This is a genomic window from Pseudomonas sp. Pme6b, from assembly GCF_058129925.1.
In genome coordinates this window covers 4,342,656-4,398,904 of sequence record NZ_CM176704.1, presented here as the reverse complement: position 1 = coordinate 4,398,904, position 56,249 = coordinate 4,342,656, and the positions used below count along the sequence as shown (strand labels likewise).

The following is a 56,249-nucleotide window of genomic DNA, read 5'->3' as shown; positions in this document are numbered from 1 at the left end:
GCGGAGCGTCGGCACGATAGTCAGTCATGAGGCAGAGCATCTGTACGGTAGCCAGTCAATGACGCGGAGTATCTGTACGGCAGTCAATCAATGCGGGTCTGAGCGCACCAGGCACGCAATAAAAAGCCCGTAACCATTACTGGTTGCGGGCTTTTTTCAGCCTGGCAGTTGCTATCAGAAGCGATAGGTAACCGAAGTGCCCAGGCCGTGAGCGGTGTTGCGGTAGTCAGCGCTGTACGAACCTTTGGTCGCGCTGGAGTCGCGGATCTTGGTTTCGTCTTCACGCAGGTACGAGTACGCCACGTCGATGGTCAGGTCGTCGGTCGGGCTCCAGCCTGCGCCGAAACTGATGATCTTGCGATCGCCAGTCGGGATGCGTGGGGAGCGGTTGACGTTGTTGGTCGGCGACTGATCAACGGAGAAACCTGTGCGCAGGGTCCACTCTTTATTGACCTTGTACGAGGCACCGATGGCGTGCGCCCAGGTGTCGTGCCAGTTCTGTTCTTCGGTGATGGTGCCGATTGGGCCGGCAGAACCGCCCAGCAGAGCAGGGACGCCATCGTTGTTGACGGTGATGTCCTGCAGGCGGCTCCAGCGAGTCCAGGTACTGCCTGCGTAAACAGTCCAGTTCTCGTCGAGTTGCTGGGTGATAGAGAAGTCCACCGACTCAGGCGTGGAGATGTCCAGCGAAGCATCGTACTTCTGGCCGCCGAACGGGCCGAAGCCCGAGCCTTCGATCTTGGTCTTGCCCTTGAGCTTGTAATCGACCTTGGAGTGGTAAGTCAGGCCCAGACGAGTGGTGTCGGTAGCCTGCACCAGGATGCCGGCATTGAAGCCGATTGCGGTGTCATCGCCTTCGATCTTCACCTTGCCGTCATTACGGCCCGGTGTTGCGGCGTTCAATGTTGCCGAGGTCAGTTCACCGTCGATGCGGTTGATGGTCGGGCCGAAACCGATGGAAACCTTGTCATTGAATGCATAGCTGACAGTTGGCTGGAAGGTCACGATCTGGACGTGACTCTTGTCGCCCCAGTAGCGGCCGGCGAAGCCTTTTTCGTAATCAGTGACCAGGCCGAACGGGACGTACACGCCCAGACCAAATGCCCAGTGATCATCGATAGGTTTGACGTAATAGCCCATTGGCACGCCGACCACCGGAACCATGTCACCGTCGTTGCTGCCGCCGAATGTGCCGCGACCGTTGTCGATGTCGGTCTTGGCAATCACGGCTGCGGCGCCGACGCTGATTTGTTCGCGTTTGATTCGGGACATGCCGGCAGGGTTGCCGAATACGGTGCTTGCATCATCGGCTGACGAGGAGCGACCTGCAAAGCCTGTGCCCATGCCGCTGATGCTTTGTTCGTTTAGGGCAAAACCGGCTGCAAGCAGTTGAGAAGAAGCCAGACCCAGGGCGAGTCCAAGTGTTGTCCGGTTCAGTGTTTTTGTCATTATTTTCATTATTAGAACTCCTTGTTGTTCACCGGTCGAAAATTACCAACATTTTCGATGGCGCGCTATAGGCTGAGGAGCCCGATTTAGAGCTAATCTTGTAGGACAATCTTGATAAAGCCGTGGGAATTGCAATTTAGACGAAGTCTCAGTGCTGCACATTGGTCAATGTCGTCAATTCAATATAGAGCGGGCATAAAAAAGCCCCGCTTTGCAGGGCGGGGCTTTTGGCGAGCGGTGAATCGTTTGCGTCAGGCGATGAGTGCTTGACGAGTACGCTCGATCACGGCTTGCAGCGGTTCGGCGCTTGCGTACTGATCGGGGTACAGGCGTTCGCTGTGACGGGCGATGCCGTGTTCGTTGACGATTGTAAAACTGAAACAGCCTTTGCGAGCGGCCATGATCAGGCAGTTCATCGGGGCAAAAGCATTGGTCAATGTGTGAATTGCGTGTTGGGTTTGAGTATTCATATTCAAGGTGTTTCCTGAAACAACACGGAACAATACCGTGCATAAATAAAGATTCCAGTAAACGCGGGCCGACATTTGATACAAAAGCCTGGCTGGGCGGAGAACCTGACTGGAACAAAGACAGGCAGTTGAAGCGCGCTTTATCGTATGGCGCTCTGGCTGACCGGTAGGTACTTAGGAGGGCAGGCAACACAACAGGAGCAAAGGTTCTACGCTCCGGGTGAAGATCCTGATCAATTGCAGGCTGGTTGAAGCAGACCATGAGAGCCATGACTGCACTGTCACCCCAAATGGTGCATCAGCGCGAAAGGTTCATGTCTGGAAACCATCGAGGTGGTCGATCCCTTGTTGCCAACATTCTCGTCGCATGGAGGAGTGTCTGTCGGGGGACTTGTCGACCGGAATTGATTTTCAGCTTGGTACTAACGGTCGTCATGCTACCCGCCATTTCGAAGTATTGCAAGCGTCGGTAAATAAAATTCACCAGTGCCCGACCATACGGTAGATCAGCACGGTCACGGATGCGACCATTGAGCACCCGAGCAGGTAGGCAGCGATGGTCAGCCGCAGGGACTTGCGGCCTTCGATGGCGCGCATGATGTCGCCTGTCTTGTTGATACGTCCATTGCTCAGGTCGCTGCAGATGATCAGCAGCAGGGCAATTGCAGACAACAGCACGCTGTAGGCGAAGACGCCGCCGTCCGGCGGTGGCAGGACAATACTGGTGGCCAGGGCGACGATGCAGACGGCCATCAGCAGCAGGAAGAACTTCACTATCTCCTTCATGGGGCCTTCACTGAATCCTTGGTGGCTGATATTTGGTCTTTTTTGGCAGTGCTTGGACAGCGAGATGCATGATTTGTCGCCTGCATTGTTTTCAAGGCGTCTGGTGAGGTGTGGACTGCGTCGGCGACAGGTCGATCCCAGTGGTTGAAAGGCTGCTGAAAGCCACGTATTCATTGAGAATAAGATGCAATCGAGCAACAATCATATGATGCCCGAAATGGCTGAAAAGAGCCCCGGCAGGGAGTTGTGCACATTAGCTGAACAAGCTGCCATATCACTGTCACAAGCGTTGCTAAGAGTTTGATTTATGATGGTGAATTATTAAGTCAATGAAAAACATCGTTTTTTTAGTTGGTGAAAAAATCGTCAGTTTGAGCGCAGGCCGCATCCTGCTTGCGTTTGCGGAAGTTAAAGGGGGGTTGTCCACTGAGTTATCCACAGCTTCTGTGGATTGTCCCGGCTGAAATGTCCCCGAAATGGGGGCTGTGCGCGTTGCTGAAAGCGCGTATAATCCTTTCCCCCGATTTGCCCCCGCCTGTTGATCTTGCCTCGCCCTAGACGACGTTTCTGCTGCACTATCACGCGCTTACCCACACTGCCGCTGGCGATGATTCAGCCTGCATGGAGTCTTTATGGCACTGGACCTGAACAGCCTGTTACTGGGGCTTGCTGCAGCTGCTGTGCCCTTGTTGGCATTGCTCTGGCAGTTGCAGCGTCGTCTGGCACTTCGTCAGGCCGAGAGCGCGCTGCTGGACGAGCGCCTGAGCATGGCGCAGATGGCGCAGGAAGGCCTCAATGCGCAACTGGATGCCTGCCGCGACGAGGTGAGTGACCTCAGCCAGGCCAATGCGGCCAAACAGGCCGACCTTGCAGCGCTGCGGCGCGAGGTCGAGTTGCTGCGTCAGGAAGGCGATAGCGCTCGCGAAACGGCGCATGCCTGGAATCATGAACGTGCCGGCAGAGAAGCCGAGTTGCGTCGTCTGGATGCGCAGTGCGCGGCATTGAATGCCGAGTTGCGTGAACAGCAGGACAGCCATCAGCAGCGCCTGAATGATCTGCAGGGTTCCCGGGATGAGCTGCGCGCGCAGTTCGCCGAGTTGGCAGGCAAGATCTTTGATGAGCGTGAGCAGCGTTTTGCCGAAACCAGCCAGCAGCAACTGGGGCAATTGCTCACACCGCTCAAGGAGCGCATCCAGTCGTTCGAAAAGCGCGTCGAGGAAAGTTATCAGAACGAAGCCCGCGAACGTTTTTCGCTGGCGAAGGAGCTGGAGCGTCTGCAGCAGTTGAATCAACGTTTGAGCGATGAAGCCACCAACCTGACGCGCGCCTTGAAAGGGCAGAAGACCCAGGGTAACTGGGGTGAACTGATTCTTGAGCGGGTGCTGGAGCATGCCGGGCTTGAAAAGGGCCGTGAATACCAGACGCAAATAAGCCTCAAGGGGCCGGATGGCGAGCGCTTTCAGCCTGATGTGCTGATCATGCTGCCCGGTGACAAACAAGTGGTGGTCGATGCCAAGGTCAGCCTGACGGCTTATCAGCAGTACGTATCGGCTGATGACGACGTTATCGGTCAGGCTGCGCTCAAGCAACATGTGCTGTCGCTGCGCAATCACGTCAAAGGCCTCTCGGGCAAGGATTACAAGCGTCTTGAGGGGCTTCACAGTCTGGATTTCGTTCTACTCTTCGTGCCTATCGAAGCGGCTTTTTCTGCAGCCTTGCAGGCGGAGCCGAATCTGTTTCAGGAAGCTTTTGATCGCAACATCGTGATTGTCAGCCCCACCACACTGCTGGCCACCTTGCGGGTCATCGACAGCCTGTGGAAGCAGGAACGTCAGAGCCAGAACGCGCGCGAGATTGCCGAGCGGGCAGGTTGGCTGTACGACAAGTTTGTGTTGTTCATTCAGGATCTGGACGAGGTAGGCAACCGTCTGCAGCAACTGGACAAGGCCTACTCGGCGGCGCGCAACAAGCTGACGGAGGGGCGCGGCAACCTGATAAGCCGTAGCGAGCAACTCAAGCTGCTGGGTGCGCGTGCCAGCAAGAGTCTGCCCGCGGACTTGCTCGAACGGGCTATGACTGACAATGACGGCCTGATCAGTCCGCCTGAATGATCAGTTTGGCTCGTCGGCGCAACGTTCAGTAACAGGCCGTCCGTCGCAAAGACTAGAAGCGAGCCTGTACAAATGTCACATTGGCTCTATCGGAAAATTGTTTTCCGTAGCACTCGGCTAACGGTTCATTTGCTTCTATGATCTCTAGTGAGTGATGTGTACAGATTGACTGCCGGGTATTTCCCTCAAGGGGGCTCTATGAATAGCAAACTGCAAGAATGGCTCCATGACGCAGGCGTTGCATTGGGTCTTATAGAACGACCAAAACTGCAGCCCATTCCGGTTCGTGCCGATGATGATCGTCGTCGCCAACGCCGGTAAACCTCTCGCCTGACCCTCTTCGCTGGGCAGAGCGCATATTGAATCTGGTCGGGACGCACAGGAGTGTCCCGATACAAGGGCTGGCATTCAATGCCGATGTCCGGGTTTTATCCTGGTTTTGTTGCCTTCGTTTCCCATCAACAGAATTAGCTCGATGATCATGTGCAGGGAAAAGTCCTCGGGCTTTGTGATGGCCTGTTCCTTGATCTGGTCAGGAAACGCGAAGTTGAAGATGTCCCCCAGCGCCGCGAACAGACACTCTATGTCATCGTCCTCAAAAGCCAGGTCGATGAAGGTGGCACCTTCGTGAATCATGCTTTTATCCACTAGAATGATGCCTAGCGCGTCAAACACCTTCTGTTTGATTTCTTCGCGATTCATGAAAGCCCCTGAGGTTGATCTTGTCAGATTCAGCAGGCGTACTTCATTTCACCAGCCCAGACCTCAAGGCTAGCTCAAATCGCTGTTGCAGCTACGGTTCACCCCCGTGCAATGGGGGCTATCCGGTTAAACTGCGCCGCAGTTCGACAGGCGGTTGTGATGAGCTCAAGGTCATGGCGCAGCGCGGCATGTTTTAACCTTTTTGGATTGTCCGAGTAAGAACCGATGCCCCGCGCCCGCTGTAAACGTTGCCTGCGTCCCGTCCCGCACTGTCTCTGCGCCTTGATTCCGCAATTGGACAGCCGCACGCGAGTGTTGATCCTGCAGCATCCCGATGAAGCCGGCCATGCGTTGAATACGGCGCGACTGGCCGCACTGGGTCTGGTCAATGCGCAGTTGCGGGTGGGGGAAGTGTTCGATGATCTGCAAACGCTTTTGAACCCGCCCGGCTATCAGGCGCGGTTGCTGTTTCCGGGTGACGCTGCCGAGACGTTGCTGCCCTATGTGCAGAACTCGCTGCCCATGTTGCTGGTCGTGCCGGATGGCACCTGGCGCAAGGCGCGCAAACTGCTGCACCTCAACCCCTTGTTGGCGGGCCTGCCAAGGGTCACACCAGGCATTGTGCCAGTTTCGCGTTATCGCTTGCGCAAAGCGCCGGGTCCGGATGCCTTATCGACGCTTGAGGCTATCGTTCATACGTTGCAGACGCTGGAAGCGCCACGCTCTTTCGAGGCGCTGCTGAAGCCTTTCGACGCCTTGATCGAAGGTCAGATTCAGGCAATGGGCAGCGAGACGTATCAGCGCAATCACGGCGGTCAGGGGTAAAGAACACAATTGGCGGCGTTAACTGCGCCCAGCTGTAACTGTTGCTTTGCAGATCAGCGCCTAGAATGAGCAACTGGTTCTATCTCTTGCGGAAGGTTCAATGCACATCTCGTCTGGTCGCTGGGTCTATGGCCTTTGTCTGTCGCTGTTGACTGCGTTGCTCTGGGGCATTCTGCCAATCAAGCTCAAGCAGGTCCTGCAGGTGATGGACCCTGTCACTGTGACCTGGTTTCGCCTGGCTGTTTCCGGCGCGCTGTTGTTCATCTGGCTGGCGTCGGTCAAGCGCCTGCCCAGCTTCAAGGTGCTGGGACGCAAGGGTCAGGTACTGGTGGGGCTGGCGGTATTCGGCCTGGTCGGCAACTACGTGCTGTACCTCATCGGCTTGCGGCTGCTGAGCCCCGGTACCACGCAATTACTGGTTCAGGTCGGCCCGATCTTCCTGTTGATCAGCAGTATCTTTTTGTTCAAGGAACGTTTCAGTCTGGGGCAGGGCATTGGTCTGGCCGTCTTGCTGATCGGTTTCGGCTTCTTTTTCAATCAGCGTCTGGTGGAGCTGTTCACCTCGTTGGGCGATTACACCCTTGGTGTGCTGGTGGTGCTCCTGGCCTCGACCATCTGGACGTTCTATGGATTGAGCCAGAAGCAGCTCCTGACCGTGTGGAATTCGCTGCAGGTGATGATGGTGATTTACCTGTTCTGTGCGCTGTTGCTAACGCCTTGGGCGCACCCCGCCGAGGCGTTATTGTTGAGCCCGTTGCAGGGCTGGCTGCTACTCGCCTGCTGTCTGAATACACTGGTGGCCTATGGTGCTTTCGCTGAGGCGCTGGCGCATTGGGAGGCATCACGGGTCAGCGCGACGCTTGCGATGACGCCGCTGGTTACGCTGACCGCCGTGGCTGCCGCAGCGTGGCTATGGCCTGATTATGTGCAGGCAGAGGAATTGAACGTGATGGGTTACGGCGGCGCGCTGCTGGTGGTGACGGGGTCGGCGCTGACCGCGCTTGGTCCTTCACTGGTCGCTGGCCTCAGAGCGCGCAAGGCAAGGCTCGCACAGGCCTGAATTCACCGCTCGGACAGATCAGCGCTTGCCCAGTGCCTGCGCCTGGAGAATCCATTCCTGGCGTTGCTGTTCGCTGGCACTGTGCACCGGGGCAAATTCGCTAAGGCGTTTGGTTTTTATCCCGCAAAAGCCCAATATCGTCCGCACCATCTGCCGGTGAGCCGGCGCGCCGTAAATCCATTGAAAATAGCGTGGCGGCGTGTCCATGGCGACCAGCAGCTCCGCAGTGCGGCCTCGGAGCAGCTCATTGGAGGAATGCTTGCGGCCGTGGGTCTTGAACGCAAAACCGGGCGTCAGTACCCGGTCGAAAAAGCCTGTCAGTAGTGCCGGCAAGCCGCCCCACCAGACGGGATAGACGAATACCAGATGCTCGGCCCAGTGAATCTGGCGCTGGGCGTCAAGCAGGTCCGGTTCAAGTGTCTGGGTCTGATCGTAGCCATTGTGCAGAATGGGGTCGAAATCCAGCTCGCCCAGCTTGAGTTCCCGCACCACATGCCCTTCACTGCGCGCAGCCTGTGCATAGGCTTCGCCAAGGGCATGGCAGAGGCTGATGGCTTTCGGCGTACCGTAAACCATCAGAATCCGTTTGCCGTTACCTTCCAGTGGCGTTGCGCCGCTTCTGGCATCAGCCATTACTGCCTGCCTCGAGCATTTTGTCCGGACGCACCCAGGCGTCGAACTCCTCATCGGTCAGATAACCCAGCGCCAATGCGGCTTCACGCAGGGTCAGGCCTTCGGTGTAAGCCTTCTTGGCAATCTGCGCCGATTTGTCATAACCGATATGCGGATTGAGTGCAGTAACCAGCATCAGTCCGCGCTCCAGGTGCTCAGCCATTTTTTCAGCATCCGGCTGCATGCCTGCAATGCAGTGTTCATTGAAATTGCTGCAGCCATCGGCCAGCAAGCGGATCGATTGCAGCACATTGTGAATGATCACCGGCTTGTAGACGTTCAGTTGCAGGTGGCCCTGGCTGGCGGCGAAGCCGATGGTCACGTCGTTGCCCATGACCTGGCAGGCGAGCATCGACAAGGCCTCGCACTGGGTCGGGTTGACCTTGCCGGGCATGATCGAACTGCCGGGCTCGTTGGCTGGCAGCCTGACTTCGGCCAGCCCGGCACGCGGGCCGGAACCCAGCAGGCGCAGGTCGTTGGCGATTTTCATCAGGGTTCCGGCCAGGGTCTTCAGTGCGCCGGAAAGTGCTGCAAGCGGCTCGTGACCGGCCAGTGCGGCGAACTTGTTGGGCGCAGTGACGAACGGCAGCCCGGACAGTGCAGCCAGCTCTGCTGCGATGGCCTCGGCGAAGCCTTTCGGCGAGTTGAGCCCGGTACCGACCGCAGTACCGCCCTGAGCCAGCTCATAGACGGCGGGAAGCGCAGCGCGAATGGCCTTTTCTGCGTAATCCAGTTGCGCGACAAACCCCGACAGCTCCTGGCCAAAGGTGATAGGCGTCGCGTCCATCATGTGCGTGCGCCCGGTCTTGACCAGTTTCATGTGCCGCGCAGCCTGTTCGGCAAGCCCGCTGGAAAGCTCGGCGATGGCGGGCAGCAGCTGTTCCTTGACCGCTTGGGCAGTGGCGATGTGCATGGCTGTCGGGAAGCAATCGTTGGAGCTTTGCGAGCGGTTGACGTGATCGTTGGGGTGAACTGGTGATTTACCGCCACGGCCCTGACCTGCCAGTTCGTTAGCTCGGCCTGCGATCACTTCGTTGACGTTCATGTTGCTTTGCGTGCCGCTGCCGGTCTGCCAGACCACCAGCGGGAATTGCGCGTCGTGCTGACCGTCGAGCACCTCATCGGCGGCCTGTTCGATCAGGCGGGCAATGTCGGCGGGCAGATCGCCGTTACGGTCGTTGACGCGTGCCGCGGCTTTCTTGATCAGGGTCAGCGCGTGCAGAACGGGCAGTGGCATACGCTGATCGCCAATCGCAAAATTGATCAGTGAGCGTTGGGTCTGCGCGCCCCAGTAGGCATCTTCGGGGACTTCGATCGGGCCAATGCTGTCGGTTTCGGTGCGGCTCACTGTTCTTACTCCTTTAAGTGCGTTGCAGGGTTAGGTGTCCATATGCCTACAGGGTTCCCGCGCAGTGCTTTTTAACCGCTGGGTGAACCGGGGGTTGAGCCAAAAGCCCAGATAAGCGCAGAATGGTCGGCCCTGGGGTAATGCCTCGTTTGCTAGATAAGGAAACTCGATGACCCGTCTTCGTGCCATTTGTACCGCGGTAGCCCTGGTCTGTGCCAGCGGCCAGGTCTTCGCCGACACCGCCAGTCACAACGCGAGCGCCGAAACGTTCCTGAAACTTGCCAACGCCGATCGCCTGGGCGCTCCGGTCTATGCGCAGGTTCAGCAGATGTTCGCTCAGCGTTTTGCTGAAACCAAGGCACCTGCATCGAAAAAAGCCCTGCTTGAAACCTATCAGGCCAAGGCCAACACCGCTCTGGACCAAGCCATTGGCTGGAACAAGCTCAAGCCTGAGATGGTCAAGCTGTACACCGCCAACTTCACCGAAAGCGAGCTGAAGGACCTGGTTGCGTTCTACCAGTCTCCGCTGGGCAAGAAAGTGATGACCAAAATGCCTGAGCTGGCTCAGCAATCGGCCCAACTGACCCAAAGCAAGCTGGAAAGCGCAGTGCCGGTCGTCAACAAGCTTCTGGCTGACATGACTGCCGAACTGGAACCTGCCAAGGCAGCCGCTCCAGCTCCTGCCAAAAAGCCCTGACAGGCGATTGCTGCCATGACCATGCAACAACGAATCGAGTCGGCGCTTGCGCTGCTGCAACCGCACCATCTGCAAGTGCTCGACGAGAGCCACATGCACAGTCGTGGTCAGCAGACCCATTACAAGGCTGTTCTGGTCAGTGATCAGTTTCAGGGCCTGAATTCGGTCAAGCGGCACCAGAAGGTTTACGCCACGCTGGGTGCCCTGATGGGCGAGTTTCATGCGCTGGCGTTGCACACTTACACGCCTGAAGAATGGTCGAAGGTCGGTGCAGCGCCTGCTTCACCGACCTGTGCTGGCGGTCACTGATCAGGGTTTTTGGCTGATTTGCGCCCTTTTACCGGGGCTATTGATCCGCTGACCTGCCTGCTGCACTCCGGTTTTTGCTAGAATCCGCACCGCGCCGACTGGTCGGTGCTTTTTTTTGTCCGCACATTTTTACCCGGTAGGCCCTTTGCGAGGGTCGCCACTGGAGAGATACATGACTCAAGAGCCGATGACTCAGCCGATCGTCGTGGCCGCGCTGTACAAGTTCGTCACCCTCAGCGATTACGTGGAACTGCGCGAGCCCCTGTTGCAGGCGATGGTCGACAACGGCATCAAGGGCACACTGTTGATCGCCGATGAAGGCATCAACGGCACGGTGTCCGGCAGCCGCGAAGGCATCGACGGCCTGATGGCCTGGTTGAAGAGCGATCCGCGCCTGATCGACATCGATCACAAGGAATCCTACTGCGACGAGCAGCCGTTCTATCGCACCAAGGTCAAGCTCAAGAAAGAGATCGTGACCCTGGGCGTAGAGGGTGTCGACCCCAACAAGAGCGTCGGCACGTACGTCGAGCCCAAGGATTGGAACGCCCTGACCACTGACCCTGAAGTGCTGTTGATCGATACCCGCAACGACTACGAAGTCTCGATTGGCACCTTCGAGGGCGCCATCGATCCGAAGACGACGTCTTTTCGCGAGTTTCCGGAATACATCAAGGCGCATTTCGACCCGGCGGTGCACAAGAAGGTCGCCATGTTCTGTACCGGTGGCATTCGCTGCGAAAAAGCCTCCAGTTACATGCTGGGCGAGGGTTTTGAAGAGGTCTATCACCTCAAGGGCGGGATTCTCAAATATCTGGAAGAAGTCCCTGAGCAGGAAAGTCAGTGGCGCGGCGAGTGTTTCGTGTTCGACAACCGGGTTACGGTGCGCCACGACCTGACCGAAGGCGATTATGATCAATGCCATGCCTGCCGCACGCCGATCAGTGCCGAGGATCGCGCCAGCGAGCATTACTCACCGGGTGTCAGCTGCCCGCATTGTTGGGATTCGCTGAGCGAGAAGACTCGTCGCAGCGCCATCGACCGGCAAAAACAGATCGAACTGGCCAAGGCACGTAACCAGCCCCATCCGATTGGTCGCAACTATCGTTTGCCCTCCGAGGCCTGAGCCATGTCTGCCCGCCTGATCTATGTCATGGACCCTATGTGCTCCTGGTGCTGGGGCTTCGCTCCAGTTGCCGACGCGTTGGTGCAACAGGCTCGGGCAGCGGGCGTGCCGCTGCATCTGGTCATGGGCGGTCTGCGCTCTGAGGGTGCAGCGCTGGAGCCGGCCAAGCGTCGTTACATTATCGAGCACTGGCAGGCGGTCGAAGATGCCACCGGCCAGCCGTTTCTTCGCGAGGGTGCGCTGCCGGAAGGGTTTGTCTACGACACCACGCCTGCCTGTCTGGCCGTCACTGCGGCACGGCAGTTGGACCCGGACCGCGCCTGGGAACTGGTCGGGCTGATTCAGCGGGCTTTCTATAGCGAAGGTCGTGACGTAACACGCCCTTCATTGCTGGCCGAACTGGCCGAGCAGGCGGGGCTGTCGCGTCAGGCATTTGCCGATGAATTCGAGAGTAAGGAGCGGCAAGCTGCCACGGCAGCTGATTTCGCCTGGGCGCAGGATCTGGGCATCGCCGGTTTTCCGACCCTGCTTGCCGAGCGTAACGGCCAGTTGGCGCTGTTGACCAACGGTTATCAGCCGTTGAGCAGCCTTTCGCCCTTGCTGGGTCGATGGCTGGAGCGTGCAGCCAGTGCGTGATGAATCGCCCGATGCCGCCCGGCGGTCGCAAGCCAAGCATGGCGATGCGTTGAGTTGGGCCGAGATCCGGCGTCTTGCGTTGCGTCATAAAAAAGCCCTGTGGCTGGCCAATGGTGTCGCGGTTCTGGCGACACTGTGCAGCGTGCCGATCCCGTTGTTGTTGCCGTTGCTGGTTGACGAAGTGCTGTTGGGGCGCGGCGATGCGGCACTGAAAGTCATGAATCACTTGCTGCCTGACGGCCTGCAAAAGGCGGCGGGCTACATCGGCCTGATGCTCTTGCTGACTCTGGTGCTGCGTGTCGGAGCGCTGGTGTTCAACGTTCTGCAGGCGCGGCTGTTTGCCGGGCTGGCCAAGGATATCGTCTACCGTATCCGGCTACGTTTGATCGAACGGCTCAAGCGCATTTCCCTGCGTGAGTACGAAAGCCTGGGCAGCGGCACGGTGACTACGCATCTGGTGACCGACCTGGACACGCTGGACAAGTTTGTCGGCGAAACCCTCAGCCGACTGCCGGTAGCCACGCTGACCCTGGCAGGCACGGCGGGCATTCTGATGTGGATGCACTGGAAGCTGGCGCTGCTGATCATGCTGTTCAACCCGCTGGTGATTCTGCTCACGGTGAAGCTGGGCAAGCGGGTCAAGCATCTCAAGAAGCTGGAAAACGACAGCACGTCGCGTTTTACCCAGGCGCTGAGTGAAACACTGGATGCGATTCAGGAAGTCAGGGCGGGTAATCGACAGGGTTTCTTCCTTGGTCGGCTGGGCATGCGGGCGCAGGAAGTGCGTGATTACGCCATCAATTCGCAATGGAAAAGCGACGCCTCGGGGCGTGCCAGCGGGCTGCTGTTCCAGTTCGGTATCGATATCTTTCGTGCCGCCGCAATGCTCACGGTGTTGTTCTCGGACCTGTCGATCGGGCAGATGCTCGCGGTGTTCAGCTACCTTTGGTTCATGATGACGCCGGTTGAGCAACTGTTGAATCTGCAATACGCCTATTACGCGGCGGGTGGTGCTCTGACGCGTATCAACGAGCTGCTGGCGCGTGCCGATGAGCCGCAATATGTCGGCGGCACTGACCCTTTCGCAGGGCGCGAGACCGTGGGGGTCGAGGTGCGTGGCCTGAGTTTCGGTTATGGCGAAGACCTGGTGCTGGATCAGTTGAACCTGAGCATCGCGCCGGGTGAAAAGGTCGCCATCGTCGGTGCCAGTGGTGGCGGCAAGAGCACCTTGGTGCAGTTGCTGCTGGGCTTGTACACGGCCCGCACCGGAGTGATCCGTTTTGGCGGCGTCAGTCAGCAGGATATCGGTCTTGACACTGTGCGCGAGAACGTTGCCGTGGTACTGCAGCATCCCGCCCTGTTCAATGACACGGTGCGCGCCAACCTGACCATCGGTCGTGACTGCAGCGACGAAGCCTGCTGGCGTGCGCTGGAAGTTGCGCAACTCGATTCTGCGATCCTCGATCTGCCACAAGGTCTGGACAGCGTGGTAGGGCGCTCCGGGGTCAGAATGTCGGGTGGCCAGCGTCAGCGCATGGCCATCGCACGCATGGTATTGTCCGACCCTAAAGTGGTTATCCTCGATGAAGCTACCTCTGCACTGGACGCGGCTACCGAGTACAACCTGCATCAGGCCCTCGCACGTTTTCTGCGCAGTCGCACAACGCTGATCATCGCGCACCGCCTGTCGGCCGTGAAGCAGGCTGACCGGGTGCTGGTGTTTGATGGCGGGCGGATTGTCGAAGACGGCGGACACCAACAGTTGATTGCCGATGGAGGTCTTTACGCAAAGCTGTACGGACACTTGCAACAAATCTGATGTGCGATGCCTCGATCAGCGCACAGGTTGGCTCGATTGCGGGAGAATCACCTGCCATCATTTACGAATTTAGCCTAGTCTCTGCGCTAGACGTTTATTCAGGCATGTGGTGAGGTGAAACCCATGAATCAACCATGGACCTTCTCCAAGCCCCGTCTGTTGGGCATCGTATGGCCATTCATTGCCGTCGCGCTGTTTCAGGCGTTGCTGGGGTGTGTCAGTCTCTACACCATGTCTGCGGTGCGCAGCTATGTGGCGGGCGAGAGTCTCTGGTCCAAGGGCCAGAAAGACGCCATCCATTACCTGAGCCTATACGCCATCACGCATGATGAGCGTGACTATCTGAAGTATCAAAACGCCTTTTCCGTCCCTCAGGGCGGCCACGCCTTGCGCAAGGCGCTCGATCAGCCTATTCCGTCCATGGCGGATGCCAGGGCCGGGATCATTCAGGGCGGCAATCACCCCGATGACGCGAACGGCATCATCTGGATGTACCTGAACTTCCATAACTTCAGCTTCATGAAGCAGGCCATTCACTTTTGGGAGGTGGGTGATGGCTACCTCATGCAGCTCAATGAACTTGCGCGGAATATTCACGACCGGGTCGGTGAGGGTGAGGTGACTGCCGCCGAGGTCAATCAGTGGCGAGTGCAGATCAATGTCATCAATGAAGGGGTAACGCCCGCAGCGCGGGCGTTCAGTGATGCGCTGGGCGAGGGGTCCCGGTTCATCCTCAACCTGCTGATTGCGGTCAATCTGGTCACTGCCGTTTTACTGATTCTTCTGGCGCTGCTGCGTGTGCGTCGTCTGATTGTCCAGCGGCGCGTGTTTGCTGATGCTCTGCAACTTGAGAAAGAGCGCGCCCAGATTACCCTGGAGTCCATCGGCGACGGAGTGATCACCATCGACGTGGCCGGGGCCATTGTCTACATGAACCCCGCAGCCGAGGGCCTGACGCACTGGAAAAGCACCCAGGCCAGCGGGCTTCCGCTGACAGCGCTGTTCAATCTGCTGGATGAAAACGATCAGAAGGACACCTCGACGCTGGTCGAGCAGATCGTCACCGGCAAGCTCAAGGGCGGCAGCGCCAACAGCAAGCTTATCCAGCGGCTGGATGGCAGTACGGTCTCGGTAGCACTGGTCGGTACGCCGATCTACAACGAGGGCGTGGTCAGCGGGGCGGTGCTGGTGCTGCATGACATGACACAGGAGCGTCAGTACATCGCCGATCTGTCATGGCAGGCCGCCCATGATCCGCTGACCGGGCTGGTCAATCGCAGTGAATTCGAGCATCGCCTGCAGCGGGTACTGGATGGTATTGACGATCAGGCGAGCAGCCACTGTCTGATGTTTCTTGATCTGGATCAGTTCAAACTGGTCAATGACACCGGTGGTCATGCGGCGGGCGATGAGCTGCTGCGCCAGCTTTGCCGGGCATTGCCGCAGGGCTTGCGCGACGGTGACACACTGGCCCGGTTGGGAGGTGACGAGTTCGGCGTGTTGCTGGTCGATTGCCCTGCCGACACGGCCCTCGATATAGCCGAGGGGTTGCGCGAGATCGTGCAGACCCTGCATTTCATGTGGAAAGGTCGGCCATTCATGACTACCGTAAGTATCGGTCTGGTGCAGCTCGGCGATACACCCGCCACGCTTGAAGGGTCGTTGTCTGCTGCCGACATGGCCTGTTATATGGCCAAGGAGAGAGGCCGCAACCGGGTTCAGGTCTACAGTGTTGACGACCTGACCCTGTCGATGCGGTTCGGCGAGATGGCCTGGATACAACGTCTGCACATGGCAATGGATGAAAATCGCTTTTGCCTTTATGCGCAGGAAATCGCTTCGATCAAAGGTGAAGGCGGTGAGGTACGGCACATAGAAATCCTCCTGCGCCTGCGTGATGAGTCCGGACGAATGGTGGTTCCGGACAACTTTATCCCGGCTGCGGAGCGCTACGGTCTTATGACGACGCTGGATCGTTGGGTGGTGCACAATGTCTTCAAAGTGATCGCCCAATGCCAGAGTGATGATCGGCATCAGGCACCGCAGGCGCTATGTGCTATAAATTTGTCAGGTTCAAGTATCGGCGATGATACGTTCCTCGAATACCTGAAACAGCAGTTCAAGGCATTTGCCGTATCGCCCGGAATGATCTGTTTCGAGATCACTGAAACCAGTGCCATTGCAGACCTGGACAGCGCGATTCGCTTTATCAACGAGTTGAAGGGGCTGGGCTGTCAGTTTTCCCTTGATGATTTCTGTTCGGGCATGTCGTCCTTTGCCTATCTCAAACACTTGCCTGTGGATTTTCTGAAAATCGATGGCAGTTTTGTAAAGGACATGCTCGACAATCCGATCAACAAGGCTATGGTCGAGGTCATCAACAATATTGGTCATGTGATGGGCAAACGCACCATTGCCGAGTACGTAGAAACGCCGCAGATAGAGTTTGCGTTGCAGGAAATGGGCGTGGATTTTGCACAAGGGTATCTGATATCACGCCCTGAATTGTTCACTTGCGAGAGTCTGTACATTCAGCCCGTACGGCCTGACCCCCTGATGTTCGGCGCGCCAGGAACGCTACGTTAATCAGTTGAAATCCTATAAGGAGATACCCATTGATCGACACTTTCGAGAGAACCGGTCCGCTCATGGAAGCCAGCAGTTATCCGGCCTGGGCGCAGCAGTTGATCAAGGATTGCAGCGCTGCAAAGGCACGGGTGGTCGAGCACGAGTTGTACCAGCAGATGCGCGACGCGAAGCTGAGTCCGCAGATCATGCGCCATTACCTGATTGGCGGTTGGCCGGTTGTCGAGCAGTTCGCGGTGTACATGGCCAAGAACCTCACCAAGACCCGCTTTGGTCGTCATCCTGGCGAAGACATGGCGCGCCGCTGGCTGATGCGCAATATTCGCGTCGAACTCAATCATGCTGACTACTGGGTGAACTGGTGTGCAGCGCACGATGTGACGCTTGAAGACCTCCACGATCAACGGGTTGCGCCTGAGCTGCACGCACTGAGCCACTGGTGCTGGCAGACCAGCTCTTCGGACTCACTGGCTGTTGCGATGGCGGCCACCAACTATGCCATTGAAGGAGCGACGGGCGAGTGGTCGGCAGTGGTCTGTTCCAATGGTGCGTACGCCGAAGCATTCCCTGAAGAAACCCGCAAGAAAGCCATGAAATGGCTCAAGATGCATGCACAGTACGACGACGCGCACCCTTGGGAGGCGCTCGAGATCATTTGCACGTTGGTGGGTAATAAACCGAGCCTGCAGCTGCAAGCTGAGCTGCGTCAGGCCGTTATCAAGAGTTACGATTACATGCATTTGTTCCTGGAGCGCTGCATGCAGCTGGACAAGGTCAAGCCTGCGCGTGGGCGTGTTGCCGCGCTGGAAGTTTAGAGGCTGGGCGAGAAAGGCAGGAAAGAGTGCTAGCTGGCCATGGCAAGACGGTTGCGACCTTCGCGTTTAGCAACATACAGGGCGTTGTCGGCCCTGCGCAGCAGGCTGTCGGCGGTTTCTGCCGGCAGCAGTGTTGAGCATCCCAGGCTGACGGTCATGGTCAGGGCTGGGTCAAGCTCGCGAAACTCGAGGTTCCGCACGGCCTGACGCAGGCGTTCGCCGATCAGTTCAGCCGAACTGGCTCCGGTGTTGGAAAGAATCACCACGAACTCTTCACCGCCATAGCGGAACACACGATCGATATTGCGCAGTTGCGCTTTCAGGCTTTGCGCAACGGTTTTCAGTACATCATCGCCAGTATGATGGCCGTACTCATCGTTCACTTTCTTGAAATGATCGATATCCAGCATCAGCAATGAAAGCGGTTGCTTGTGACGACGCGATATCTCTATCTCGCGAGCCAGGCCCTGATCCATTGCGATACGGTTACCGGTACTGGTCAAAGGGTCGCGCAACGCCGTCTGTGTCGCAATGCGATACAGCAGGGCGTTCAGCAGCGGGTACACCAGACAGACCAGCAGCGATTCAAGGTCGCTCAGCTGCCGGGTATCAAATGGCTTGGCGCCTTGAAACTCCAGCTCACCGATGCACTTGCCCTCGTGACGCAGGTGAAAGGTGGCGCTGTCGGATGACATCTCGCCCAGACGCAGATTCAGGTCGCTTTCGATATGTCGATAGGCCAGACCACTCAATGGCAGGAACCGTTGCACACCCTGAAAAAACAGGGTCAGTATCCGCTCGGCTTCCAGGCTGGTCTGCAATTGTCGCCCAAGCTGATAAACCAGCTCGGGCAGTGACGGGGGTGGAAGTATGGCGTCGGGTCGATTTCGAAAACCCAGGCGTTGCAGTTCAGCCGTATCGAAATCGATTGCATGGGTCTGGGTAGGAAAATTCATCTCTTCGCTCCTCAGCACATATTGCTGGCTTGGCTGGGTTAGAGGGGATGTCGTGCCATTCGGTTCATTTTTGCCCGGACTTATTAAAATCAGTGGTTTAGCTGACGCCATCTCTCTGACAGTGAGGGCGAGTCGGCAATTCCTTGACTTAAAATGCCGCTAAAAACGCCTGCCGTGACAGTTTTCCGTCACGGCAATGTCTGGTTATTTTTGCTCACTGAGCATTCAGCGCCTGCCCGTTTATGCCCTTACTGTCCGGTCCCATCAAGTACAGGTAGACCGGCATGATGTCTTCGGGCGCGGGATTGTTCTGCGGGTTTTCGTCAGGGTAGGCCTGCGCACGCATACCGGTGCGGGTAGCGCCCGGGTTGATGCTGTTGGCCCGCACACTGGTGACGCCTTCAAGCTCGTCGGCGAGAGTTTGCATCAGGCCTTCGGTAGCAAATTTCGATACCCCGTACGCGCCCCATTGCGCGCGGCCTTTGCGACCAACGCTGCTGGAAGTGAAGGCCACCGATGCATCAGTCGAGCGCCGAAGCAGTGGCAGCAATGCCTGGGTGAGCATGAAGGTGGCATTGACGTTGACGTGCATGACCTGCATGAAGTCTTCGCCTGGCAGGTGTTCCACTGAAGTGCGCGGTCCGATGATCGAGGCGTTGTGCAGCAGCCCGTCAAGACGGCCGACTTTGCGCTCGATCATGGTCGCCAGGTCGTGATACTGCGCGGGGTCGGTGCTTTCCAGGTTGAAGGGTATGACCAACGGCAGCAGATGACCTGCTGCCTGTATCTCGTCATGGACCTGAGCCAGGCTGGCTTCAGTTCTGCCCAGCAGCAGAACAGTCGCGCCATGCGCTGCGTAGGTTTTTGCGGCTGCAGCACCGATGCCGCGAGCGGCACCGGTGACCAGAATGATCCGGCCCTTGAGCAGTTCCGGGTGCGCGGAGTAGTCAAACATGTAAAACCTCGTTCAGCATCTGCACAGTGCGTTATCCAGCACCTTGCGCAGTTCCAGCGGATGATCGACCACCACGTCGGCACCCCAGTGGTCAGGATTGTCGTCGGGGTGGATGTAGCCGTAGCGCACGGCAGCAGTCTTGGTGCCTGCGTCGCGACCGGACTCAATGTCGCGCAGATCGTCGCCTACGAACAGGACGCTGGCCGGGTCGAGGTCGAGCATCTTGCAGGCCAGAATCATCGGCTCGGGGTGTGGCTTGCTGTGCGTGACGTGGTCCGGGCAGATCAGTACGGCGGAGCGTTCGGCCAGGCCGAGCTGTTCCATTATCGGCTGAGCGAAGCGCACCGGCTTGTTTGTCACCACGCCCCAGATCAGGCCGGCCTTCTCGATGTCGACCAGCAACTCGCCCATGCCATCGAACAGTCTGCTGTGGACGGCGCAGTCACGCTGATAGCGCTCCAGGAACTCGAGGCGCAATGCTTCGAATTGCGGCGCTTGCGGCGACATCGCGAAGGTCGCTGCCACCATGGCCCTGGCGCCACCTGAAACTTCATCGCGGATCAGTTTGTCCGGTACGGGGGGAAGGCCGCGGTCGGCCAGCATCGCCTGAGCAATGGCGATGAAGTCCGGTGCGGTGTCGAGCAGGGTGCCGTCCATGTCGAATAAAACCGCTCTCAAACGCATGTCTCACGCCTCCCGCAGAGTCTGGATCATGTAGTTGACGTCGACGTCGGAGGCCAGCTTGTAATGCTTGGTCAGCGGATTGTAGGTCAGACCGATGATGTCCTTGACCTGCAAGCCTGCATCGCGGCTCCAGGCACCCAGTTCGGAAGGGCGGATGAATTTTTTGAAGTCGTGGGTCCCGCGTGGCAGCAGGTTGAGGATGTATTCGGCACCGACCACGGCGAACAGATAAGCTTTCGGGTTGCGGTTGATGGTCGAGAAAAACACCTGACCGCCCGGCTTGACCATGCGATAGCAGGCGCGGATCACCGACGATGGGTCCGGTACGTGCTCAAGCATTTCCAGGCACGTCACCACATCGAACTGCTCGGGCATCTCTTCGGCCATGTCCTCGGCGGTGATCTGCCGATACTCGACGCTGACGCCTGATTCAAGCTGATGCAGTTGTGCGACGGCCAGCGGCGCTTCGCCCATGTCGATGCCGGTGACCGTTGCGCCGCGCAGGGCCATCGCCTCGCTGAGAATGCCGCCGCCGCAGCCGACGTCGAGCACCTTCTTGCCTGCCAGGCCGACACGCTCGTCGATCCAGTTGACGCGCAGCGGATTGATGTCATGCAGCGGCTTGAATTCGCTTTCGCGGTCCCACCAGCGATGGGCCAAGGCCTCGAATTTAGCGATTTCTGCGCGGTCGACGTTGCTCATGGGTGTCCCTCTTGAACTCAAAATTCTTTTTCATCAGTCAGGCTTATAGATAAGCCTGACTGGCATGTGTTCGGTCCGAATCGAATTATTCGGCTTTACCGGAAATACGCTGGCCCCACGCAATCGCGGTGTCGCGCAGTGCGGGTTCATCCATGCGAGTCAGCCGGCGAGCGTCGAGCAATTGCTTGCCGGCCACCCAGACATGGCTTACGCAATCGCGGCCAGTGGCATATATAAGCTGCGACACCGGGTCGTAGATCGGTTGCTGGGCCAGGCCCGACAGGTCGAAAGCGACCATGTCTGCCGCCTTGCCGATCTCCAGCGAGCCGGTCTCTGCCTGAATACCCAGGGCGCGAGCGCCATTCAGCGTCGCCATGCGCAGCGCACGGTGTGCATCCAGTGCTGTGGCCGAACCGGCAACAGCCTTGGCCAGCAAGGCGGCGGTGCGGGTTTCGCCGAGCAGGTCCAGGTCATTGTTGCTGGCGGCACCGTCGGTGCCCACCGCAACATTCACTCCGGCCTGCCACAGCCGTTCGACCGGGCAGAAACCGCTGGCCAGCTTGAGATTGGATTCTGGGCAATGAATCACGCTGGTATTGCTTTCCACCAGCAGGGCCAGATCGTCGTCGTTGATCTGTGTCATGTGCACGGCCTGGAAGCGCGGGCCGAGCATGCCCAGCCGATTCAAGCGGGCGAGAGGGCGCTCCTGGCGCTGTTCGACAGCCTGTTCGACTTCGAATGCGGTCTCATGGACATGCATCTGAATCATGGCGTCCAGTTCATCGGCGATAACCCGGACCTTCTCCAGATTCTCGTCGCCCACGGTGTAGGGCGCATGCGGGCCAAAGGCGATCTTGATGCGTGGATGATGGGCGAGGTCGTTGAATAGCTCGATACCGTTGTGCAGTGCTTCATCCGTTGTGTGAGCCCCCGGAATCGGGAAATCCAGTACCGGAACGGTGATCTGCGCGCGCATGCCGCTGGCGTGGACGCGCTCGGCAGCCACCTTGGGGTAGAAATACATGTCCGAGAAGCAGGTGATGCCGCCCTTGAGCTGCTCGGCGATGGCCAGGTCGGTGCCATCGCGAACGAAGTCTTCGTTGACCCATTTGCCTTCGGCGGGCCAGATATGGTCCTGCAGCCAGGTCATCAGTGGCAGGTCATCGGCCAGCCCGCGAAACAGTGTCATGGCTGCATGACCGTGGGCGTTGATCAGGCCTGGGCTGAGCAGCATGCCGGGAAGCTCCTGCACCTGCACTGCGTTTTGCCTCAATGCCTCGGTCCGCGGCCCTATATAGACGATACAGCCGTCGCGCACGCCGATACCGTGGTCCTTGAGCACCACGCCTGCGGGCTCGACCGGCACCAGCCAGGCGGGCAGGAGCAAAAGGTCGAGCGGTGCTGTAGCGTTCGGCATGAGAAGGTTTCCATCGTTTATTACGTTGATGGCGAAGTATACCCGAGCGTCTTCGCAGGCGGCTCGCTATAATCAGCGGCTTTTGATGCTGGGTTTCGGATGTTCAAGATGGAGTTGGCGATGCGCGATCGACTGTTGGCTGCAGAGAAAGTTAAGGCCATCGATTGGCGAGACGACGCTCTGTACCTGCTGGACCAGCGGGTACTGCCGTTCGAGGAAGTCTGGCACCGCTATACCACCGCCGAGGGAGTCGCCGAGGCGATTCGCACGATGGTCGTGCGCGGGGCACCGGCCATCGGTATCAGTGCCGCCTACGGTGCGGTGCTGGGCGCACGTGCGCGCATTGCCCAAGGCGAAGACTGGTATCCGGCGCTGGAAGAAGACATGCAGTTGCTGGCCGACTCACGCCCGACCGCCGTGAACCTGTTCTGGGCGCTGAACCGGATGCGTGATCGTCTGATGCGTGTGAAGGACGGTGACGATCCGCTCGTGGCCCTTGAGGCAGAAGCCGTGGCGATTCACTTGAGTGATCGCGAGGCCAATCTGACCATGGCGCAACTGGGCGCCGACCTGATCCGCAGGCATCAAGGCAACTTGCAGACGGTGCTCACCCACTGCAATACCGGAGCGCTGGCCACCGGTGGGTTCGGGACTGCGCTGGGCGTGATCCGCGCAGCGCATCTGGAAGGCATGATCGAGCGGGTCTATGCCGATGAAACCCGGCCCTGGCTGCAGGGGTCGCGGCTTACCGCCTGGGAGCTGGCCAATGAAGGCATCCCGGTCACCCTGAATGCAGACTCCGCCGCTGCGCACCTGATGCGTACCAAGGGCATTACCTGGGTCATCGTCGGGGCTGATCGCATCACCGCCAATGGCGATGTTGCGAACAAGATCGGCACCTATCAGCTTGCCGTAGCCGCGATGCACCACGGGGTGCGCTTCATGGTGGTGGCACCGAGTTCGACCATCGATATGGAGATGGCCAGCGGCGACGACATCATCATTGAAGAGCGCGACGGCCGTGAGCTGCTTGAAGTGGGCGGTCAGCGGGTCGGTGCACAGGTCGAGGCCTTCAATCCGGTGTTCGATGTGACACCGGCAGACCTGATCGATGCGATTGTGACCGAGAAGGGCATTGTCGAGCGTCCCGATACAGCCCGGATGGCGCAATTGATGAGCCGTAAACACCTTCACTGATGCGGTCGGGCTCGAGCCGTTGCCGCTGTGCAATGCGGCTGGGCGGGCCTGTAAGCGTTTCTCAGGCGTCTTGCACGCCGGTGGCTCGTTTTCAGCGCCTGCAAAGGATGTGAGCGCCTCGGCGATTGTGGTAATATCCGGAGGTTATCGGGGACACTGATTGTAGTCGCCCACGCTGCGTAGATTCATGGCATAACTCGTTGATTTGTCGTAAGTCGCTGCCCTGCACATGCTGGCAGCGGCGAGCTTCGTATACCCCGAATGGGTTTGCGAGGTTTCACCAGAAAAAGGAATCAGGCTTCTCATGGGCGAACTGGCCAAAGAAATCCTCCCGGTCAATATCGAAGACGAGCTGAAGCAGTCCTACCTCGACTACGCGATGAGCGTAATCGTCGGTCGAGCACTGCCCGATGCGCGCGACGGCTTGAAGCCCGTGCACCGGCGCGTGTTGTTCGCAATGAGCGAGCTGGGTAACGACTGGAACAAGCCGTACAAGAAATCCGCCCGTGTGGTTGGTGACGTGATCGGTAAGTATCACCCGCACGGCGATACGGCCGTGTACGACACCATCGTTCGTATGGCTCAGCCATTCTCGCTGCGCTACCTGCTGGTAGACGGTCAGGGCAACTTCGGTTCGGTCGATGGCGACAACGCTGCGGCCATGCGATACACCGAAGTGCGCATGACCAAGCTGGCGCACGAGCTGCTGGCCGACCTGCACAAGGAAACCGTGGACTGGGTGCCGAACTACGACGGCACCGAAATGATCCCCGCGGTCATGCCGACCCGTATTCCCAACCTGCTGGTCAACGGTTCCAGCGGTATCGCCGTGGGCATGGCGACCAACATTCCGCCGCACAACCTCGGTGAAGTCATCGATGGTTGCCTGGCACTGATCGACAACCCAGAGTTGACGGTCGACGAACTGATGCAGTACATCCCCGGCCCGGATTTCCCGACAGCGGCGATCATCAACGGCCGTGCGGGTATCATCGAAGCCTATCGCACGGGTCGTGGACGCATTTACATGCGTGCCCGCTCCATCGTCGAAGACATCGACAAGGTCGGCGGACGTCAGCAGATCGTCATCACCGAGCTGCCTTACCAGCTGAACAAGGCACGTCTGATCGAGAAGATCGCCGAGCTGGTCAAGGAAAAGAAACTCGAAGGCATTACCGAGCTGCGCGACGAGTCCGACAAGGACGGTATGCGCGTGGTCATCGAGCTGCGTCGTGGCGAAGTGCCAGAGGTTGTTCTCAACAACCTTTATGCCCAAACCCAGCTGCAAAGCGTTTTCGGTATCAACATCGTTGCCCTGATTGACGGCCGTCCACGCATCCTGAACCTCAAGGACCTGCTGGAAGCCTTTGTTCGTCACCGTCGCGAAGTGGTTACCCGCCGTACCGTATTCGAGCTGCGCAAGGCGCGTGAGCGTGGCCATATCCTTGAAGGTCAGGCTGTTGCGTTGTCCAACATCGACCCGGTCATCGCCCTCATCAAGGCCTCTCCGACACCTGCAGAAGCCAAGGAAGCGTTGATCAAGACGCCTTGGGAATCAAGCGCAGTGGTCGAAATGGTCGAGCGTGCAGGTGCCGATTCGTGCCGCCCTGAGAACCTGGACCCGCAATACGGTCTGCGTGAAGGCAAGTATTTCCTGTCACCGGAACAGGCTCAGGCCATTCTGGAACTGCGTCTGCATCGCCTGACCGGTCTGGAACACGAGAAGCTGCTGGGCGAGTACCAGGAAATCCTTAACCAGATCGGCGAGCTGATCCGCATCCTCAACAGCGCAACGCGCCTGATGGAAGTGATCCGCGAAGAGCTGGAAGTGATCCGCTCCGAGTACGGCGATGCCCGTCGTACCGAGATTCTCGATGCACGTCTGGACCTGACCCTGGGTGACCTGATCACCGAAGAAGAGCGTGTGGTCACCATCTCCCATGGCGGCTATGCCAAGACCCAGCCATTGGCGGTCTATCAGGCTCAGCGTCGTGGCGGCAAGGGCAAGTCGGCCACCGGCATCAAGGATGAGGATTACATTGCTCACCTGCTGGTCGCCAACAGCCACACCACGCTGCTGATGTTCTCCAGCAAGGGCAAGGTGTACTGGCTCAAGACCTATGAGATCCCGGAAGCGTCCCGCGCTGCCCGTGGTCGTCCGTTGGTCAACCTGTTGCCGCTGAGCGACGGCGAATACATCACCACCATGCTGCCGGTTGACCTCGAAGCCATGCGCAAGCGTGCCGACGAAGAAGGCGAAGCCCTTGAGGGCGAGCTGGACGACGCGGAAAACAGCAGCGAGACCGAAGAAGAGCGCAAGGTCCGTATCAAGGCCGCCGACAAGAAGAAGGCTCCGTTCATCTTCATGTCCACCGCCAACGGTACCGTCAAGAAGACCCCGCTGGTTGCATTCAGCCGTCAACGCAGCTCGGGCCTCATTGCCCTTGAGCTGGACGAGGGCGACATCCTGATCTCCGCTGCCATTACCGATGGCGAACAGGAAATCATGCTGTTCTCCGATGGCGGCAAAGTGACCCGCTTCAAGGAATCCGATGTGCGCGCCATGGGGCGTACCGCTCGTGGCGTGCGTGGCATGCGTCTGCCAGAAGGGCAAAAGCTCATTTCGATGCTGATCCCGGAAGAAGGCAGCCAGATCCTCACCGCTTCCGAGCGCGGCTACGGCAAGCGTACGGCCATTTCCGAGTTCCCCGAGTACAAGCGTGGTGGTCAGGGTGTCATCGCCATGGTCAGCAATGAGCGTAACGGCCGTCTGGTTGGCGCAGTTCAGGTGCTTGATGGCGAAGAAATCATGCTGATTTCCGATCAGGGCACGCTGGTGCGTACCCGGGTGGGCGAAGTGTCCAGTCTGGGCCGTAACACTCAGGGCGTGACCCTGATCAAGCTGGCCAGCGACGAGAAACTGGTCGGTCTGGAGCGTGTTCAGGAGCCGTCGGAAGTCGAAGGCGAAGAGCTTGAAGGTGAAGAGGTTATTGACGGCGTGATCGTCGATGCCGCTGAAGTGGAAGTGGACGATGCCGGTGAAGACCTGCAAGCGGACGCTGCGCCAGATGAAGACGAACCGCAGAACTAAGCTGTAACGTAAATCAGGTAAGGGCTGGCTCGTCTGTGAGTGCATGTGCATTCCAGGCAAGTCCAGCCCTTGCGGCATTCGGCCAGCCCTGCAGCCGGATCAGAATTTCAGCAAGGAGCTGCCAGTCGCTGCGGCGTCTGTCTGCTCGTGGCAAGCAACCAGAAACAAGCGCGTACAGACCCAACGTATTTGACGAGAGTGGATATGAGCAAGCGAGCCTTTAACTTCTGCGCAGGTCCTGCTGCGCTTCCTGAAGCTGTTCTGCTGCGTGCCCAGGCGGAACTCCTCGACTGGCACGGCAAAGGCCTTTCCGTCATGGAAATGAGCCACCGCAGTGACGAGTTCGTCTCCATTGCCACCAAGGCCGAGCAGGATCTGCGCGATCTGCTGTCCATCCCCTCCAATTACAAAGTGCTGTTCCTGCAAGGCGGCGCGAGCCAGCAGTTCGCGCAGATTGCGCTGAACCTGCTGCCGGAAAACGGCAAGGCCGACTACATCGATACCGGCATCTGGTCGCAGAAGGCTATCGACGAGGCATCGCGCTACGGCACGGTCAACGTCGCCGCCAGCGCCAAGCCTTACGACTACTTTGCCATTCCCGGTCAGAACGAGTGGAAGCTGTCCAAGGATGCTGCCTACGTTCACTACGCGCCAAACGAAACCATTGGTGGTCTGGAATTCAACTGGATTCCCGAAACCGGCGACGTGCCGCTGGTTGCCGACATGTCTTCGGACATCCTCTCGCGCCCGGTGGACATCTCGCGTTTCGGCATGATCTACGCTGGCGCCCAGAAGAACATCGGCCCCAGCGGCATCGTGGTGGTGATCATTCGTGAAGACCTGCTGGGCCGCGCACGTTCGCTGTGCCCGACCATGCTCGACTACAAAGTCGCTGCCGACAATGGCTCGATGTACAACACGCCGCCGACCCTGGCCTGGTACCTGTCGGGGCTGGTCTTCGAATGGCTCAAAGAGCAGGGCGGTGTAGAGGCAATCGGCAAGCGCAACGAAATCAAACAGCGCACGCTGTATGACTTTATCGACGCCAGCGAGCTGTACAGCAACCCGATCAACAAGCCCGATCGTTCGTGGATGAACGTGCCGTTCCGTCTGGCTGACGATCGTCTCGACAAGCCGTTCCTGGCCGGTGCCGATGCAAACGGTCTGCTCAACCTCAAGGGCCATCGCTCGGTGGGCGGCATGCGTGCATCCATCTACAACGCAATCGATATCAACGCTATCAACGCGTTGGTGGCCTACATGAAAGACTTCGAGAAGGAGCACGGCTGATGTCCGAGCAAGAACTCAAGGCGCTTCGCGTCCGTATCGACAGCCTCGATGAGAAAGTTCTGGAGCTGATCAGCGAGCGTGCCCGCTGTGCCCAGGAAGTGGCCAGGGTCAAGATGTCCTCGCTGGCCGAAGGTGAAGTGCCTGTGTTCTATCGCCCGGAGCGCGAAGCTGCAGTGCTTCGGCGAGTCATGGAACGCAATCGTGGTCCGTTGAGCAACGAAGAGATGGCGCGGCTGTTCCGCGAAATCATGTCTTCCTGCCTCGCGCTTGAACAGCCGCTCAAGGTCGCCTATCTCGGCCCTGAGGGTACGTTTACCCAGGCCGCCGCGATGAAGCATTTCGGGCATGCAGTCATCAGTCTGCCGATGGCTGCGATTGACGAAGTGTTTCGTGAAGTGGTTGCCGGTGCCGTGAATTTTGGCGTGGTCCCGGTGGAAAACTCCACCGAAGGCGCGGTCAACCACACGCTCGACAGCTTTCTTGAACACGACATGGTCATCTGTGGCGAAGTCGAGCTGCGTATCCACCACCATTTGCTGGTGGGCGAAAGCACCAAGACGCAAAGCATCACGCGCATCTATTCCCACGCTCAGTCGCTGGCCCAGTGCCGCAAATGGCTCGATGCTCATTACCCGAATGTCGAACGTGTGGCCGTTGCCAGCAACGCCGAAGCCGCCAAGCGGGTCAAGGGCGAGTGGAATTCGGCGGCTATCGCTGGCGATATGGCGGCAGGCCTGTATGGTCTGACGCGTCTTGCGGAAAAGATCGAAGATCGCCCGGACAACTCCACGCGCTTCCTCATCATCGGCAACCAGGAAGTCCCGCCGACCGGCGATGACAAGACCTCGATCATTGTGTCGATGAGCAATAAGCCGGGTGCGCTGCACGAGCTGCTGGTGCCGTTTCACGAGAGCGGTCTGGACCTGACACGCATCGAAACCCGCCCGTCGCGCAGTGGCAAGTGGACTTACGTGTTTTTCATCGACTTTGTCGGCCATCACCAGGACCCGCTGGTCAAGGCCGTGCTGGAAAAAATCAGCAGTGAAGCCGTTGCCTTGAAGGTGCTGGGTTCCTACCCGAAAGCGGTTCTTTGAGGGCGTTGTGCATGATCCGTTTGTTTGTTGTCTTGTCGGGCTGTCAGGTGTGTTCGCGTGGTTGATGTAATTTCTGAACAACCGGCCCGGCCGTTGATCGGTCGTCTGGTGGTCGTGGGGCTTGGGCTGATCGGCGGCTCCTTTGCCAAGGGCGTGCGCGAAAGCGGCCTGTGTCGCGAAGTCGTCGGCGTCGATCTTGATCCGCAGTCGCGAAAGCTGGCTGTCGAACTGGGGGTAGTGGATCGCTGTGAGGCCGATCTTGCCGTGGCCTGTCATGGTGCCGACGTGATTCAGTTGGCGGTGCCGATTCTGGCTATGGAAAAGCTCCTCGCGCTGCTTGCGCCGCTGGATCTGGGTAACGCAATTCTCACCGATGTCGGCAGTGCCAAAGGCAACGTGGTCAGCGCTGCGCGCCAGGCATTCGGCCATATGCCGACACGTTTTGTGCCCGGGCATCCGATTGCCGGGTCCGAGCAGAGCGGCGTTGAAGCATCCAACGCGGCGCTGTTCAGGCGTCATAAAGTCATTCTGACCCCGCTGGCTGAGACCGATCCTCAAGCGGTGGCGATTGTCGACCGGTTGTGGTCTGTCTTGGGCGCCGATGTCGAGCACATGCAGGTCGAGCGTCACGATGAGGTGTTGGCTGCAACCAGCCATCTGCCGCATTTGCTGGCATTCGGTCTGGTCGACTCACTGGCCAAGCGTAATGAAAACCTGGACATATTCAGGTATGCCGCTGGCGGTTTCCGTGATTTCACGCGTATTGCAGGCAGCGATCCGACCATGTGGCACGACATCTTCATGGCCAATCGGCAAGCAGTACTGCGCACGCTGGACAGCTTTCGTACGGATCTCGATGCCTTGCGCGATGCGGTAGACGCTGGCGATGGCGCACAACTGAAGGATGTGTTCACCCGCGCTCGCGCAGCCAGGGAGCACTTCGGCAGAATTCTGGCCAGTCGTGCCCGGGTCGATACAGCGTCTGGCGACCATCGTGAGGTTCGCGGCGGGCCTGCGGATGGCGTGAGCCACCACATCAAAGGGCCGGTGGATGTCATGTCTGCGGTGCTGTTCATGGTGGCAACGTCGATCAGCGAAGGGTGCGACTTGCTGCTCGAGGACGTTCCGGTCAGTTCCCTTGGTGAGGGGGCGATCGATATCCTGCGCCTGATGGGCGGCGACATCGTGCTGCAAAATATCCGCAAACTGGCGAGCGGGACGCTCGCAGGCCTGCATGTCCGCTCCGCCCGGCTGAAAGGGGCTGATATTCCTGAAGCGCTGGTGCCATTGGCGATCAATACATTTCCGGTGCTGCTTGTTGCCGCAGCGTGTGCAGAAGGGCGTACCATTCTGCGCGGCGCACAGGCGCTGCAAGCCGACGAGTCAGAGTGCGTCAGGCTGATGGCCGATGGTCTGCTGGCTCTGGGTATCGAGGCCGAGCCTGTGCTGGATGGCATTATTATCGAAGGCGGTGTGCCAGGTGGCGGCGAGGTTGATGCTCGCAGCGATCAGCGTATCGTCATGGCGTTTCGCGTTGCATCGTTGAGGGCTTCGGCGCCCATCCGTATTCAAGCGTGCGCGGATGCCGCCGCATCGTTTCCCCATTTTCTGGCGCTGTGCGCTCAGGTTGGCATGCGTGTAGCGCAAGAGGACAAAAAGTGAAAATCAAAGCTCCCGTTATCACCATCGACGGACCCAGCGGTTCCGGAAAGGGCACTGTAGCCGGGTTGCTGGCCAGAAAACTCGGCTGGTGCCTGCTTGATTCCGGTGCGCTGTATCGTCTTCTGGCTTTTGCCGCGCGTAATCATGGCGTCGACCTGACCAATGAAGAGGCGCTCAAGCTTCTGGCCGCTCATTTGGATGTGCAGTTCGAAGCGACTGCGGCAGGGCAGGGGCAGCGCATCATTCTGGAAGGCGAGGATGTCACCCATGCCATTCGCAACGAGCAGGTAGGCAGCGGCGCGTCGCAGGTGGCTTCGCTGCCGGCGGTGCGCGACGCCTTGCTGTTGCGCCAGCGCGCTTTTCAGGAGGAGCCGGGCCTTGTTGCAGATGGTCGAGACATGGGCACCGTGGTGTTCCCGGATGCACCACTGAAGATATTCCTCACTGCCAGTGCCGAGGAGCGTGCGCGCAGGCGTTACTTGCAGTTGAAGGCCAAGGGCGATGATGTTAGTCTGTCGAGTCTGCTAGATGAGATATGTGCACGCGACGAGCGTGACACCCAGCGAGCGGTAGCCCCGCTGAAGCCGGCGCACGACGCCATACAGCTGGATTCCACTGAATTGTCCATCGAGCAGGTGCTGGAACGCATTCTGAGCGAAATCGCGCTTCGCGGTATCGCCGGATGACGAAGAAGCGTGTGGGAGACCAGTCATAGTCCCGCAGGCTTTCTTTTACTTGAACGAAACCCACGTTGTCTGGAACGTGGCAGATGGGCGTATTCTTCGCCCTTGATCAACAGGAATTAAAATGAGCGAAAGCTTTGCAGAACTTTTTGAAGAAAGCCTAAAGACCCTCAACCTTCAGGCTGGTTCGATCATCACCGCTATCATCGTGGATATCGACTACCAGGCAGGTTGGGTTACGGTTCACGCCGGTCTGAAATCTGAAGGCCTCATCCCGCTGGAACAGTTCCACAACGACGCTGGCGAGCTGACCATCAAGATCGGCGATGAAGTTCACGTTGCGCTGGACGCGGTCGAAGATGGCTTTGGCGAAACCAAGCTGTCCCGCGAAAAAGCCAAGCGTGCCGAGTGCTGGATCGTTCTGGAAGCGGCTTTCGCAGCTGAAGAAGTGGTCAAGGGCGTTATCAACGGTAAGGTTAAAGGCGGCTTCACTGTCGACGTTAACGGCATCCGTGCGTTCCTGCCTGGTTCTCTGGTTGACGTCCGCCCTGTGCGTGACACGACTCACCTGGAAGGCAAAGAGCTCGAGTTCAAGGTCATCAAGCTGGACCAGAAGCGCAACAACGTTGTCGTTTCCCGTCGCAGTGTCCTGGAAGCCGAGAACAGTGCCGAGCGCGAAGCTCTTCTCGAGTCCCTGCAGGAAGGCCAACAGGTCAAGGGTATCGTCAAGAACCTCACCGATTACGGCGCATTCGTCGATCTGGGTGGCGTCGATGGCCTGCTGCACATCACCGACATGGCCTGGAAGCGCATCAAACATCCATCGGAAATCGTCAACGTTGGCGATGAGATCGATGTAAAGGTCCTGAAGTACGATCGCGAGCGCAATCGTGTTTCCCTGGGTCTGAAGCAACTGGGTGAAGATCCATGGGTTGCTATCAAGGCTCGCTACCCGGAAAGCACCCGCGTTACCGCGCGTGTTACCAACCTGACCGACTACGGCTGCTTCGCAGAGCTGGAAGAAGGCGTGGAAGGCCTGGTACACGTTTCCGAAATGGACTGGACCAACAAGAACATCCACCCTTCGAAAGTCGTTCAGGTTGGCGACGAAGTGGAAGTCATGGTTCTGGACATCGACGAAGAGCGTCGTCGTATCTCCCTCGGCATCAAACAGTGCAAATCCAACCCATGGGAAGATTTCTCTGGCCAGTTCAACAAGGGCGATAAAATCTCCGGCACCATCAAGTCGATCACCGATTTCGGTATCTTCATTGGTCTGGACGGCGGCATCGACGGCCTGGTTCACCTGTCCGATATCTCCTGGAACGAAGTGGGCGAAGAAGCCGTACGTCGCTTCAAGAAGGGCGACGAGCTCGACACCGTGATCCTGTCTGTTGATCCTGAGCGTGAGCGCATCTCGCTGGGTATCAAGCAGCTGGAAAGCGATCCGTTCTCCGAGTACGTCACTGTCAATGACAAGGGCGCTATCGTTCGCGGTATCGTTAAAGAAGTTGACGCCAAAGGCGCCATCATCACCCTGGCCGACGACATCGAAGCGACCCTCAAAGCCTCTGAAATCAGCCGTGACCGCGTTGAAGACGCGCGTAACGTTCTGAAAGAAGGCGAAGAGATCGAAGCCAAGATCATCAGCGTTGACCGCAAGAGCCGCGTAATCAGCTTGTCCATCAAGTCGAAAGACGTTGAAGACGAGAAAGAAGCCATTCAGAGCCTGCGTAGCAAGCCTGAAGTCGCTGAAAGCACTGGTCCTACCACCATTGGTGACCTGCTGCGCGCGCAAATGGAAAAACAGAACTAAGTTCTGCTTGACCACAAAAAGGACGACTTCGGTCGTCCTTTTTTATTTCTGCTGCTAAGGCCTTACAGGTTCTTGTTTCAGGAATGTCTGCACAGGCACTGCCCAGGCTGCCAAATGTCCTCAGTGGCCTCTCAGGCCGTCTCTATTCTTCGAATGCTCCAGCTCCCTTCCGATACGTCTCGCCTGTAATGTGGGTGTAATCTTTTCATGCCTGGTAGACAGTATTGAACATAAGTCAATAGATGGGCTGTTCAAATTCATCCGGTCATGCTAAAACCTTCCAAGCGCTGATCTAGCTGCTTGAAAAAGAAGGGAAAAATATGACGAAGTCGGAGTTGATCGAACGAATTGTCACCCATCAAGGGCTGCTCTCATCCAAGGATGTCGAGCTGGCCATCAAGACCATGCTTGAACAAATGTCCCAGTGCCTGGCGACCGGTGACCGAATCGAAATTCGGGGTTTTGGCAGCTTTTCACTGCATTACCGTGCACCGCGAGTAGGGCGCAACCCGAAGACCGGCCAGTCGGTTAGTCTCGACGGCAAGTTTGTCCCGCATTTCAAACCGGGCAAAGAGTTGCGGGATCGGGTCAATGAGGATGAAGAAGAGGGCTTTTGAAGCCATTTACCACAGGATCACCAGATGCGTATCTTCAAACGAGTCATTTTGATCGTCGCCGTGTTGCTTGCTGTTTTGGCAACAACCGTGTTCGTGCTTGAAAACCGGCAATCTGTCGCGGTAACTTTTTTCGGCTGGTCAGCGCCTCAGCTTCCGTTGGCATTGCCAGTTGTCCTGGCTCTGCTGCTGGGCATGGTTATCGGTCCGGTGCTGACATGGATATCCAGTCTTCGCAAAAAACGTACGCCTTCCCCTCGCTCCGTTTGAGCAGCGCTGATCAGGCGTCGCCGAAGGCATTTCTGGCGACGTAATATGCGTATTCTCCACGCCCTTGCACCCCATCGAATGGCATGCGGCGTTTCGAGGCTGGCATGTGCTTCACGCTTATCGTCGGTATTCTTCAAAAATCGGACTTATAATTCTGTCAGTTTATTCTTCTGTTGTACGAAGAGTAGTTACTTCAGTGTGTAGGATTAATCTCTTTTTTAATTCAGGTGCCCATTCTAAAGGGGTAGCCGGTTATCTTCTTTAGCAGCGCCGATTGCTGCTGTCCTGACAGCTTTGTGTCAAGTCTTGAAAATAAGCCTTTCACGTGCAGAATGCGCCGAAACTTACTGTTCAGATCCGATGCCGGATGTTGCAAACATCAAGTACAGGCTGGCAAGAAAAGGTAACTGCATGTCTTATCCGGAAATCATTCATCACGGTGCTGTCGATACGGTAACCGGTTCCTGTCATCAATTGTGTATGGACGCCTCGAGCAACCTGTTGATCGACTGCGGCTCGGTGCAGGAGCGCGGTGAGCGTGCCGCCTCGTTCGGGTTCGATCCCGAGACCATCAGAGCGCTGCTGGTCACCCATGTGCACAATGACCATGTCGGGCGTATCCCCGAGTTGCTGGCCTCTGGCTACAAGGGACCCATACTGTGCAGCGAGCCCAGCGCCCATCTGCTGCCACTGGTCATGGAAGATATTCTGAAGATCGAGTTTGCGCATGACCCCGAACAAATACAGCGTTACCTGGAGCTCATCAACAAGAGAATCATCGCGCTGCCATTCGATAACTGGTTCAGTCTGGTCGAACACGAAAAATTGCACTGCCGGGTTCGTCTGCAGCGTGCCGGACATATACTCGGTTCTGCCTATATCGAGTGCGATCTGCATTACCCTGCGCAAGGGCGTTCCCTGCGTGTAGTGTTCTCCGGTGATCTCGGCGCAAGTCACACACCGTTTCTGCCAGCCCCCAAGCCCCCGGAACGCGCGGATGTTCTGATTCTGGAAAGCACTTACGGTGATCGCCTTCACGAGGATCGCAGCATTCGCCAGCAAGCACTTGAGCAGATCATTGACAAGGCACTCGAAGATAACGGCACCGTTCTGATACCTGCGTTCAGCATCGGCCGTACTCAGGAATTGCTCTACGAGCTGGAGGACATTCTGCGGCGCAAAATGCCGTTGAATCACTCTGTCGAAAACAGTGCGCTCCCGGCTGGAGGTGAAGTACCGCCTGCCGATTGGTCGAGATTGCCGATCATTCTTGACTCACCTCTGGCGAGCCGGTTCACGAAGGTTTATCAGGCATTCGAAGACTATTGTGATGAGGATGCCCGGCTAAGGCTTGACGCTGGCAGAAAGCCGCTGGGTTTCGAGCAGCTGATCACCGTCGATACGCATGAGGAGCACCTGCGTACCGTCAACTACCTGACCAGCACTGCGCGTCCGGCCATCGTGATTGCCGGCAACGGCATGTGCGTCGGCGGCAGAATTGTCAATTACCTGAAAGCCATGTTGGGCGATGCCAGGCATAACGTGGTGTTTGTCGGCTATCAGGGCAAGGGCACACCCGGTGCAGCCATCCAGATGCACGGTCCTTTGGGTGGCTATGTCGAACTGGATCGTGAACGCTTTGATATCCACGCAGAGGTTCATACTGCCAAAGGTTACTCCGCCCATGCGGATCAGGCAGGACTTGTCAGTTTCGTGACCGGCATGAAAGAGTGGCCTGCGCAGATTCGACTGGTGCATGGCGAGGCAACTGCGAAAAAGATGCTGGGGAATATTCTGGGTCGTAAATACTCGCTTGAAAAAAGAACCGTGGAACTGCTTATTCCTTGAGGGGCGAGCGTGCTAGTTATGGTTGGGGGGTAATTGAATTTTCAAGGTGTGCACCTGACCCGGTTTAGTGTAAATCACCTCTGGCCCACACTGAAGGCCGGAGGGCACTGATGCAGGGATTTATACAGTTGATTCAGGTGCGTTGCCGAAAAGGGTTCTTACGCCAGCTGGAAAGTTATAAAATGAATTGAAGATATTTCAGTTGTCAAAAAGCGTCATATACGGAATATTTGGCTAATTTGGAAGGGCGTTCTTGCATGAGCGGTGATGTTGCATTGGTTGCAATAACAGGTGCGACAGGTTTCGTGGGCAGTGCTGTGGTGCGCCGATTGATTGAGCATACCGGTCATTCTGTTCGGGTCGCGGTGCGAGGGGCCTATAGCTGCTCTTCAGAACGCATCAATGTTGTCAGCGCAGAGTCTCTGGCCCCGGATAACCAATGGTCTGATCTTGTGGCCGGGGCGCATGTAGTTATTCATTGTGCTGCCCGGGTCCATGTACTCAATGAGACTGCTGACGAGCCGGATCAGGAATACTTTCGCGCCAATGTCACTGCGACGCTGAATCTTGCCGAGCAAGCTGCAGCAGCGGGGGTCAGGCGCTTTATCTTCCTCAGCTCCATCAAGGCCAACGGCGAGTTCACCCATCTCGGTGCGCCGTTCAGAGCCGACGATCCCTGTAATCCACTGGACGCTTATGGTGTTTCCAAGCAGAAGGCCGAGGAGGGGCTACGCGAGCTTTCTGCCCGATCCGGTATGCAGGTTGTGATTATTCGTCCGGTTCTGGTCTATGGCCCGGGGGTCAAGGCCAACTTCAAGAGCATGATGCGCTGGCTCGACAAGGGGCTGCCGCTTCCGCTCGGGTCCATCAACAATCGTCGAAGCTTGGTGGCGGTGGATAATCTGGCTGATCTGGCCATGGTCTGCGTCGATCATCCTGCTGCAGGTGACCAGACATTTCTGGTCAGTGACGGGGACGATCTGTCCACTACCCGACTTCTGCGTGAAATGGGCAAGGCCCTCGGAAAACCGGCACGCTTGCTGCCGGTGCCTGCAGGGCTGTTGAAAAGCGCTGCTGCATTGCTTGGCAAGAAAGCCTTTTCACAACGGTTATGCAGCTCGCTGCAGGTCGATATCAGTAAAACCTGTACGATGCTGGACTGGCATCCACCTGTGAGTATTGAACACGCCATGCAGGATACTGCTCGATATTATCTGGAACACGACAAACATGATTGAGTGGCTGTCAGTCATTGCTATTGCCTTTGTGTCTCTGCTTCTGACGGCGTTGCTGCGCAAGTATGCCCTCGCCAGAAGTTTGATCGACGTTCCAAATGCCCGCAGCTCACATTCCACACCTACACCCAGGGGCGGTGGCGTTTCTATCGTCGTTACCTTTGTCATGGCGATGGCAGTTCTGGCTTGGGCGGGGGGGCTATCTGCATCGGCTCTTGCTGCAATCGTCGGCTCGGGAGGGCTGGTCGCCGTGATCGGTTTCATGGACGATCATGGGCACATCGCCGCACGATGGCGCCTGCTGGGGCATTTTTTTGCCGCTGCCTGGGCGTTGTTCTGGCTGGACGGGCTCGCTCCGGTTGACATCATGGGGTGGACATTCACCCCTGGTGCAGTCGGCCAGGTACTCGCGGCGTTCTACCTGGTATGGATGTTGAATCTTTATAACTTCATGGACGGTATTGACGGGATCGCTGGTATCGAGGCAGTTACGGTGTGCCTGGGCATGAGCATCATTTATGCGCTCGGTGACTATGTCGGGCTGTCGTGGGAGGTGCTTTTGCTGGCTGCCGCCGTTGCCGGTTTCCTTTATTGGAATTTTCCGCCGGCGAAGATATTCATGGGCGATGCAGGCAGCGGATTTCTCGGAATAGTGCTCGGTGTGCTATCCATTCAGGGTTCCTGGGCCTCGCCTCAGTTACTCTGGTCCTGGCTGATTCTGCTGGGTGTGTTTATTGTCGACGCCACGGTAACGCTTGTCCGGCGTCTGTTGCGCAAGGAAAAGCTCTATGAGGCCCATCGCAGCCATGCTTATCAGTTCGCGTCACGTCATTACGGCAGGCATTCGCCGGTCACGCTGGCTGTGGGGCTGATCAATCTGGTCTGGTTGTTACCTATTGCGATGTGGGTGGCACTGGGCGATGGCGAAGGGCTGATATGGACGGTAATTGCGTACATCCCCCTTGTTTTTCTGGCGCTAAGGTTCCGCGCCGGTGAGGCGGAAATCAGGTAACGAAGCGGTTTTCTGGTTGTCTCAGGCTCGTAGCTGTTTCACAGATACTGGTATGAGGTGATGGTTCAGCCGGTATCATAACGGAGCATTAAACAATTGATGAGCAGGTTGCGGGCCAGTTTGCTGGCTCTACCACGCCGCAAAAAGCGAATAATTCAGGTCGCTGCTGACGTTCTTCTTGTCTGGCTCGCGCTGTGGATGTCGTTTGTCGTGCGCTTGGGAATTGATGAGTTGATCAATCCTCTGGAAAAACATACCTGGCTTTTCATCAGTGCGCCGCTGGCTGCTATCCCATTGTTCATTCGTTTTGGCATGTACCGCGCGGTGATGCGCTATTTCGGCAACGACGCCCTGATTGCGATCATCAAGGCCGTCACGATGTCCTCTCTGATCCTCGGTTGCATGGTCTACGTTTACAGCAATCACCAGCAATTGGTGCCGCGCTCGGTCATCTTCAACTACTGGTGGCTGAGCATGGTGATGATCGGCGGCCTGCGCCTGGCCATGCGGCAGTATTTTCTCGGCGACTGGTTCGCCGCAGCGCAACACGTACCCTTTGCCAAGAGTGACAACGGTCTGCAGAAGGTCGCCATTTACGGCGCTGGCGCGGCAGGAAACCAATTGGTTGCTGCCTTGCGCATGGGACGCCTTATGCATCCGGTGGCGTTCATTGACGATGACGAATCGATTTCCAATCGGGTGATTTCCGGCCTTCAGGTCTACAAGCCCCGAAATATCCAGCGAATGATAGATTCCACTGGTGCTCAGGAAATCCTGTTGGCGATCCCGTCTTCATCGCGCGGGCGTCGCCGGGAAATTCTGGGCTTTCTGGAAGGCTTTCCGCTCCACGTACGAAGCGTTCCCGGCTTCATGGACCTTGCCGCTGGCAGGGTCAAGGTAGACGATCTTCAGGAAGTCGATATCGCGGACCTTCTGGGACGCGATGCAGTTCCGGCCCGAGACAACCTGCTTGAGCACTGCATAAAGGGCAAAACGGTGCTGGTAACCGGCGCAGGCGGCTCGATCGGCTCAGAGTTGTGCCGACAGATATTACTGTTGCAGCCCACCCAGTTGCTGTTGCTCGACCACAGCGAGTTCAACCTCTACAGCATTCTTACCGAGCTTGAGCAGCGAGCGGCTCGCGAGTCTCTCTCGGTCAAGTTGCTGCCCATACTCGGGTCGGTACGCAATCACCCCAAGCTGCTGTCGATCATGAAAACCTGGAAGGTCGACACGGTCTATCACGCTGCAGCCTACAAGCATGTCCCTATGGTCGAGCACAATATTGCCGAGGGAGTCATCAATAACGTCGTCGGTACGCTCAATACCGCACAGGCGGCGTTGCAGGCGGGTGTTTCCAACTTCGTTCTGATTTCCACCGACAAGGCAGTGCGCCCGACCAACGTGATGGGCAGCACCAAGCGCCTTGCCGAACTGATACTGCAGGCGCTGAGTCGCGAGACCGCGCCGGTGATATTCGGTGACAAGGCCAACGTTTATCAGGTCAACAAGACGCGCTTCACAATGGTTCGTTTCGGCAATGTGCTCGGGTCGTCCGGTTCGGTTATTCCGCTGTTTCACAAGCAGATCCAGTCAGGCGGACCGTTGACGGTGACGCATCCCAAGATCACCCGTTACTTCATGACCATCCCCGAGGCCGCGCAGCTGGTCATTCAGGCGGGTTCCATGGGGCATGGTGGGGATGTGTTCGTTCTGGACATGGGCGAGCCGGTCAAGATTGTCGAACTGGCCGAGAAAATGATCCACCTGTCCGGTCTGTCCATTCGCTCCGAAAAAAACCCGCAGGGAGATATCTCCATCGAATTCACCGGGCTGCGTCCTGGTGAAAAGCTCTATGAAGAGCTGTTGATCGGGGACAACGTCGTTGCCACCGAGCACCCGATGATCATGAGTGCGAATGAAGATTTCCTGCAGTGGGATGTCTTGAAGGGCCGTCTTGTAAAACTGCTGGATGCGGTGGATCGCGACGATTACAACAGCGTGCGTCAATTGCTGCGAGAAACCGTAAACGGGTATGCACCGGAAGGTGAAATCGTTGACTGGATGTATCAGGAACGCAGCGGCGAACCGTGATTTGATCAACGATTACCGAGTGCCCGGCAACGGCAGACATACGTTGATTGATCTGGACATAGACAGCAACGCTCGACTTCTTTTCCAGGCGGCAGCAGTGCTCTAAGTTTCAGGCACAGCATGTGAAATGCTGCCTTTAACTGTTATGGAGCCTTATCTATGCGAACCCGTATCTTCAGTGCTTTGATCTTTGCCTTGCTTACCAGTGCCTCGGTTGCGGTCAACGCCACTGCGGCACCGTCTTCCTCCGCCGTGTCGCCCGCCACCATGGAAAACGCAGCGCCCGCCGCCGTTCACGAGCAACGTAACGATAAGGTCAATCTCAATACCGCTGATGCGCAAATGCTTCAGAAAGAACTGGCGGGTATAGGAAAAAACAAGGCCGATGCCATCGTTGCTTACCGGGACGCCAATGGCGAGTTTACCTCCGTCGATGAATTGATCGAAGTAAAGGGCATTGGCAAGGCTATTCTGGAGAGGAATCGCGAGAAGCTGGCAATTGATTAAGCCTCGCTCTATCCATTAAAAAAACAGGCCGATCAATGATCGGCCTGTCTGTTTATGCACGCTTTATCGAGAACGGATCTTGATAACGTTCTGTTTTCGATAAGTCAGTTGGCGCTCTTCTTTATCTCCTGTTTGAGATAGTCCCGGGTCGTGTCCAGAATGCGCTGCGACAATTCTTCGTTAAAAGCACTGCGGGCGAGTACCAGGCCGCCTACCAAGGTAGACAGCACCGGCAGGCTCTTGGATTCAGCACCCGTCTGCGCCAGAGACTGATCGAACAGTTCCAGCAAGTGAAGAATGATTTTATCCGTTGTTGCGCTGGGCTGGTCGCGCTGACCCAGTTCCAGGCACATGGTCGGTAGTGGACAACCGCCGTCTGGCGAATCGCGACTGTCTATAGAGAGGTAGAGATCAATGAATTCACTGAGCGAGTCCTGTCTGGCGAAAACGTCGCTGGTGATTCCTTTTACATTGTCGAGGGCGTGACTCAATGCCTGTTCAACAAGATCATCCTTGGATTTGAAATGCGCGTAGAAACCGCCATGGGTCAAGCCCAGTGCCTTCATCAAAGGTTGTAGGCCCGTAGCACCAATGCCATCGCGACGAAAGCGCATGGACGCTTCCTTGACGATACGTTGATGGGTTTGGGCCTTATGATCGAGCGCGTAACGCATGCGCTGAGTCTCCAGAGATGGGCCAATGTGTAACAGCATTTATACATGGATAGATGAATCGATGCAGCAGGCTTTCAATCGTGATGAGAACTTGTACCGGAATCAAGTGAAAGAACGCCTGTCTGCTTATCCAGCTAATGAGTGAGGCTGGCTGAAAAACGCAAACTGTTCCCGCGCAGAATGCAGGCACGGGTGCTCACTGAGCGCGCTGCCCTGTAAAACCACGACGTCGTCGACAAGAGGTCGATCATTCTCCAGCCCTTTGTGCAGAAGGCGTGCACGGGATTGCCTGCCTACAGTCCGGAAATTGTTGTCCTACAAGCCTTTGACTTCTGGCGTCAATCCCGGAGAATCTCGCCCGCTGTTTTCGAGGGGAGCGCTGAACTGCCGGCTTTTTCGACGCGCTGCCCTTTTTGATAAACCGGCCACGGAGAGTCGACCGGATGAATGATCAGGCTAACGGCGTCGTAGAACGCCTGGATGTAGCTCCCGAGAGCATCGCCTCTTGGAACCGTAATGACACCACCTGGATGCTCGGATTGTTCGGTACTGCCATTGGCGCAGGTACGCTGTTCCTGCCCATCAATGCAGGCATCGGTGGTTTCTGGCCACTGATGGTGCTGGCGTTGCTGGCGTTTCCCATGACGTTCTATGCCCACCGCGGGCTGACCCGTTTCGTACTGTCCGGGCGTGAAGGGGCCGATATCACTGAAGTGGTCGAGCAGCATTTCGGCAAAAGCGCCGGCGCGATGATCACCTTGCTGTATTTTTTTGCGATCTTTCCGATTCTGCTGATCTACAGCGTGGCCCTCACCAATACCGTGGGCAGTTTTCTTGAGCATCAGTTGCACATAGCGCCGCCGCCACGCGCAGCGCTGGCGTTCGTGCTGATCATGGGCCTGCTGGCCGTGGTGCGTTGTGGCGAGCGGATCATCGTCAAGGCGATGAGCCTTATGGTTTACCCTTTCATCGTCGCACTGCTGTTTCTGGCGGTATTCCTGATTCCGCACTGGACCGGTGGCATCCTGAGTACCGCGACCACCTTTCCCGAGCCTTCAGCGTTCCTGCCTACCCTGTGGCTGGCCATTCCGGTAATGGTATTTTCGTTCAACCACACGCCGATCATCTCGGCGTTTGCCGTTGATCAGAAACGTCAGTACGGCGAAAACGCCGAGGTACGCAGTTCGCAGATACTGGCCCGCGCCCACGGTTTGATGGTGGTGATGGTGCTGTTCTTCGTGTTCAGTTGCGTATTAACGCTCTCGCCAGCCCAATTGGCCGAGGCCAAGGCACAGAACATTTCGATCCTTTCCTACCTGGCCAACCACTTCAACAACCCGACCATCGCCTTCGTGGCGCCGCTGATTGCGTTCGTGGCTATTTCCAAGTCGTTTCTCGGCCACTACATCGGTGCAAGCGAGGGCCTGAAAGGGCTGGTTCTGAAAACCGGGCGTCGTCCTGCACCAAAGGCGCTGGATCGTCTGACAGCAGTCTTCATGCTGGTGGTGTGCTGGATGGTCGCAACGCTGAACCCGAGCATTCTGGGCATGATCGAGACCCTGGGCGGGCCGGTGATTTCGGCGCTGCTGTTCCTGATGCCGATGTATGCCGTCTACAAAGTACCCGCCATGCGCAAATATGCAGGTGCATGGTCGAACTACTTTGTGGTGGCCGCCGGTGTGGTGGCGATCTCTGCACTGATTTTTTCGCTGACACGCTGAACCCGGCAGACATGATCCTGGAAGCTGCGCCGATATACCGGCGCAGCCTTTGGCCAGGCTCTGCAATCAGGGTCAATCCACAGGTTCGGGATACAACGGCCTGGACAAATGCATGATGCTGGCATAGTCATAGACGTACTGGCGTCCCGCATGGCTGGTGGAACGCAATTGGTCGATCAGCTGTCGCTCTTTCTTGTTCAGGTATCTCAACGCCGGATCTTGACTGGACTTCAGGCGATCACGTTCATGGGCGTCAGGGAAAGCGATGACGTTCGTCATGAAAAATCTCCTTGGGTTTTAGTCCTTGTTTGCTTTGATGTTGCCCCGGTTGCGGTGATGATGGCGACGCTTCACCTTACCCACAAAAACTTGGTGCGATCAACCCTGTAGATGCCGGGTGTGTCACATCGTTTGTGTGATCTCGTAGGATTGTCCGCTGCCGTTGATGACAATCTGTACGGCATCGTCTTCGAATTTTCCCAGCAAGCTCTGCCCCAGCGGTGCCTTGGCAGTGATGACCGTGACCAGTTGTTCACCTGCGCTGACCTTCAGGCCAGCAGCATCAGGGCCGAGAAACAGGTATTGCGTCTGACCGCTCAAGGCTTCGACAGCGACAAGATCACCGGTCTGAATGCCGCGTGATTCATCGAATGGCTTGAGCGACCATTTCCGATACGCCGCCAGCGACTGGCGAATCTCCTCGACACGTCGTGCCTGGCCTGCTGCCAGATACGATGCTTCCAGCCCCAGCGTGTCGTATTTGTTCTCGGCAATATTCTCTTCGTGGGTTGCCGTTTCGTAGGCGGTCTGTGCCGCCCGTTGCGCGATGTCCAGATCGATTTCCAGCTTGTCGATGATCGATTGCAGCACGTCCTGCTTGTTCATGGTTTATCCGCAGTACTGATTGATGCTGGCGCGACTTTTTTCGCTCGGCGCAGTGCGGTCCTGCTGTATCCAGAAATCACACTTGGAACGGTTGAAGGTGCGCTGTTGTTGTTCCTGAGCCTGTTCACGGGCCTGACGGGCCTCGCTTTCACGCAGGCTTTGCTCGTATTTGCGGAACATTTCAGTCTCCGGGCCAGACGGCGCGGCAGTTTTTTGCGCAGGCGGGGCGGTGAGCTGGGCGGCGGCGTTTTCCAACGCCTGGGTTTGCGCCGGGGGCAGGCTTTTGTAATACAGCAGTGCGGTCAGAAACACCGCCATTACGCCCAGCCAGATACCCAGCGCAATGCAGACAATCAATTTCAACGACACATACAGGTCGCGACGGCGGGTAGTGGATGACATGGCTGAACTCCTTGCAGGGCAACAGATGCGATTGTGCCATGCCTGATGGCCGGGCATGAAAACTGTGCTGTCCAGTGGCATCAGGCTGGTGGCAACGGGGCGTTCTGAACGACAATCAACGTTTTTTGCCATCCAGCCTCAGGGAGCCACGATGAAAGTCTCGTGGGACATTTTTTGCAGCGTAGTCGACAACTACGGTGATGCCGGCGTGACCTGGCGTCTGGCACGCCAGCTGGTTGCCGAGCAGGGTCTGCATGTGCGTTTATGGATCGATGACCTGTCGGCTTTCGTTCGCTTGTGTCCCGACGCTGATCTTAAGGCTCAGCAGCAATGGCAAGAGGGCGTGAGGGTGTGCCAGTGGCCCGCTGAATGGGTAAACAGCGATATTCCTGACGTGGTCATCGAGGCCTTTGCCTGCCGCCTGCCGACGCCCTATACCGAATCGATGCTGCAGCGTTCGCCAAGGCCGCTGTGGTTGAACCTTGAGTACCTCAGCGCCGAAGACTGGGTCTCGGGTTGCCACGGTTTGCCTTCGCCACAGTTGAACGGTTTGAAGAAGTTCTTTTTCTTTCCCGGATTTTCCGACGCCACGGGCGGCTTGCTGCGCGAAAGAAACCTGATCGAACAGCGCCAGAGATTTCAGCAAGACAAGGCCGCGAGGCAAGGTTTCTTGCAGGGGTTGGGCGTCGAACCGTTGCCTGATGCCCGCTTGATCTCGGTATTTGCCTATGAAAATCCCGGGCTGGGCAGCTGGCTTGACGCGCTGGCCAGCGACAGTCGGCCGAATCACCTGCTGGTGCCGGAGGGGCGCATTCTCGCCGATCTGCGGCGCTGGCTGGGTGTCGACGATGAGTTACACGCAGGTTTCATGCAGGTAAGGGGAGGGCTGACGGTTCAGGTGTTACCGTTCATCCGCCAGGAACGCTACGACCAACTGCTGTGGAGCTGCGATTTCAACGTCGTGCGCGGCGAAGATTCATTCGTCCGTGCGCAATGGGCGGGGCGGCCGATGCTCTGGCACATCTATCAGCAGGAAGACGACGCGCACCTGCCCAAGCTTGATGCGTTTTTAGCGCTCTACCTGGCGGATCTTGCGCCTGAGGCAGCGCATGCTGTGAATCAGTTCTGGCAGAACTGGAATATCGGCAGCGACCTGGACGAAAGCTGGCTGGCACTCACCGAACACTGGGCTGAAATTGAAAAGCACGCCGGGCACTGGTGTCTGCAACAAGCCGCACAGACTGATCTTGCCACGGCGCTGGTGCAGTTTTATGGAAATTCGCTATGATACGCGGCCTTGATACAAGGCTCTGTACGAAAAAGGCCTGCGCAGGCTGTTTCTCGTACAGAGCCTTTGGTTAATTCCATCCAAATTCGGATATATGCAATGAAAACTGGTAAAGAGCTGAAACCCGGTACCGTGATCCGTCTCGAAAACGATCCTTGGCTGGTTCAGAAAGCTGAATTCACCAAATCCGGTCGTAACAGCGCGATCATGAAGACCAAGCTGAAAAACCTGCTGACCGGTTACAAGACCGAGATCGTTTACAGCGCCGACGACAAGCTGGACGATGTGATCCTCGATCGCAAGGAAGCCACCCTGTCTTTCATCAGCGGTGACACCTACACGTTCATGGACACCACTGACTACACCATGTACGAGCTGAACGCCGAAGACATCGAAAGCGTTCTGCCTTTCGTCGAAGAAGGCATGACTGACGTTTGTGAAGCCGTATTCTTCGAAGACCGTCTGGTTTCCGTAGAATTGCCGACCACTATCGTGCGTCAGGTCGACTACACCGAAGGCTCCGCTCGTGGCGACACGTCGGGCAAGGTCATGAAGCCTGCCAAACTGAAAAACGGTACCGAGCTGAGCGTTGCTGACTTCATCGAAATCGGCGACATGATCGAGATCGATACCCGTGAAGGCGGTTCCTACAAAGGCCGTGCGAAGTAAGCATGGTTTTGTAACCCCGTTACGCAAAAAACCCGCATTGCTGCGGGTTTTTTTACGGCTGAAGTTTGAGCGTCTGCCTTTATTTCAGGTGTTCTTTCAACTCCTGAGACGCCTGCAGGATGGCTGAGCGAACAGCCGGGACCTGGCTGACCACGTTGAGCAGACCGTAGTCATGGATCATGCCGTTGTAACGTACCGCCGTGACCGGCCCGCCCGCCTGGTCCAGCTTGCGCGCATAGGCTTCGCCTTCATCACGCAGCACGTCGGCACTGGCGGTCTGAATCAGCGCCGGTGGCAGACCTTTCAGTTGCTCGGTGGTGGCGCGCAGCGGCGAGGCGTAGATCTCGTTGCGTTGCGCGGCATCGGTGGTGTAGTTGTCCCAGAACCACTTCATCATGTTACGGGTCAGGAAGTGGCCTTCGGCGTATTGGTTTTATGAATCGTTATCAAAGTTGGCGTCAGTCACCGGCCACAGAAGCACCTGATACCTGAGCGCCGGAGTGCCTTTTTCTTTGGCCATCAGTGCAACGACCGCTGCCATGTTGCCGCCTACGCTGTTACCCGCCACAGCCAGGCGCTTACCGTCGACGTTGATTTCCTTGCCGTGCTCAGCTACCCATCTGGTTGCTGCGTAAGCCTGGTTGATCGCCGTCGGATAATGCGCTTCGGGTGAAGGCGTGTAATTGACGAACACCGCTACCGCGCCCGAGCCCACGACCAGATCGCGGACCAGTCGCTCGTGGGTCTGGAAATCACCCAGTACCCAGCCGCCGCCGTGGAAGAACATGAAAACCGGCAAGGTCCCTTTTACGCCAGCAGGGCGCACGATATTCAGGCTGATCGGCTGGCCATCGACGTTGATGGTCTTTTCGCTGACATCGGCTTTGGGCAGCGTCAGTTTGACCCCTGCCTGTGCTCCTACCAGCACGGCCCTGGCATCTTTCGGCGACAACTGCTCAATGGGCTTGCCAGTGCCCGAATTCAAGGCATCGAGAAAAGCCTGAGTGTTGTGCTCGATGGCAGGATCGCCTGCGGCAAACGCGCTGCCGATGGACAGTGCGAGAAGCGTACCCGTCATGACTTTGCTGAAGGTCTTCATGTTCGTTCCCTTGCTCATGTTCGTATCTATGGCCGGTGGGTTAGACGGTTACATGCAGGCGCACATCGACGTTGCCGCGTGTGGCGTTGAAATAAGGGCAGACCACATGAGCGGCATCGACCAGTTGCTGAGCGTCGGCTTGTTCAAGGCCGGGCAGGCTTACATGCAGGTCGATGTCCAGACCGAAACCACCGGGAATCTGGCCAATCCCTACGTGGGCGGTGATCGAGGCGTCTGCCGGGATGCTGCGTTTGCTCTGACCGGCGACAAATTTGAGGGCACCGATGAAGCAGGCCGAATAACCGGCAGCGAACAGTTGCTCCGGGTTGGTGGCTGCGCCGCCAGCACCGCCAAGCTCTTTCGGAGTGGCGAGTTTGACGTCGAGAATCTTGTCGTTGGATACGGCACGACCATCACGGCCGCCTGTGGCGGTTGCAACTGCGGTGTAAAGAGTGTCCATGATTTTTCCTCGTTCGGTAGGGTTAATTGTGCAAAATACTTGCGCGCTAACTAAGTGCAGGGCAAAGGTAGTGCAAGGATAGTTAGCGCGCAAGCTAAATTTTGCGAAAAGTCGAAAGAGGTCTTTTCCGGAGGAGGAAAGCTACCAGGGCGGGCAGTTGGAAATCTTGCCAGCCCCTTGATGTGCGGGGCTTTGGCGAGACGAGCAACAGGTCAGTCCGGGGGGCGTGACCCTTTGTCTTAAAGGCTCTGGTGCAGATGGTCACGCAAGTCCAGCAACTGTGTCTGCAGGTCACGAAGCCTTTCCATGTTCAGGCCGCTCGCCGACAGAATACAGCCGGGTATGCTCAGTGCCTGGTGTTGCAGTGCACGACCTTGTTCAGTCAGGTGCAGCAATACCACGCGTTCGTCTTCCTTGCTGCGGGTGCGGCTGATAAAGCCCTCGCCCTCAAGACGCTTGAGCAAAGGTGTCAGAGAGCCCGGATCGGTGAGCAGGCGCGTGCTGACATCACCTACGGTAAGGCCGTCTTTTTCCCACAGCACCATCATTGCCAAGTACTGCGGATAGGTCAGTCCAAGCGCCTGCAGCAGCGGTTTGTAAACCTTGGTCATCATCAATGAGGTGGAATACAGGGCGAAGCACAATTGGTTATCCAGCAGCAGCGAATCGCAATCGGCAGGTGCAGCGTGGGCAGGGTTTTCTTCGGCACTCATATCAGGTCCTCAAACTCAGTCGAATGAGTTTAACTTAGTGTTGCATTCTTTAATGTGCCAGATAATTTCGAGCGTGCAGGCTCAAAGCGCTGACAGCTTGCGCCGCGCGCAAAAAAAAACAGGTAACACCGGGTGTTGGTTGCGCGCAGGACTGCGTAGCATTTGGCCATTGACTGGGCGGGGACGTAGTGTGATTGAAATTGTGATGTTTGTGTTACTGGGTGCAGCGATGGGCACCCTGGGGGGGCTGTTCGGAATCGGTGGTGGTCTTGTGGCGATTCCCGCGCTGGGTGTGCTGTTCGGTCTGGATCAGCAGCTGGCGCAAGGGACAGCGTTGTTGATGGTGCTGCCTAACGTGTTGCTCGCCTTGTGGCGCTATAACCAGCGCAACCGGATTTTGCTTCGTAATGCGTTGATGTTGATTGTTCCCAGTTTTATTTTTGCCTGGCTGACGTCGCTGCTGGCGGTGCGCGTGGATCCGCAAAGCATGCGCCTGGGCTTTGTCGGCTTTCTGGTGGTTCTGACCGTGTTCAACGTGGCGCAGATGTATTGGCGCGGCCATCAGGCCGGTAGCGGGTTGCGCCATGAAAAATGGCTATGGCTGCTGGGCGTCGGGTCCGGTATGACCGGAGGTCTGTTTGGCGTTGGCGGGGGAGTGGTGGCCACGCCGATTCTTACCAGCGTGTTTGGCACGACACAGGTTGTGGCGCAAGGGTTGGCGCTGTCCCTCGCAGCCCCGAGCACCGGAATCACGCTGGTTACCTACGCGCTGCACGATCACGTCAACTGGTCGATGGGCGTTCCATTGGCCATTGGTGGTCTGGCGAGCATCAGTTGGGGTGTCAAACTGGCGCATTCGCTGCCGGAGCGAACGCTGCGCCTGATGTTCTGCGTGTTTCTGGTGCTCTGCGCAGTCATTCTCGCGCTCAAGGTTTGAAGCCGTCGATGATGTAGTCGGCCATGCATTCGGTGATGGGCGAGGGGTTTTTCGGATTGCGCAGCAGTACGATGCTTGCCGTTGGCAGCTCGGGCAATTGTTCGGCCGCGCCGATGATGCGCAAATCTGCAGTGATCAGGCTTTGAAACTGTGCAGTGACTGCCAGGCCCGCGCTGACCACTGCTGTGATTGCTGCCATGCTGGAGCTGCTGTAGGCGATGCGGTAATCACGCTCCACGCTGTCCAGTGCGTTGCATGCCCAGTCGCGACAGAAGCAGTGCGTATTGAACATCGCCAGCGGAATGGGGTTTTGCTCATGCGGAGCAAAACCGCTGGCTTCCATCCAGACCAGACGCTCATGACGCAACAGCGTACCGATCTCGGTGCCGGGCTTGCGCGTAACGATGGTCAGGTCCAGGTCCAGGTCATTGCGTTGCAGCAGCAGGTCGGACGGTTCGCAATGCACCTCTACCTGAACCAGCGGGTAGGCCTGCGCGAACTGCGAAAGAATGCCGGGCAAAAAGCGCATCACGTAGTCGTCGGGCGAGCCGATTTTTACCACCCCGATCATGTGTGGCTCGCGCAGCGTATTGAACACCTCACTGTGCAGCTTGAGGATGCGCCGCGCATAGCCAAGTAACACTTGCCCCTCTGCCGTCAGGTTCAGGGTCCGGCCTTCACGCTGGAACAGTTGACGCTGTACGACATCCTCCTCCAGACGCTTCATTTGCATGCTGACCGCCGATTGAGTGCGGTTCACGGCTTCACCTGCGCGGGTGAAACCGCCGTGGTCGGCAATTGCCACAAAGGTGCGCAGCAGCTCTGTATCGATGCCTGGATAGTTGGCCAAACCATCAATCTCCCAGATGGACTGAATAAGAAACATTCTTCAAGCTGATCTTATGCGTCAGCTCTGTTTTTTGCGATGACGACTTTTAGATGAGGACCGGTCAATGAGTGACTGATAGGCATGGACATAGTTTTCGGCCATTTGACGCGCTGAAAAACGCTTTTGAAACTGCTCGCGTATTCGCATGGCAGATAGCTGGTCCACCTTATGGACGGCGGCTACCGCTTCTGCTTCGTTGCGGACAACGAAGCCTGTGACTCCGTCTTCTATGACTTCCGGGACTGAGCCGGAGGGAAATGCGATCACTGGAGTACCGCACGCCATTGCCTCGATCATGACCAGACCGAAAGGCTCTGGCCAATCAATAGGAAACAAAAGTGCCAAGGCGCCTGACAGGAAAGTGGTTTTTTCCTGCTCATTGATCTCACCTATGTATTCGACCAGCGGGGAATCCAATAGCGGACGTATGTCTCGTTCAAAGTAAGCGCTGTCAACGGCGTCTATCTTGGCAGCAATCTTGATGGGGATATCGCATTGTTGGGCGATGCGAATGGCCGCATCGACTTGCTTCACAGGCGTGATTCGTCCCAGAAAAGCAAGGTATGTCCTTTCCACTTGCCGGGGTGTATGGAGTTGTAGCGGCAAGCCGTGATACACCGTGCCCACCCAGTTGGCGGCTGGCAGATCATTGCGTTGAGCGTTGGAAATCGAAATAAGCGGCATGTCTGCAAAGGTATTGAACACCGGTTTGAGTGCGGGCAGATCGACTCGACCATGCAAGGTGGTAACAAACGGTGTGGGCTGGCGGCTGAACAGGGAGAAGGGGTAGAAGTCCAGGTGGAAGTGAATAATGTCGAACTCCTGCGCACGACGCCTCACGCGTTCCATCATGACCAGGTGCGGGCTGATGACGTCGAAGCTTCCGTAATCGAGCCTCAGAGCGGCGGGCCAGACTGCATCAAGCTCTGCAGACGTCAATGAGTCGCCGCTGGCGAACAACGTCACTTGGTGGCCTAGTTCAACAAGTGCCTCAGTGGGGTAGGACACCACTCGCTCCGTACCTCCGTAGCGTTGAGGCGGGACCGCCTCGAACAAAGGGGCAACCTGGGCAATTTTCATAAGCGATCTCCGTTTTCGGGTACGTTTATCCATTCCCTGATTTTTTGAGCGGCCACTGCGTCACCTCCGCTGCCGAAGCGTTCGATCAGCCGAGAAGTCTTGCCGCCTGTGCACTGGCGCATGCGGGCAACTGCAACTGCCATTTTTTCATTGAGAACGGCACTTCGCTCAATGTCTCCCAGTGTTGAAATCGCCTCGTCGATGCTAGCCAGACAGGTTTGTGTGGACGTTGTGTAATCAATGTTGACGCCCAGCGTTTCCCAGCCTAGCTCCGCGTCAACCATACCGGCGTTGCGCAGATGAGCCAGCTGAAGGCCTTGCGTATTGTTGACCGGCGGCAGCCATATGACCGGTGTTTGCATAACAGCCGATTCGTAGATGTTGCCCAAGCCAGGTGTACAAACTGCAAATTGGCAGTCATGCATCATCCGGGCGACCTCCGTAAGGGGGTAAGTGGTGGCATCGTCTGATTCCAGTGCTTCTGCGATTGTTTGGCTGGTGGCGATGTGAAGCTTTACCCCCTGATCGAGTGCTGCACGCAAGGCGAGCGTAATCGCGCGGGCAAAGTCGATAAGCATCGCCTCATCGGTATAAGGGTTCTTAAGTCCGCCCAGATTAAGCAGGACAACGTTGGACTCACTATTTCGAGGTGCGTACCTGGTTCGGGATGTAATGGGCGGGACAACAAAGTGATTTTTTGATTTTATGCCCGCTAGGCGTTCAACTACGCCTATAAAGTTCTGGGCAATATAAAGCAAGCGAGGGCGGTGAATAAGTTCTTCGATGCGGGGCCAGCGTGTTTCTGCTTGCCAGCACCAGGTCAAGGCATCATAAAAAACAACGCGTTTACCTAAGGACAGTGATCGAATTGCTATGTCGAGATCCATGGCTGTTACAACGATATCGACATCAGAGATTATTTTATCCCAGTCTCTCGGGCTGCTTCCGGTCATGTCATGGATTTTTCGATAGGGAAGGTGCTTTTGCAGATCCAGTGAGTGCCCTTCACCCGCGTAGGCATGGCAGCCGCTGCCTATAAAGTAAGGTGCAATGGCGGCAATTGCCGCAGAGGGACCGAATCCAAATGGTTCGGCGTTGAATAAAATGCGATTGGCTTCCATGCCCATGTGTTTCTCCAGAACGCTACATATTACCGATGCACGTCTTCTCGTTTAGGGGGCGCCTCTTGGCACCCTCAGCGGTTAGCTATTATCTTCAATGGACGGGTGTCAGCCGTTTTTATAATGGGCATTGGTATAATGGTTGTTATAGTAGTTACCCAAGAAGCTGTTTTCAGAATTCTAGAACGTTCACGGGGCCTGTCAATCGAAACGCTAGTCTATTCTGTAATAACGAAAGCGCTTGGCTTGCTGTAAGGTCGCTGTATGTCTGGCTTGGGTTTTTATATAGTAGTTATATGTCTGTCGGGGCAAGTGGGCACTTAAATAATTATCGACTGCCGGTGTGAGCGGCAGCACATTTTGGTCGATCAATACATCAATTTTAAAGATGCATTGCATAAGAAACATTCGTTGGATTGATCTTGGGTCAGGCGCGAGACTTTAGTCATCTCACACGGAGGGCAAGATGATGAATGGTCAAAAAGAGTGTGTATTGATCGAAAGGCCTGCCGGGCATGCTCAGCCTGGCAAGGCGTTGGTGTGGTTGAAGCATCACTTGCAGCGCTGGCTGGAGCTGCACCGTCAGCGCCGCTATCTGGCGCAGATGAGTGATGGCACGCTGAAGGATCTGGGGCTGAGTCGAGCCGACATTCAGCAGGAAGTCGAGCGTTCGTTCTGGGATGACCCGCTCAAGCGCTGAGCGGGCGGCTTGCTCTGCTTAGCGCCTGACCTGCTTCAGGGTTTCGGCAATCAGGAACGCCAGCTCCAGTGACTGATCGGCGTTCATGCGCGGGTCGCAGTGGGTGTGGTAGCGATCCGAAAGACCATCTTCGGTGATGGGGCGGGCGCCGCCGATGCATTCGGTGACGTTTTGCCCGGTCATTTCGATATGGATGCCTCCGGCATAAGTGCCTTCAGCCTGATGCACTTGAAAAAACTGCTTCACTTCGCCGAGGATCTGCGCAAAGTCGCGGGTTTTGTAGCCGCTGCTGGCCTTGATGGTGTTGCCGTGCATCGGGTCGGAGCTCCACAGCACTTTGCGGCCTTCGCGCTCGACCGCACGAATCAGCTGTGGCAGGTGATCGCCGACCTTGTTTGCACCCATCCGCGCGATCAGGTTGAGACGGCCCGGATCGTTGTCAGGGTTGAGGATGTCGATCAGACGAATCAGGTCGTCGGTGTTCATGCTCGGGCCGACCTTGACGCCGATCGGGTTGTTCACCCCGCGCAGGAATTCGACATGCGCGCCGTCCAGTTGCCGGGTACGGTCGCCGATCCACAGCATGTGTGCCGAGCAATCGTAGTAATCATTGGTCAGGCTGTCGCGCCGCACGAAGGCTTCTTCGTAATTGAGCAGCAATGCCTCGTGGGCGGTGAAAAAACTGGTTTCACGCAGTTGCGGCGAGCTGTCCATGCCGCAGGCGCGCATGAACGCGAGCGTTTCATCGATGCGTCCGGCCAGCTGGCTGTATTTTTCGGCCAGCGCCGAGTTGGCGATGAAGTCCAGATTCCACTTGTGCACCTGATGCAGGTCGGCAAACCCGCCCTGCGCGAAGGCACGCAGCAGGTTTAGGGTGGCGGTGGACTGGTTATAGGCTTGCAGCAGGCGCTCCGGGTCCGGCACACGGCTTTTTTCATCGAAACCGATACCGTTGACGATGTCACCGCGATACGCCGGGAGCGTTACGCCGTCGATGATTTCGTCGTTTGCCGAGCGAGGCTTGGCAAATTGTCCGGCCATGCGTCCGACCTTCACCACCGGGCAGCCGGCGGCGAAGGTCATGACGATGGCCATCTGCAGCAGCACCTTGAACGTGTCGCGAATCTTGGCGGCGGAAAACTCCATGAAGCTTTCCGCGCAGTCGCCGCCCTGTAGCAGGAACGCGCGACCCTGGGTCACTTCGGCAAACTGGCGGCGCAACTCTCGGGCTTCGCCGGCAAACACCAGCGGCGGATAGCTGGCCAGGGTCTGTTCGACCTTCAGCAGGTGCGCGGCGTCAGGGTAGTGAGGTTGCTGCTGAATCGGCAGTGCCCGCCAGCTGTCGGGGCTCCAGGGTTGGCTCATTATTGGCTCTAGGGTTGTGCAATCGGGCCAGCATGTTAGCAGTTCGCCGTTGCTCTGCCAGCGTAGGGCAGACCACCGGGATGGCATAGCGCCCGGCAATGTGTGACAAAGCCGCGCGCTTGCCGGACAATTCGCGTTTTGCGCTCGGCGCAGCGATGACCAGGAACGGTAATGACGGAAGAGCGTGAGCGCGTAGAACGAATTCTGGCCGAGGTCCACGACGACTTCGGCATGATCCGCGTGCTGGAAGTGGAGGATTACCGCTTTCTGGAGTTTGGCGAGGCTATCGAGCAGAGCTGCACGTTTACGGCTGACCCGAGCTGGCTGGAATACGACTACACCCGCGCGATGCTGATCGGCGCACTGTGTCACGACGCGCCGGACAGCGCGCTGTTTCTGGGGCTGGGTGCCGGCACGCTGACCCAGGCCTGCATGAAGTTCCTGCCGCTTGAAGACGTTGAAGTCATCGAGCTGCGTCCGGACGTGCCGCGTCTGGCCATGGAGTTCATGGGGCTCGATGACGATCCGCGTCTGTATATCCGCATCGGCGATGCGCTGGAGTTGCTGGACAGCGCAGAGCCTGCCGACCTGATCTTTGTCGACCTTTACACCGATGTCGGGCCGGGCGTCGGGCATTTGGCCTGGAATTTTTTGCAGGGCTGCCAGCAACGCCTCAATCCCGGTGGCTGGCTGATCATCAACCAGTGGGCCACCGACGACGGTAAACCGCTGGGCGCGGCCTTGCTGCGGGGTTTGTACCACCGTCATTACTGGGAGCTGCCGGTAAAGGAGGGCAACGTCATTCTGATTGTGCCTGCCGACCTCGATCAGACGCTGGATATCGAGGCATTGAGTTCGCGTGCCGAGGCACTTGCGCCGCATCTGGGGTACTCGCTGGAGTCGTTGATCAGGGCGGTCCGTTCCGCGACTTGAGCGGGCGAGGCATGTGCTGGCTGGTCTGAAATCAGGGGTGAGACAATTCGCCACACCCCGCAGGTCGGGATACCGGCCATCCGCAAGAGCAGATTAAACGTTTAAGCGGCAACGCCCGAAATCTCGGGCCCGCGCCCTTGTCGGCCAGCCCTCTGCCCGGACCAAGGGGCTTGGGTTGCTCAAGGATGGCGCAATGTTTCGCAAAAAAAGACTCACTAAGGTGCATATTTCCGGTATAGTGCGCGCCGGCCTTAACAGGGCCCTCGTCAAGGTATTGCAGTACCCCGAAGCCAGCTTCGGTTGCTTGTTCGCACAACGGACTAGCCTGGACGATCCATTCATCAAACGTTTTCGCAAATCCCCGCCGACAAAGCAGCCAGGGTGACCTCAAGGTCGTACACGGCACGCGCAGCTTTGAAGCATGGGTCTTTGCGGATGCACTAGAGGCAGACCCATGACCCAGGAAATCGGCGGCTTCGCCGCTCTCGAACTTCATCCAAATATCGTTGCAGCAGTCGTCGCCACTGGCTACGAAGAGCCTTCGGCCATTCAGCAGCAATCGATCCCGATTATTCTCGCCGGTCACGACATGATTGGTCAGGCGCAAACCGGTACGGGTAAAACTGCCGCGTTCGCACTGCCTATCCTGCATCGCATCGACCCGAGCAAGCGCGAGCCGCAAGCACTGATCCTGGCCCCGACCCGCGAACTGGCACTTCAGGTTGCCACCGCGTTCGAGACCTACGCCAAACAAATGCCGGGCGTGACCGTTGTA

The 56,249-nt window shown here is 57.4% G+C and carries 53 protein-coding genes and 1 pseudogene (1 of these 54 only partly in view); 32 read left to right on the top strand and 22 right to left on the bottom strand.

Translation table 11 applies throughout. From position 1 onward, the window contains the following. Positions 1-174: 174 nt before the first annotated feature. The 3 genes from AC4ANE_RS19930 to AC4ANE_RS19920 form a co-directional block, all read right to left on the bottom strand. Positions 175-1,458, bottom strand: coding sequence for an OmpP1/FadL family transporter (locus AC4ANE_RS19930; RefSeq protein WP_002554589.1), 1,284 nt, complete (start codon positions 1,456-1,458; stop codon positions 175-177). A gap of 242 nt (positions 1,459-1,700) precedes the next feature. Then, positions 1,701-1,919, bottom strand: a complete 219-nt coding sequence (locus AC4ANE_RS19925; protein WP_002554588.1) for a hypothetical protein — start codon at positions 1,917-1,919, stop codon at positions 1,701-1,703. 480 nt (positions 1,920-2,399) lie between these two features. Beyond that, entirely contained in the window at positions 2,400-2,705 is a 306-nt protein-coding gene (locus AC4ANE_RS19920; RefSeq protein WP_002554587.1) for a hypothetical protein, read from the bottom strand. Positions 2,706-3,451: 746 nt separating this feature from the next. Between AC4ANE_RS19920 and AC4ANE_RS19915 the strand changes: the two genes are divergently transcribed. Together AC4ANE_RS19915 and AC4ANE_RS19910 are read left to right on the top strand one after the other, a co-directional pair. Then, complete coding sequence (locus tag AC4ANE_RS19915; protein ID WP_162836993.1) at positions 3,452-4,816, top strand: DNA recombination protein RmuC; 1,365 nt, start codon at positions 3,452-3,454, stop codon at positions 4,814-4,816. Between the two features lie 198 nt (positions 4,817-5,014). Continuing rightward, on the top strand, positions 5,015-5,137 hold the full coding sequence (locus tag AC4ANE_RS19910; protein WP_101165338.1) for a PA1414 family protein: 123 nt from the start codon (positions 5,015-5,017) through the stop codon (positions 5,135-5,137). Between the two features lie 87 nt (positions 5,138-5,224). On the opposite strand, the gene AC4ANE_RS19905 is transcribed toward AC4ANE_RS19910, so the two are convergent. After that, on the bottom strand, positions 5,225-5,518 hold the full coding sequence (locus AC4ANE_RS19905; RefSeq protein ID WP_002554585.1) for a hypothetical protein: 294 nt from the start codon (positions 5,516-5,518) through the stop codon (positions 5,225-5,227). Positions 5,519-5,743: 225 nt separating this feature from the next. Between AC4ANE_RS19905 and AC4ANE_RS19900 the strand changes: the two genes are divergently transcribed. Together AC4ANE_RS19900 and AC4ANE_RS19895 are read left to right on the top strand one after the other, a co-directional pair. Continuing rightward, complete coding sequence (locus AC4ANE_RS19900) at positions 5,744-6,343, top strand: tRNA-uridine aminocarboxypropyltransferase (RefSeq protein WP_002554584.1); 600 nt, start codon at positions 5,744-5,746, stop codon at positions 6,341-6,343. A gap of 100 nt (positions 6,344-6,443) precedes the next feature. Then, the gene (locus AC4ANE_RS19895; RefSeq protein ID WP_002554583.1) at positions 6,444-7,403 is read left to right on the top strand and encodes a DMT family transporter; all 960 of its coding nucleotides are present in this window, start codon (positions 6,444-6,446) and stop codon (positions 7,401-7,403) included. Between the two features lie 18 nt (positions 7,404-7,421). On the opposite strand, the gene AC4ANE_RS19890 is transcribed toward AC4ANE_RS19895, so the two are convergent. Both AC4ANE_RS19890 and AC4ANE_RS19885 read right to left on the bottom strand, forming a co-directional pair. Continuing rightward, positions 7,422-8,036, bottom strand: a complete 615-nt coding sequence (locus AC4ANE_RS19890) for an NAD(P)H-dependent oxidoreductase (protein ID WP_002554582.1) — start codon at positions 8,034-8,036, stop codon at positions 7,422-7,424. After that, positions 8,029-9,423 carry a class II fumarate hydratase gene (locus AC4ANE_RS19885; RefSeq protein WP_002554581.1) on the bottom strand — a complete coding sequence of 465 codons (1,395 nt, stop codon included), beginning with the start codon at positions 9,421-9,423 and terminating at the stop codon, positions 8,029-8,031. Before AC4ANE_RS19885 ends, AC4ANE_RS19890 begins: the two co-directional genes overlap by 8 nt. A gap of 169 nt (positions 9,424-9,592) precedes the next feature. On the opposite strand from AC4ANE_RS19885, the gene AC4ANE_RS19880 reads away from it, so the two are divergent. The 7 genes from AC4ANE_RS19880 (at position 9,593) to AC4ANE_RS19850 (ending at position 17,411) form a co-directional block, all read left to right on the top strand. Further along, positions 9,593-10,120 carry a DUF2059 domain-containing protein gene (locus AC4ANE_RS19880; protein WP_003314637.1) on the top strand — a complete coding sequence of 176 codons (528 nt, stop codon included), beginning with the start codon at positions 9,593-9,595 and terminating at the stop codon, positions 10,118-10,120. 15 nt (positions 10,121-10,135) lie between these two features. Then, on the top strand, positions 10,136-10,429 hold the full coding sequence (locus tag AC4ANE_RS19875) for a BolA family protein (protein WP_002554579.1): 294 nt from the start codon (positions 10,136-10,138) through the stop codon (positions 10,427-10,429). A gap of 187 nt (positions 10,430-10,616) precedes the next feature. Then, complete coding sequence (gene trhO / locus AC4ANE_RS19870; protein ID WP_002554578.1) at positions 10,617-11,555, top strand: oxygen-dependent tRNA uridine(34) hydroxylase TrhO; 939 nt, start codon at positions 10,617-10,619, stop codon at positions 11,553-11,555. Between the two features lie 3 nt (positions 11,556-11,558). Then, positions 11,559-12,191: a DsbA family protein gene (locus tag AC4ANE_RS19865; protein ID WP_002554577.1), complete on the top strand. Its 633-nt coding sequence runs from the start codon at positions 11,559-11,561 to the stop codon at positions 12,189-12,191. Beyond that, positions 12,184-14,010: an ABC transporter ATP-binding protein gene (locus AC4ANE_RS19860; RefSeq protein WP_002554576.1), complete on the top strand. Its 1,827-nt coding sequence runs from the start codon at positions 12,184-12,186 to the stop codon at positions 14,008-14,010. The genes AC4ANE_RS19865 and AC4ANE_RS19860 overlap by 8 nt, the downstream gene beginning before the upstream one ends. Positions 14,011-14,133: 123 nt before the next feature. Next, positions 14,134-16,596: an EAL domain-containing protein gene (locus AC4ANE_RS19855; protein ID WP_005731280.1), complete on the top strand. Its 2,463-nt coding sequence runs from the start codon at positions 14,134-14,136 to the stop codon at positions 16,594-16,596. A gap of 29 nt (positions 16,597-16,625) precedes the next feature. Then, positions 16,626-17,411, top strand: coding sequence for an iron-containing redox enzyme family protein (locus AC4ANE_RS19850; protein ID WP_002554574.1), 786 nt, complete (start codon positions 16,626-16,628; stop codon positions 17,409-17,411). A gap of 29 nt (positions 17,412-17,440) precedes the next feature. Here the strand turns inward: AC4ANE_RS19850 and AC4ANE_RS19845 are convergent, their stop codons facing one another. The 5 genes from AC4ANE_RS19845 to AC4ANE_RS19825 form a co-directional block, all read right to left on the bottom strand. Next, complete coding sequence (locus AC4ANE_RS19845) at positions 17,441-18,367, bottom strand: GGDEF domain-containing protein (protein ID WP_002554573.1); 927 nt, start codon at positions 18,365-18,367, stop codon at positions 17,441-17,443. A gap of 214 nt (positions 18,368-18,581) precedes the next feature. Further along, positions 18,582-19,322: a YciK family oxidoreductase gene (locus AC4ANE_RS19840; RefSeq protein WP_002554572.1), complete on the bottom strand. Its 741-nt coding sequence runs from the start codon at positions 19,320-19,322 to the stop codon at positions 18,582-18,584. Positions 19,323-19,334: 12 nt separating this feature from the next. Then, the gene (gene mupP / locus AC4ANE_RS19835; protein ID WP_002554571.1) at positions 19,335-20,006 is read right to left on the bottom strand and encodes an N-acetylmuramic acid 6-phosphate phosphatase MupP; all 672 of its coding nucleotides are present in this window, start codon (positions 20,004-20,006) and stop codon (positions 19,335-19,337) included. 3 nt (positions 20,007-20,009) lie between these two features. Further along, complete coding sequence (gene ubiG, locus AC4ANE_RS19830) at positions 20,010-20,708, bottom strand: bifunctional 2-polyprenyl-6-hydroxyphenol methylase/3-demethylubiquinol 3-O-methyltransferase UbiG (RefSeq protein WP_002554570.1); 699 nt, start codon at positions 20,706-20,708, stop codon at positions 20,010-20,012. A gap of 85 nt (positions 20,709-20,793) precedes the next feature. Further along, positions 20,794-22,125, bottom strand: a complete 1,332-nt coding sequence (locus AC4ANE_RS19825) for a TRZ/ATZ family hydrolase (RefSeq protein ID WP_002554569.1) — start codon at positions 22,123-22,125, stop codon at positions 20,794-20,796. A 120-nt stretch (positions 22,126-22,245) separates the two neighbouring features. Here AC4ANE_RS19825 and mtnA point away from each other — a divergent pair, with 120 nt between their 5' ends. From mtnA to AC4ANE_RS19755, 14 genes are all read left to right on the top strand, one after another. Further along, complete coding sequence (gene mtnA / locus AC4ANE_RS19820) at positions 22,246-23,322, top strand: S-methyl-5-thioribose-1-phosphate isomerase (RefSeq protein ID WP_002554568.1); 1,077 nt, start codon at positions 22,246-22,248, stop codon at positions 23,320-23,322. Positions 23,323-23,626: 304 nt separating this feature from the next. Next, positions 23,627-26,413, top strand: coding sequence for a DNA gyrase subunit A (gyrA, locus tag AC4ANE_RS19815; protein WP_002554567.1), 2,787 nt, complete (start codon positions 23,627-23,629; stop codon positions 26,411-26,413). Positions 26,414-26,617: 204 nt separating this feature from the next. After that, on the top strand, positions 26,618-27,703 hold the full coding sequence (serC, locus tag AC4ANE_RS19810; protein WP_002554566.1) for a 3-phosphoserine/phosphohydroxythreonine transaminase: 1,086 nt from the start codon (positions 26,618-26,620) through the stop codon (positions 27,701-27,703). Further along, positions 27,703-28,797, top strand: a complete 1,095-nt coding sequence (pheA, locus tag AC4ANE_RS19805) for a prephenate dehydratase (RefSeq protein WP_002554565.1) — start codon at positions 27,703-27,705, stop codon at positions 28,795-28,797. Before serC ends, pheA begins: the two co-directional genes overlap by 1 nt. A gap of 57 nt (positions 28,798-28,854) precedes the next feature. Beyond that, positions 28,855-30,459, top strand: a complete 1,605-nt coding sequence (locus AC4ANE_RS19800; protein WP_002554564.1) for a prephenate dehydrogenase/arogenate dehydrogenase family protein — start codon at positions 28,855-28,857, stop codon at positions 30,457-30,459. Then, a complete protein-coding gene (gene cmk / locus AC4ANE_RS19795) occupies positions 30,456-31,145 on the top strand; it encodes a (d)CMP kinase (RefSeq protein WP_002554563.1) in 690 nt (229 codons plus the stop codon). Before AC4ANE_RS19800 ends, cmk begins: the two co-directional genes overlap by 4 nt. A 121-nt stretch (positions 31,146-31,266) precedes the next feature. Continuing rightward, positions 31,267-32,958 (top strand): 30S ribosomal protein S1, encoded by a 1,692-nt coding sequence (gene rpsA, locus AC4ANE_RS19790; protein WP_002554562.1) that lies wholly within the window; start codon positions 31,267-31,269, stop codon positions 32,956-32,958. A 320-nt stretch (positions 32,959-33,278) separates the two neighbouring features. Then, the gene (gene ihfB / locus AC4ANE_RS19785; RefSeq protein WP_002554561.1) at positions 33,279-33,575 is read left to right on the top strand and encodes an integration host factor subunit beta; all 297 of its coding nucleotides are present in this window, start codon (positions 33,279-33,281) and stop codon (positions 33,573-33,575) included. 24 nt (positions 33,576-33,599) lie between these two features. Next, positions 33,600-33,842: a lipopolysaccharide assembly protein LapA domain-containing protein gene (locus AC4ANE_RS19780; RefSeq protein WP_002554560.1), complete on the top strand. Its 243-nt coding sequence runs from the start codon at positions 33,600-33,602 to the stop codon at positions 33,840-33,842. Between the two features lie 411 nt (positions 33,843-34,253). Beyond that, positions 34,254-35,690 (top strand): MBL fold metallo-hydrolase, encoded by a 1,437-nt coding sequence (locus AC4ANE_RS19775; protein WP_002554559.1) that lies wholly within the window; start codon positions 34,254-34,256, stop codon positions 35,688-35,690. A gap of 257 nt (positions 35,691-35,947) precedes the next feature. Further along, complete coding sequence (locus tag AC4ANE_RS19770) at positions 35,948-36,928, top strand: UDP-glucose 4-epimerase family protein (protein ID WP_002554558.1); 981 nt, start codon at positions 35,948-35,950, stop codon at positions 36,926-36,928. Next, a complete protein-coding gene (locus tag AC4ANE_RS19765) occupies positions 36,921-37,937 on the top strand; it encodes an MraY family glycosyltransferase (protein ID WP_031597146.1) in 1,017 nt (338 codons plus the stop codon). Before AC4ANE_RS19770 ends, AC4ANE_RS19765 begins: the two co-directional genes overlap by 8 nt. Positions 37,938-38,036: 99 nt before the next feature. After that, positions 38,037-40,031: a polysaccharide biosynthesis protein gene (locus AC4ANE_RS19760; protein ID WP_004665954.1), complete on the top strand. Its 1,995-nt coding sequence runs from the start codon at positions 38,037-38,039 to the stop codon at positions 40,029-40,031. A gap of 159 nt (positions 40,032-40,190) precedes the next feature. Then, complete coding sequence (locus AC4ANE_RS19755) at positions 40,191-40,538, top strand: ComEA family DNA-binding protein (protein WP_002554556.1); 348 nt, start codon at positions 40,191-40,193, stop codon at positions 40,536-40,538. Between the two features lie 104 nt (positions 40,539-40,642). Here AC4ANE_RS19755 and AC4ANE_RS19750 read toward each other — a convergent pair whose 3' ends face one another. Then, positions 40,643-41,212, bottom strand: a complete 570-nt coding sequence (locus AC4ANE_RS19750) for a TetR/AcrR family transcriptional regulator (RefSeq protein WP_002554555.1) — start codon at positions 41,210-41,212, stop codon at positions 40,643-40,645. Between the two features lie 443 nt (positions 41,213-41,655). Between AC4ANE_RS19750 and AC4ANE_RS19745 the strand changes: the two genes are divergently transcribed. Next, positions 41,656-42,933 carry an aromatic amino acid transport family protein gene (locus AC4ANE_RS19745; protein ID WP_005731295.1) on the top strand — a complete coding sequence of 426 codons (1,278 nt, stop codon included), beginning with the start codon at positions 41,656-41,658 and terminating at the stop codon, positions 42,931-42,933. A 72-nt stretch (positions 42,934-43,005) separates the two neighbouring features. On the opposite strand, the gene AC4ANE_RS19740 is transcribed toward AC4ANE_RS19745, so the two are convergent. The 3 genes from AC4ANE_RS19740 to AC4ANE_RS19730 form a co-directional block, all read right to left on the bottom strand. Next, positions 43,006-43,212, bottom strand: coding sequence for a hypothetical protein (locus tag AC4ANE_RS19740; protein WP_002554553.1), 207 nt, complete (start codon positions 43,210-43,212; stop codon positions 43,006-43,008). Between the two features lie 123 nt (positions 43,213-43,335). Further along, a complete protein-coding gene (locus AC4ANE_RS19735) occupies positions 43,336-43,818 on the bottom strand; it encodes a GreA/GreB family elongation factor (protein ID WP_005731296.1) in 483 nt (160 codons plus the stop codon). Between the two features lie 3 nt (positions 43,819-43,821). Then, positions 43,822-44,220, bottom strand: a complete 399-nt coding sequence (locus AC4ANE_RS19730; protein ID WP_002554552.1) for a hypothetical protein — start codon at positions 44,218-44,220, stop codon at positions 43,822-43,824. A gap of 151 nt (positions 44,221-44,371) precedes the next feature. Between AC4ANE_RS19730 and earP the strand changes: the two genes are divergently transcribed. Both earP and AC4ANE_RS19720 read left to right on the top strand, forming a co-directional pair. Beyond that, positions 44,372-45,508, top strand: coding sequence for an elongation factor P maturation arginine rhamnosyltransferase EarP (earP, locus tag AC4ANE_RS19725; protein WP_031597151.1), 1,137 nt, complete (start codon positions 44,372-44,374; stop codon positions 45,506-45,508). 99 nt (positions 45,509-45,607) lie between these two features. Then, entirely contained in the window at positions 45,608-46,177 is a 570-nt protein-coding gene (locus tag AC4ANE_RS19720) for an elongation factor P (protein WP_002554550.1), read from the top strand. A 79-nt stretch (positions 46,178-46,256) separates the two neighbouring features. Here AC4ANE_RS19720 and AC4ANE_RS19715 read toward each other — a convergent pair. The 3 genes and pseudogenes from AC4ANE_RS19715 to AC4ANE_RS19705 form a co-directional block, all read right to left on the bottom strand. Next, positions 46,257-47,276, bottom strand: a pseudogene (locus tag AC4ANE_RS19715) (alpha/beta hydrolase). Between the two features lie 40 nt (positions 47,277-47,316). Continuing rightward, complete coding sequence (locus tag AC4ANE_RS19710; RefSeq protein WP_002554547.1) at positions 47,317-47,736, bottom strand: organic hydroperoxide resistance protein; 420 nt, start codon at positions 47,734-47,736, stop codon at positions 47,317-47,319. A gap of 239 nt (positions 47,737-47,975) precedes the next feature. Beyond that, positions 47,976-48,449 carry a MarR family winged helix-turn-helix transcriptional regulator gene (locus AC4ANE_RS19705; RefSeq protein ID WP_002554546.1) on the bottom strand — a complete coding sequence of 158 codons (474 nt, stop codon included), beginning with the start codon at positions 48,447-48,449 and terminating at the stop codon, positions 47,976-47,978. A gap of 190 nt (positions 48,450-48,639) precedes the next feature. Between AC4ANE_RS19705 and AC4ANE_RS19700 the strand changes: the two genes are divergently transcribed. After that, on the top strand, positions 48,640-49,386 hold the full coding sequence (locus tag AC4ANE_RS19700) for a sulfite exporter TauE/SafE family protein (RefSeq protein ID WP_002554545.1): 747 nt from the start codon (positions 48,640-48,642) through the stop codon (positions 49,384-49,386). Here AC4ANE_RS19700 and AC4ANE_RS19695 read toward each other — a convergent pair. Genes AC4ANE_RS19695 through AC4ANE_RS19685 form a run of 3 tightly spaced genes read right to left on the bottom strand, consistent with a single transcriptional unit; the run spans position 49,376 to position 52,482 of the window. Further along, positions 49,376-50,236 carry a LysR substrate-binding domain-containing protein gene (locus AC4ANE_RS19695; protein WP_206597676.1) on the bottom strand — a complete coding sequence of 287 codons (861 nt, stop codon included), beginning with the start codon at positions 50,234-50,236 and terminating at the stop codon, positions 49,376-49,378. The two genes, AC4ANE_RS19700 and AC4ANE_RS19695, sit on opposite strands and share 11 nt — an antisense overlap. Positions 50,237-50,293: 57 nt before the next feature. Then, positions 50,294-51,355, bottom strand: a complete 1,062-nt coding sequence (locus tag AC4ANE_RS19690; protein WP_002554543.1) for a glycosyltransferase family 4 protein — start codon at positions 51,353-51,355, stop codon at positions 50,294-50,296. Continuing rightward, positions 51,352-52,482 carry a hypothetical protein gene (locus AC4ANE_RS19685; protein ID WP_002554542.1) on the bottom strand — a complete coding sequence of 377 codons (1,131 nt, stop codon included), beginning with the start codon at positions 52,480-52,482 and terminating at the stop codon, positions 51,352-51,354. Before AC4ANE_RS19685 ends, AC4ANE_RS19690 begins: the two co-directional genes overlap by 4 nt. A 460-nt stretch (positions 52,483-52,942) precedes the next feature. Here AC4ANE_RS19685 and AC4ANE_RS19680 point away from each other — a divergent pair, with 460 nt between their 5' ends. Beyond that, a complete protein-coding gene (locus tag AC4ANE_RS19680; protein ID WP_002554541.1) occupies positions 52,943-53,176 on the top strand; it encodes a DUF1127 domain-containing protein in 234 nt (77 codons plus the stop codon). Positions 53,177-53,194: 18 nt separating this feature from the next. On the opposite strand, the gene AC4ANE_RS19675 is transcribed toward AC4ANE_RS19680, so the two are convergent. Then, positions 53,195-54,541, bottom strand: a complete 1,347-nt coding sequence (locus tag AC4ANE_RS19675) for a class II 3-deoxy-7-phosphoheptulonate synthase (RefSeq protein WP_002554540.1) — start codon at positions 54,539-54,541, stop codon at positions 53,195-53,197. Between the two features lie 171 nt (positions 54,542-54,712). On the opposite strand from AC4ANE_RS19675, the gene AC4ANE_RS19670 reads away from it, so the two are divergent. After that, positions 54,713-55,474, top strand: coding sequence for a spermidine synthase (locus tag AC4ANE_RS19670; RefSeq protein ID WP_002554539.1), 762 nt, complete (start codon positions 54,713-54,715; stop codon positions 55,472-55,474). A gap of 454 nt (positions 55,475-55,928) precedes the next feature. Beyond that, on the top strand, positions 55,929-56,249 hold the 5' end (the start) of the coding sequence (locus AC4ANE_RS19665) for a DEAD/DEAH box helicase (RefSeq protein WP_005731303.1). 1,359 nt of this gene lie beyond the right edge of the window; 321 of the gene's 1,680 nt are visible here — the first part of the coding sequence; the start codon lies at positions 55,929-55,931; the stop codon falls past the right edge of the window.

Bases quoted from the DNA above. Each gene is read 5' to 3' on its own strand.
- AC4ANE_RS19930 (WP_002554589.1), bottom strand. From the start codon at position 1,458: ATGAAAATAATGACAAAAACACTGAACCGGACAACACTTGGACTCGCC.
- AC4ANE_RS19925 (WP_002554588.1), bottom strand. From the start codon at position 1,919: ATGAATACTCAAACCCAACACGCAATTCACACATTGACCAATGCTTTT.
- AC4ANE_RS19920 (WP_002554587.1), bottom strand. From the start codon at position 2,705: ATGAAGGAGATAGTGAAGTTCTTCCTGCTGCTGATGGCCGTCTGCATC.
- AC4ANE_RS19910 (WP_101165338.1), top strand. From the start codon at position 5,015: ATGAATAGCAAACTGCAAGAATGGCTCCATGACGCAGGCGTTGCATTG.
- AC4ANE_RS19905 (WP_002554585.1), bottom strand. From the start codon at position 5,518: ATGAATCGCGAAGAAATCAAACAGAAGGTGTTTGACGCGCTAGGCATC.
- AC4ANE_RS19900 (WP_002554584.1), top strand. From the start codon at position 5,744: ATGCCCCGCGCCCGCTGTAAACGTTGCCTGCGTCCCGTCCCGCACTGT.
- AC4ANE_RS19895 (WP_002554583.1), top strand. From the start codon at position 6,444: ATGCACATCTCGTCTGGTCGCTGGGTCTATGGCCTTTGTCTGTCGCTG.
- AC4ANE_RS19890 (WP_002554582.1), bottom strand. From the start codon at position 8,036: ATGGCTGATGCCAGAAGCGGCGCAACGCCACTGGAAGGTAACGGCAAA.
- AC4ANE_RS19880 (WP_003314637.1), top strand. From the start codon at position 9,593: ATGACCCGTCTTCGTGCCATTTGTACCGCGGTAGCCCTGGTCTGTGCC.
- AC4ANE_RS19875 (WP_002554579.1), top strand. From the start codon at position 10,136: ATGACCATGCAACAACGAATCGAGTCGGCGCTTGCGCTGCTGCAACCG.
- trhO (WP_002554578.1), top strand. From the start codon at position 10,617: ATGACTCAGCCGATCGTCGTGGCCGCGCTGTACAAGTTCGTCACCCTC.
- AC4ANE_RS19865 (WP_002554577.1), top strand. From the start codon at position 11,559: ATGTCTGCCCGCCTGATCTATGTCATGGACCCTATGTGCTCCTGGTGC.
- AC4ANE_RS19855 (WP_005731280.1), top strand. From the start codon at position 14,134: ATGAATCAACCATGGACCTTCTCCAAGCCCCGTCTGTTGGGCATCGTA.
- AC4ANE_RS19845 (WP_002554573.1), bottom strand. From the start codon at position 18,367: ATGAATTTTCCTACCCAGACCCATGCAATCGATTTCGATACGGCTGAA.
- AC4ANE_RS19840 (WP_002554572.1), bottom strand. From the start codon at position 19,322: ATGTTTGACTACTCCGCGCACCCGGAACTGCTCAAGGGCCGGATCATT.
- mupP (WP_002554571.1), bottom strand. From the start codon at position 20,006: ATGCGTTTGAGAGCGGTTTTATTCGACATGGACGGCACCCTGCTCGAC.
- ubiG (WP_002554570.1), bottom strand. From the start codon at position 20,708: ATGAGCAACGTCGACCGCGCAGAAATCGCTAAATTCGAGGCCTTGGCC.
- AC4ANE_RS19825 (WP_002554569.1), bottom strand. From the start codon at position 22,125: ATGCCGAACGCTACAGCACCGCTCGACCTTTTGCTCCTGCCCGCCTGG.
- mtnA (WP_002554568.1), top strand. From the start codon at position 22,246: ATGCGCGATCGACTGTTGGCTGCAGAGAAAGTTAAGGCCATCGATTGG.
- gyrA (WP_002554567.1), top strand. From the start codon at position 23,627: ATGGGCGAACTGGCCAAAGAAATCCTCCCGGTCAATATCGAAGACGAG.
- serC (WP_002554566.1), top strand. From the start codon at position 26,618: ATGAGCAAGCGAGCCTTTAACTTCTGCGCAGGTCCTGCTGCGCTTCCT.
- pheA (WP_002554565.1), top strand. From the start codon at position 27,703: ATGTCCGAGCAAGAACTCAAGGCGCTTCGCGTCCGTATCGACAGCCTC.
- rpsA (WP_002554562.1), top strand. From the start codon at position 31,267: ATGAGCGAAAGCTTTGCAGAACTTTTTGAAGAAAGCCTAAAGACCCTC.
- ihfB (WP_002554561.1), top strand. From the start codon at position 33,279: ATGACGAAGTCGGAGTTGATCGAACGAATTGTCACCCATCAAGGGCTG.
- AC4ANE_RS19780 (WP_002554560.1), top strand. From the start codon at position 33,600: ATGCGTATCTTCAAACGAGTCATTTTGATCGTCGCCGTGTTGCTTGCT.
- AC4ANE_RS19775 (WP_002554559.1), top strand. From the start codon at position 34,254: ATGTCTTATCCGGAAATCATTCATCACGGTGCTGTCGATACGGTAACC.
- AC4ANE_RS19770 (WP_002554558.1), top strand. From the start codon at position 35,948: ATGAGCGGTGATGTTGCATTGGTTGCAATAACAGGTGCGACAGGTTTC.
- AC4ANE_RS19765 (WP_031597146.1), top strand. From the start codon at position 36,921: ATGATTGAGTGGCTGTCAGTCATTGCTATTGCCTTTGTGTCTCTGCTT.
- AC4ANE_RS19760 (WP_004665954.1), top strand. From the start codon at position 38,037: ATGAGCAGGTTGCGGGCCAGTTTGCTGGCTCTACCACGCCGCAAAAAG.
- AC4ANE_RS19755 (WP_002554556.1), top strand. From the start codon at position 40,191: ATGCGAACCCGTATCTTCAGTGCTTTGATCTTTGCCTTGCTTACCAGT.
- AC4ANE_RS19750 (WP_002554555.1), bottom strand. From the start codon at position 41,212: ATGCGTTACGCGCTCGATCATAAGGCCCAAACCCATCAACGTATCGTC.
- AC4ANE_RS19745 (WP_005731295.1), top strand. From the start codon at position 41,656: ATGAATGATCAGGCTAACGGCGTCGTAGAACGCCTGGATGTAGCTCCC.
- AC4ANE_RS19740 (WP_002554553.1), bottom strand. From the start codon at position 43,212: ATGACGAACGTCATCGCTTTCCCTGACGCCCATGAACGTGATCGCCTG.
- AC4ANE_RS19735 (WP_005731296.1), bottom strand. From the start codon at position 43,818: ATGAACAAGCAGGACGTGCTGCAATCGATCATCGACAAGCTGGAAATC.
- AC4ANE_RS19730 (WP_002554552.1), bottom strand. From the start codon at position 44,220: ATGTCATCCACTACCCGCCGTCGCGACCTGTATGTGTCGTTGAAATTG.
- earP (WP_031597151.1), top strand. From the start codon at position 44,372: ATGAAAGTCTCGTGGGACATTTTTTGCAGCGTAGTCGACAACTACGGT.
- AC4ANE_RS19720 (WP_002554550.1), top strand. From the start codon at position 45,608: ATGAAAACTGGTAAAGAGCTGAAACCCGGTACCGTGATCCGTCTCGAA.
- AC4ANE_RS19710 (WP_002554547.1), bottom strand. From the start codon at position 47,736: ATGGACACTCTTTACACCGCAGTTGCAACCGCCACAGGCGGCCGTGAT.
- AC4ANE_RS19705 (WP_002554546.1), bottom strand. From the start codon at position 48,449: ATGAGTGCCGAAGAAAACCCTGCCCACGCTGCACCTGCCGATTGCGAT.
- AC4ANE_RS19690 (WP_002554543.1), bottom strand. From the start codon at position 51,355: ATGAAAATTGCCCAGGTTGCCCCTTTGTTCGAGGCGGTCCCGCCTCAA.
- AC4ANE_RS19685 (WP_002554542.1), bottom strand. From the start codon at position 52,482: ATGGGCATGGAAGCCAATCGCATTTTATTCAACGCCGAACCATTTGGA.
- AC4ANE_RS19680 (WP_002554541.1), top strand. From the start codon at position 52,943: ATGATGAATGGTCAAAAAGAGTGTGTATTGATCGAAAGGCCTGCCGGG.
- AC4ANE_RS19675 (WP_002554540.1), bottom strand. From the start codon at position 54,541: ATGAGCCAACCCTGGAGCCCCGACAGCTGGCGGGCACTGCCGATTCAG.
- AC4ANE_RS19670 (WP_002554539.1), top strand. From the start codon at position 54,713: ATGACGGAAGAGCGTGAGCGCGTAGAACGAATTCTGGCCGAGGTCCAC.